Raw genomic sequence first — 49,715 nt, 5'->3', positions numbered from 1 at the left:
ACCGTGACCAGCGCCGCGTCGGGAGCGACACCTGCCGCCACCTCGTTCGGACCGACACCCACCTCCACCTCATCGGGGTCGACCGTGACCGCCACCGCGTCGGGACCGGCGCCTACCGCCACATCATCGGAGTCGATCGTGACCGGTACTGCGTCGGGCGCGACACCCGCGGCCACCACGTCCGGACCGGTACCCACCTCCACCCCAACGGGGTCAACCGTGACCGGCGCTGCGTCGGGACCAGCACCTGCCGCCACCACATCTGGATCGGATGATCTGGCCCATCTCGACCTCGGGATTGCACGCACGATCGCGACCCGCACCTCGCTGCGGGTGCATCGCGATCGGGGCGAACCGGTCGTGACCGGGCGCTGCGACGGCGTGCCGTGGGTGCCGTTCACCCGCGAGGCCGTCGTCGCCGCGCGGGACGGCGACCGGATCGTGCTGGTGCACCTCGACCTGAACGCGGCGGGGGTGCGCTGCACCGAGTTCCCCGACCTGTCGGGGCGGCCGATGGCCGATCTCGAGGTCGAGGCGGCCCCGGTCCGGATGCTGGGCGGCGACGCGCAGGATGTGCGCCGGCTGGAGGCGGCGCAGCTGACCCTGCAATCGGCCGCCGCCCTGGGTGCGATGGAATATGCGACCCGGCTCGCGAGCGAGCACGCCGCGACGCGCACCCAGTTCGGCAAGCCGCTGCGCGCGTTCCAGGCCGTCGCACACCATCTGGCCCGGATGGCGGCAGAGGTCGCGCTGGCGCGCACGAGTGTCGAGCTGGCCGCGGCGGAGGTGCTCCGAGGCGGTCCCGGCCACCGAGCGCGCGCCTGCCACATCCAGATCTCGCACAGCGCGGGCCTGGTGGCCCGCACCGCCCACCAGGTACTCGGCGCCCTGGGCATCACCCAGGAGCACCCCTTGAACCGGGCAACCCTGCGGTTGTGGTCATGGCGCGACTCACCGATCGCCACAACGGAACTGGCCGCGGAACTGGGCGAGGCTGTACACGAGGCAGGACCGGACGCCCTGTGGGAGTGGCTGATTCACGCGACCGACGAGCTGACCGGCAAGTCCGGCAGCTGATCCGGAGCCCGCCCGCCAGCCCCCGATCGAAAGGATCTTCCATGTCCGAGAACACGCCCCCACAGACCCCGGCCGAGATAGTGCGCGCCTTCTACGACGCCATCACCGCCCAGGATCCCCAGCGCCTGGCCGAGCTGGCAGAGACATCCTTCGCCGAAGACATCACCCTCGACGCACCCCCGTCCCTCCCCTACGGCGGCACAGTCCGAGGCGCCCACCGCCTCAGCCGCATGTTCCAGGGTATGGCCCGCGGCCCGGCCGACATCGGCCCTCGCAATCTTCGGATGGAATCGATTGTCGCCGAGCGCGATACGGTCGTCGCACGCTTGGCGTTCGACTACCGATCACCCGCAGGCTCCGATATCGCCTCGGGCGCACTGGAGGAGTGGGCGTTCACCGATGGCCGCGCGGTCACCATCCGCGCGTACTACTGGGACACAGCCGCTTTGGCGTAGACACGACACAGCCGCAGACTGCGCCCAACGGCCTCGCGCGGGCACGCCCACGGTCAGGCGGCCCGTGGCCCCCGGCTACCAACCCGGTTCCAACCACAGCCCTTCGCCCGGCAAACCCAGCCGGAACCGGGCGTGCGGCTCCGCGCCCAGTTCGAAGCTGACCGACCCGAACGTCTGCGTCGCACGACCCGGCACCGGGGTGACGCACAACGGCGCGCTGTGGTCGGCGAGCAGGGTTTCGGGGTCGACGGCACCCGCGCCCTCGCGGAGCACCGCCAGGCGTTTCACCGAATCGGCGATCCGGCCTTCGCGCTCCAGGGCGGCGGCGAACACCGGATCGATATCCTCGCTCACGAGGGGATGGTTCGTGTGCACCGGAACGTCGTTGGCCACGACACCGCGTGCGGAGCATTCCAGACTGTCCATACCGAACCTGTCCGCCACCGCGTAGTGCTGTCCGCTCGCATGCGGCACCGAGCGCAGGAACGACACCGCTCCCGCCCGGGTCGGCTGCGCGAGAGCGCCGCGCAGGACGGCGGCGACCGGGAGGCCGCTGCTGTTGTGCCGCAACATCAACAGCGTGTTCACACACACCGCCACGCCCGTGCGGTTGATCCCGGTCAGCCCGATCAGCCCGGCCGACGTGAGCACCAGGCATTCCGGCCCGTCGTCGGGAAGCAGCCGCAGGACCAGTTGCGAGCCGTCCATGAAAGACGGCAGATCCATGTTCTGCGCCAGCGCCACACTGCCGGGCCGGCGCACTCCCAGCACGCTGCACCCGCGCTCGCCCGAGCGCTCGTACCACCATTGTTCGTCCATCAGGTTGTAGGCGACCACGTCCGCGAACGCCGCGCCCGCACCCTCGGCGATCCCGCGCAGTTCCGCGACGAGGTCCGGTGTCGTCTTCTCGATCGCGCGCAGCAAGCCAGTGCCGGTGACCAGGTCCTCACTGCGCACTCGGCACGCGGCACGCCAGCGGTCCAACGCGGCGCGCACAAGCTCACGGGCCGCCTCGCCGTGCGCGCGTCCCCGCGCGAGGCCGTCACCGGCGCATTCGACTACCGTCACCTGACCTCCGCCTCGATCTCGACGACCATCCGCTCGTACGCCAGATACGGCAACCCGATCAGGCTCAGCTCCACCTCCAGCCCACCGAGTTCGGCCCGCACGACCTCCTCGACCGTCTTCGCCGCCCCCGCGTCGTCGTGGACGTAGAAGGCCATGAGCCGCAACAGGTTCTCCGGCCCCTTGCCGAGTTCGGCGATCACGCGCAAAATGTTCCGCACGCTTCGCGCGGTCTGCAGGTCGAGCCGGTCGGGATCGAGCACCGCCGCCTCCGATGTCAGAGACACCTGGCCGCCGACGAAAGCCGTTCCGGCACAGGAAACCCCGTGCTTGTACGGCAGGTGGAAGGGCCAGTCCCAGTGCCCCTGCGGCCAGGAATGCGCGCGCAGCGCACGGGCGTCGCGAACAGCCAGCGCGCGCACCTGAATTCGCGCCACGCCGGGGAGCCGGCAGACCGGGATGCCCGTGGTCGCCGGGCCGGGCTCGAGGAAATGCCGTGCTCGCTCGCGAGCGTTCTCCGCCCAGCCCTCGGTGGTGCCCTCGGCCCGGTAGAACACGTCGAACCGGACTGCGTCGTTCCAGCTGGCGCCGTGCGCGGCCAGCAGATCCGCGGTCCGGGCCATCACCTCGGCGGTCTGCGGCACCATGCCGGTGTCCACATCCGACATCTGACCGGCGACGGCGATGACCGGCCCGGCGACCGCGACGGCCGGAGAATCGCGTTCGACGGGATCGACCGCGGACACGGCCTGCAGCGCGAATTCCCGCCCCGGCAACGCACCCGGACCGATCGGGATGAGCGTCAGCGCGGGACGGCATCCCGCAGGCAGCAACCGATCGAGTTCGGCCGTCACCTCCGCCGCGCTGACCTCCGTGGGATCGTGCAGTGCGTCCAGCGCCAGGCAGGATTCCAGCGACCTACCCCGGCGTGCCAGCGCGGCGGCGAACCGGTCCACCTCCGGGCCATCCCCACCCTGCGTCCCCACGAACGCGAGCCCCGCCACCGCCCGCTCGATCTCCGCCCGAGTGCTCACTTCCGATTCTCCTTCTCCACCAGGACCCGCGTATTCTCCTGATCCCGTCGCCGCCACACCACCACCACGCAGACGGCCGACAGCGCGCACAGCATGGTCAGATAGGCGACCACGAGGTCCGGCCGCCCCGCGCGCAGCGAATACAGCGCCGACACCACGACCGGCGTCAGCGCGCCCGCCGTCAGCGCCGCGAGCTGGTAGGCCATCGACATCGCGCTGTACCGGATCCGCGGCGGGAACAACTCGGTCAGGAATCGAGCCATCGGGCCGTAATGCGCTCCGGTCGGCACCGCGATGAGCGCCGCGAACACCAGCACGAGCGGCAGCGAACCGCTGTGCGATACGGCGAGCCACACCGGCGCGACCACGGCGGCCAGCACCAGCCCCGTCACGACCACCGGGCGTGGCCCGAACCGGTCGCCGAGCCACCCAGCCAGCAGCGTGCACGCCATCTCGAACGCCGCCTCGACCGTCAGCACGTTGAGCGCCACCGTGTCGCGCAACCCTCCGCTCGCGGTCGCGTACACGAGCCAGAACGACGAGGTCACGTAGTAGCCGCCCGTCGCCACGAACATCGCGCCCGCGGCCAGCAGCACCCGCCCCCGATACCGGGTGAGGGCCTCCGCGAGCGGCGCGCGGGCGCGTTCGCCCTGCTCGACGAGTGTGCGAAAGACCGGCGACTCCTCCACCCGGAGCCTGATCACCAGGCCGATCACCACGAGCACCGCGGAGAACAGGAACGGGATGCGCCACGTTCCACTCTCCAGCGGGCCGATCGCCGAGGCCACCGCGAACATGCCGGACGACAGCAGCGCCCCGACCGGCGAACCCACCTGCGCGAACGAACCCATCAGCGTCCGGCGCCCGCGCGGCGCGTGCTCGACGGCCATCAGCGCGGCGCCGCCCCACTCGCCGCCGACCGCGACGCCCTGTGCAAGCCGCAACACGATGAGCAGCAGTGGCGCGGCCGGGCCCAGCACGTCGTGGCCGGGCAGCAGGCCGATGCCGAACGTGGCCGCTCCCATCAGCAGGATGGTCACCACGAGGCTCTTCTTGCGGCCCACCTTGTCGCCGAGGTGCCCGAACAGCGCCGCGCCGAGCGGCCGCCCGAGATAGCCGAACGAGGTCGTGCCGAATGCGGCGATCGTGCCCAGCACCGGGTTCAGGTCCGCGGGGAAGAAGACACCGCGGAACACCAGCGCGGCGGCCGTCGCGTAGATGAAGAAGTCGTACCACTCGACCGTCGTCCCGACGAGCGAGGCGATCGCCGCGCGACGGGCCGGCGCGGTGATCGGCGGGTGAACGTCGGATGTCATGCGGAGAGTCAAACACCGGCAACGCACCGGTGACAGTGCACTTTGTGCTGGCACAAACGGTATTCTGTGCCGGAACAAAGGTTCAGCGCCGGGCTGCCTCGGCGATCCGGGCCGCCAGCCCGGTGTGATCCGCGGCGACCAGGCCTGCGGTGACCCGAATGTGCGGGCGGCTCCCCGCACTCACCTCGAACAGCGAACCGGGGGCAACCGCGATGCCCAGCCTGACCAGGTGCGCGACCGCGGCGGACTCGTCCCGCACCGGAACCCAGACGTTGAGCCCGTGCGTGCCGGTGATGTGAATATCTTGCGCCGCAAGGGCTTCCGCCAGAGCGCGGCGACGCCGGGCGTATTCGGCACGGGCCCGCGCGGTCTGTTCGACAGCGCCGGGATCGGTCAGCAGGCCGTACAGAATCCGTTGCAGCACAGGACTGCTGCTGCCCTGACCCAGCCGCCGCCTGCCGAACAACTCGCGGGCAAGCTCACGCGGCGCGCTGATCGCCGCGAGCCGTAGATCCGGGCCATGCGACTTCGCGAAGCTGCGCACATGGATAGTCCGTCGCGGAATCCACGAACCGAGGCTGCGCGGTGCCAGGTCGGTGACAACGCCCGCCGAATCGTCCTCGACGATGTAAGCGGTGTGGTGCTCCAGGATGTTCGCCAGCTCGGCGGTCCGGTCCGGCGTCATCGAGATACCGGTCGGATTGTGCACACGCGGCTGGAGGAACACCGCTGCCACCGGCTGCCGCATCGCCCGAGCCAGCTCGGCGGGGTTCATCCCGCGCTCGTCCACTCGGACGCCGATCGGTTCGATGCCCAGCGAGGTGAGCAGGTCGATGAGGGACGGGAATGTCGGATGCTCGAGCACCACCCGATCGCCGAATCGCAACGTCGTGCGCGCCAGGAGCTCGATTCCGTCCATCGCCCCGTCGACCATCGCGAGTTCACCGTCCGGGTAGGGCCAGTCCGCGCGCAGCACGGCGGCCAGCTCGGGCAGCACAGGTTCGTCGGCGTAGCTGTCCGTGGTGCCGGCCACGGTCAGTGCGTCGAGCGCGGGACGCAGCCCAGGCAGCAGCGCGGGATCCGGCACGCCGGCTGAAAGGTCCACATCGGACTCGGCCCGGTGTCGCAGGGCCTCGCGGTACCGCCCGCCCGGCGACGGCACGGCGACGGTCGTCCCCCGGCGGCCGTCGGTGTGGATGACGCCCGCGCGCAACAGCAGGGACCAGCCGGCGCTGACCGTCGTCGGCGAGAGCACGAGTTCGGTGGCGACCGTCCGAATCGGCGGCAGCCGAGTACCGGGCGCGAGCGCACCGTCCCGGATCGCGCGCTCGACGGCCTCGGCCAGCCCACGCGAGGTGGGCGTGTCGAGGCGCTCCTCGATGGCGGACAGGATCTCTCGCACGGGAAGAACGTAACAAGCCGACCGGTGGGTCCAGCCGTTGTCTCCCATCACCGTCCCGGTAATGCCGAAGTCACCGGCGTGGACCAGCCGTCGTCGAGCCGCGACTCACGCTTACTACTGGTATGCGGCCGCCTTTCATTCGGGCGACCGATGCGGGCGTGCCGGACGAGGCGCGCCCGGTAGCGCGTCCACGGAACTCTCGAAGCGTCGAGGGAACCCATGTGGTCGTGCGGATGTCGAACAGCGGACTCGCTGTCCCGTTCGATGACGGCCTGGGTGATCGCGTGGTGATCCCCTGGCGCCGACTCGGGATTCGCAGGCGCCGCACCCGTCGGCGGTTCCGGTTGCCCGGACAGCCTCGGATGCGGCGCCGACCGGCACCGCCGTACCGGGTTATGCGGAGGGCGAAAGGGCGGTGTAGAGCTCGTCCACCTGAGCCGCGTACTTGTCGTTGATTGCCAGTCGGCGCAACTTCATCGTGGCGGTCAGCTCGTCGCCGCCGGGGGACCATGGCTCGGTCAGTACGGTGTATCGCTTGATCTGCTCGGGGCGTGAAAGTGAGGTGTTCGCCTGTGCGACAGCGGCATCGAGTTCCGCGACGACGGCGGGGTGCACGGCCAGTTCGGCCGTGGTGAGGTGTGCGTGGCCAGCCTGGGCCGCGAATTTGCGGAGTTCGTCCGGTTCCAGCACCAGCAGGGCGACGTTGTAGGGGCGGCGATCGCCGACCGCGACCGCGAAGCCGATCAGGGGGGATGCCTTGGTCAGGGCGGTTTCGATGAGGATCGGGGACATGTTCTTGCCCGCGGCGTTGATGATGATGTCTTTTTTGCGGGCGACGATGCGGATGTAGCCGTCGCCGTCGATCGCGCCGATGTCGCCGCTGTGCAGCCAGCCGGCCTCGTCGATCACCTCCGCGGTCTTTTCGGGCATTCCCCGGTAGCCGCGCATGACGTTGGCGCCTCGCAGCAGGACCTCGCCGTCGGCGGCCAGGCGGACCGTGACGCCGTCCAGGGCCGGGCCGACCGTGCCGAAGCGGACTCGTTCCGGCGGGTTGCCGGTGCACACCGACGCCGATTCGCTCATGCCGAAGCACTCCCCCAGCGGAATTCCGACCGCGTGGAAGAACTGGACCAGGTCCAGGTCCACCGGTGCGCCGCCGATGATCGCCGCGCTGACGCGGCCCAGGCCGACCGCCTGGGTCAGTTCGCCGATCAGCGCGTCGTGGACGCTGTCGAAATCATGCTCGGGTTTCGGCTCGTTGGCCGCGAAGGCGGCCTGTTCGGCACGGACCCTGGCGATTCCGGCGTCGATCGCCGCGCTCATCGCCGCCTTGCGGGTCGCGGCGGGTTCGGCGGCGACGATGGCGAGAATGTCGTTGCGCAGCTTCTCCCAGGTTCGCGGGGTGGACACGAACAGACTGGGCTGAACCACCTTCAGCTCGTCCAGGATTCGCGACGGGTTCGAGCAGATGCTCACGCTCAGCCCCAGCATCATGCCCAGGTAGTGGTCCATCATGCGCGCCATCGCGTGCGCCATCGGCAGGAAAGACAATTGGTTCGCGCCACTGGGCAATTGCATGCGCGTCGCCAAAGTTCGCATGGCGAAGGTGATATTGGCGTGGGTCAGCTCGACACCCTTCGGAATGCCCGTGGTCCCGGCCGTGTAGATCAGTGTCGCGACGTCGGAGGGTTCGATGCGGGCCGCCGCCGCGCGCAGATCGAAAGCGTCGTCACTGTCGGCGGTGAACTCCTCCCAGCGCGGCAGCCCGTAATCCTGGTCCGCGCAGACCACCACGACCCGCTCGACATGCCGGGCCAATTCGGTGGCGCGCTCGGCGTACGCCGCCTCCACGAACACGACCTTCGCACCCGAATTCTCGAGCGCGAACACCATCGCGTCCAGCGACGCGGTGTTGTAGAGCGAGAAGCTCGTCACCCCGAGATGCAGTGCGGCGGTGTCGATCCAGTGGAACTCGCGGCGGGAGTTGAACAGCAGGGCGACCGTATCCGCGCGAGTGAGCCCGAGCCGGGTCAGTACCGACGCGGCCTCGCGGACGTGACGGTCGTACTGCGCCCAGGTCATGTCCGGTAGGTCGCCTTCGGCGCGAAATGCGATGGCGTCCGGGCGTTCCGCGAGGGTTCGCTGGAACGCTTCGGGCAGTGTCTCCGCGCGGATCGCGCTGTCCGGCGCGGCTGTCGTGGCGGTCATGGGGGTCCTTCCGGGTGAAACACGTTGTGGTAGAGGAAAGTCGACCGGCTATGTGCCGGTGAAGTTCGGTGGCCTGCGGGCCAGGAAGGCGCGCGGGCCCTCGACGGCGTCGTCGGTGCCGAACACCCCCGTCGCTATCTCGGCCTCGATCGCGAACGGCGTCTCCAGACCCGCGCCGCGCACCGCGATCTCCTTGGTCGCGCGCACCGCGAGCGGACCGGCGGCGGCGAGCACCTCCGCGATCCGCATCGCCTCGGCGAGAACGTTTTCGGCGGCGACGACGCGATTCACCAGGCCCACCGCGAAGGCGCGCTGCGCGTCCATGGGCGCACCGGCCAGCAGCATCTCCATCGCGACGCACCAGGGCACCTGGCGCGCCAGCCTGCTGACGGTGCCGCCGGCGCCGACGAGACCCAGGCGCGGCTCGGGCGTGGCGAAACTCGCGTGCTCGGCCGCGACCCTGATGTCGGTCCCGAGCAGCAGTTCCATTCCGCCCGCGATGCACGCACCGTTGATCGCCGCGACGATCGGTGTGTAGACCTCGGAGAAGACGCGTTTCGACGGATCCGGAATGACGTCACGCAGGGTGCCGGAGGTCAGCGACGGGATGAACTCCGCCAGATCGGCTCCCGCGCAGAAGGTCCGATCACCGGTCCCGGTGAGAACGATCGCCGCGATGCCCTTGGCGGCGTCCAATTCGCCGACGAGTCGTTCCAGATCGGCGAACATGGCGGCGGTGAGCGCATTTCCCACCGCGGGCCGGTTCAGCCTGACCACGCCGACGCGGCCCACGGTCTCCACGACGATCGCGTCGCCGTCCGAATCCGATGTCATTGTCTCGTTCCTCGCGCTCGTCGGACGATTCTCAGTAGGACTTCGGCAGCCCGAGGGAATGCTCGGCGACGTAGTTGAGCACCATTTCGCTCGACACCGGCGCGACCTTCACCAGCCGCGCGAGCCACCAGAGATCGGTCAGCCCGTATTCCAGCGTGAAGCCATTGCCGCCATGGACCTGAATGGCGTGATCGAGGCAGTCGACACCGGCCTGCGATGCCACGAATTTGGCCATATTCGCCGTTTCGCCCGCCGGTAGCCCGGCGTCGTAGAGGCGGGCCGCCTTCTCTGTCATCAGGCGCGCCGCCTCCAACCTGATCTTGGCCTCGGCGAGCGGATGCGCGACAGCCTGGTGTGCGCCGATCGGCACCGACCATACCTGCCGCTGATTGACATACGCGGTCGCCTTATCCAGCGCGTAGCGCCCGATGCCGGTGCTGAAGACGGCGGTCAGCACGCGCTCGGGGTTGAGCCCGTCGAACATCGGTTTGAAGCCCTTGTGCAATTCGCCGATGAGGCTGTCGGGCCCCAGGCGGATATCGTCGAAGTACAGCGCCCACTGCTTGTCCGGCGCCACCAGCGCGGTCGGCACCACTGTGCGCGAGAGCCCGGGCGCATCCGCCTCGACCACGAACAGCGACAGCAGGCCCTTGCCCGTCCGTTCGTCGGTGCCGGTCCGCGCGACCACGAGAATCGCGTCGGCGTGCTCGACACCGGAGATGAACGTCTTCTGCCCGGAAAGCACATAGCCCCCGTCGACAGCGCGGACCTGGGTCGCGAGATTCTGCGAATTGGAGCCGACATCGGACTCGGTGATAGCGAAGGAGAATTTGATCCGGCCCGTCACCAGGCCGGTCAGCCACCGGTTCTTCTGCTCCTCGGTCCCGTATTTCGCCAGGATGTTGCCACAGATCGACTGGGAATACACCAGCAGCTGTAGTGGGCACCCGGCCGCCGCGAGCTCCTCGGCGATGATCGCCAGCTGCCACAGTCCGCCGCCGCTGCCGCCGTACTCCTCCGGCAGGCTCACCCCGAGAAATCCGACCTCGGCCAGCGCATTCCACAATTCGTCGATCGGCTCACCCGCGGCGATCTTTTCCGCGAAGTATTTGTGCCCGAACCTCCGGGCAACGTCGCCGGCCACCTTCCGCAATGCGATGTCGTCTTCCGACGGCAGCAGATTCATCACCGGTAGGTCGGTTGTCATATCAGGCCTTTCCTGTCATTGCCGCTGCCGGATCATCGCGGCCGCGCCGAGTGTGGCGATGGAGGTGCTGCCCTCGGTCAGGCCGGCATCCCAGTGCACGATCGCCCGCCCATCGTCGCGCAGCCGCACATCGGTGATATCGACTGTCCCGGCCAGCCGCGCACCGGCACGGGCGGGAGCGCGGAGCGTGAAATCGGTGAAACCCAGACCGGCGATGATGGCCGTGCGCCCGAGAAACGAACGATACTGAAGGACCTGCAGTATCGCCATCACGTGAACGCCGCTGGCGACGAGGCCGCCGAAGGGCGACCGAAGCGCGGCATCCGGATCGGTATGGAAGGGGAACGGGTCCCACTGGCGGGCGAAGTCCATGACGGAATCGGCCGACAGCTCCCATTCACCCAGATCGATTCGCCGCAGGTCACAGAAGTCCTGTGCGTAGAGCAGCGTTTCCGTCATCCGCGTTCCTTCTCGTGGCGCCGCCGCATGGGCGCGCCGTCTCCGCCGTGCCCGCCAACTATTTTGATTCTACCTGTCTCATAACTAGCCGACAAGTAACCGAATAGCAAGTGCGAGCTTCCGGGGTGGCCGTTGCGCGACGCACCTCCTCGATCTATTCTGACACTACTCGTATCAAAATATCCCGGGCGCCCGATCCGTCGATCGGATGCGCGATCCCGGCCCGTCTCGCATGGCACCAACGCAAAGGAGCAGTGGTGACACTCACCGACCAGACCCGAGAGCTGGTGGCGCGCTTTTCCGGCGCGCGCGCAGCCAACGATGTCGCCGCGGTCGCCGCTTTACTCGATGAGGAAGCGGAATGGCATGCGCCGCAGAGCATCCGGCCGCGTCCGATCCGCGGTCGCGACCGCGTCGCACGAGCGCTCACCGGCGCCTCCACCGGCGCGGTCCTGCGCGCCGAGTCCATCGAGCGCGAGGTCACCTCGACCCTCGTCGACGGCGAAACCGCCGTCGTGCGCCAGCTCATGACCGCGACCCGCATCGACGGCGAGCCCTACCGCAATGACTACTGCTGGATCTACACCTTCCGCGACGGCTTGCTCGTCCGCCTCGACGAGTACGGCGACACCCTGCTGATCGCGAGGGCGGGATTCGTTCCGCTGCAGGCGGATCCGGCCGTCACCACCCGTTCGTAACCGAGTAGACGAAAGTTCACCGATGCCCCCTGCACGTTCCGCCCAGCCCGCGTGGTTCGACGCCGAGTCGACCCGCCTGATCGGAAAGGCCTGCGCCCGTTGCGGTTCGCTGTTCTTTCCACCGACCGTGGAATACTGCCGCAACCCGCGTTGCGGCAGCGCCGAACTCCAACCCCAGCCGCTGGCCCACCGGGGCACGGTGTGGTCGTGGACGCGTAACCACTATCGGCCACCGGCGCCCTACGTCTCGACCGATCCGTTCGAGCCGTATGTGGTGCTCGCCGTCGAACTCGAACACGGCGGTCTCACCGTCCTGGGCCAGCTCAGCCCGCTCAGCGCGCCGGTCGAGGTGGGCGACGCGGTGACCCTGTGCACCGAGCAACTGCTCGAGGACGAGGACGGCATCCAGCTCGTGTGGCGATGGACGCGCGAGGTTTCCGAGCAGACGGGAGTCACGGCATGAGCGGGGTGACCGTACTCGGTGTCGGCATGCACCCGTGGGGCAAGTTCGGCAAATCGTTCCTGGACTACGGCCGGGTGGCCGCCCGCGCGGCGCTGGCCGACGCCGGGGTCGAATGGTCCGATATCCAGCTCGTCGCGGGCGCGAACACCTGGCGCGGCGGCTATCCCGGACTGGTCAGCGCGGCGGCGTTCGCACAGGATCTCGGATTCCACGGCACCCGCCTGAGCAGTTCGTTCGCGGCGTGCGCCTCGGGTGCGCAGGCGATCGAATCGGCCCGCGCGCACATCCTCGCGGGCCTGTGCGACGTCGCCCTGGTCGTCGGCGCCGACGTGACGCCGAAGGGCTTCTTCGGACCGTTCGGCGGGGGCGACGAGAGCGATCCCGACTGGCTGCGCTTCCGGCTGCTCGGCGCGACCAACCCGACGTACTTCGGCCTGTACGCGCAGCGCCGCATCTCGTGCTACGGCGCGGACCAGCGCGACTTCGCCCAGGTGAAGGCGAAGAACAGCCGGGCGGGCTCGCTCAATCCCAACGCGCGCTTCACCAAGGTGGTGACCGTCGAGGAGGTGCTCGCGAGCCCGTATGTCTCCGAGCCGCTGCATCTGCTGGACGTGTGCGCGACCAGCGACGGCGCGGCGGCCGTCGTCCTGGCCAGCGAGGAGTTCGCGCGCCGCGCCGCCGGTGGCGAACGGCCGCGGGTCCGCATCGCTGGATTGTCCACCACCTCCCCCACCTTCCCCAACGACATCATCGAGATGCCGAACTTCGCCACCGACTCGACGGCGGCCGTCGCCCCGCCCGAGGAGGGGTTCAAGACCGCGCTGGCCTCGGCCGCATACACCGAAAGCGGTATGGGCCCGGGCGATCTCGACCTCGCCGAGGTGTACGACCTGTCCACCGCACTGGAACTGGACTGGTACGAGCACCTGGGCCTGTGCGCGCCGGGCGAGGCCGAAAAGCTGTTGCGCGACGGTGTCACCGAACTCGGCGGCCGCCTCCCGGTCAACGCCAGCGGCGGCCTGGCGAGTTTCGGCGAAGCCGTTCCGGCGCAGGCGATCGCGCAGGTGGTCGAGCTGACCACGCAGTTGCGCGGAGAGGCCGGCGCCCGGCAGGTGGCCGGTGCGCGGGTCGGGATGTCGATCAATCAGGGCCTGTTCGGCCACGGTTCGGCGGTCATCGTCACCACCTGACGAATCGCCAACTCTCACAGCACGCTTCGAGCAAGGACCTTGATTGTGACCACCAACACCGACACTCGTGCCTTCATGGACGAGGTCACCAAGGCGCACAACGACAACGCCGCGCGCGTGACCGAATTCCACGAGATCCCACCGACATACGACGCACTCACCACCGAATGGCTGACCGCGGTGCTGTGCCGGAACACCCCGCGCGCCGCCGTGACCGGATTCGATCTGGGGCCGCGCGACGACGGATCGTCCAACCGCCGCCGCGTCACCGTGACCTACAACGAGGCGGGCACGCGCGCCGGACTGCCGGCCAGCATCTTCTGCAAGGCCGCCGAAAAACTCGAAAACCGGGTCATCCTGGGCATTCTCGACGTCGCCCGGGCCGAGGCGGAGTTCTACCGCAACGTGCGGCACAAGCTGGATATCGAGGTGCCGAAGACCTGGTACGCGGGTTTCGATCCCACGAGCTACGCGTATCTGATCGTGATGGAGGATCTCGGCGAGACCGCGCGATTCCCCGACGAGCGCACCACCCTCACCCGGGCGCAGGCCGAGGATATGGTGGGCCTGCTGGCCGGTCTGCACTCCCGTTTCTACGCCAGCCCGGATTTGGGCGGACCGGAGCTGCCGTTCAAGACCTGGCCGGACTTCTGGACCACCCTCACCTCCACTCCCGGCTTCCCCGAGGCGTGCGACGCCGGTTTCGTCAAGGCGCAGCCGGTGCTGTCGGACCGCCTGTTCGCCCGCCGTGCCGAAATCTGGCCCGCCACACAGAAATCGGTGGACCGCCACGCGGAATTGCCGCAGACGCTCCTGCACAGCGACGTCCATTTCCGAAACTGGTACATCCGTGACGACGGCCGAATGGGGCTGACGGACTGGCAGATCGCGACCATCGGCCACTGGAGCCGGGACTTCGTCTACGCGATGACGACCGCGCTCACCGTCGAACAACGCCGCGAATGGCTGCCGGATCTGCTGCATCACTATCTGGACCTGATGACGCACAAGGGCGTCGCCGGCCTGTCCTTCGACGAGGCGATGCTGAACATCCGCCAGCAGCTGTTCACTTCGCTCGCCTTCTGGACCATCACCCTCGTCCCCACCGACGATATGGCTCCCATGCAACGGGAAGAACTGACCTTCGAAATGCTGCGCCGGATCGGCGCGGCCATCGATGACTACGACGCGCTCGACGCGTTCTGAACAGGCATCTCATGATCGAGACCCCCGACGCCCTGCGCGATATCGAAGCCATCGAAGACCTCAAGGCACGGTACTTCCGCTTCATCGACACGAAAGACTGGGATTCGTTCGCGACCGTGCTGACCGAGGACGTCGTGTTCGACGTCCGCGGCGGAACGGCGGCGACCGAGCCCGGGGCGACGTACTCCGAGCCCCCGGTCACCGGCCGGGCCGAGACGGTGGAATTCCTCCGCACCAGCCTGACCGGCCTGGTCAGCGTGCATCAGGGATATCTGCCCGAAATCGCACTGACCGGCCCCGACGAGGCCACCGGCACGTGGGCGATGGCCGACGTGCTGCGCGCCGGCGCCGGCGCACCGTTCCGCACGGCGCGTGGTTACGGCCACTACCACGAGACCTACCGCCGTGTCGACGGCGTCTGGCTCATCGCGACCCTGCGACTGACCCGGTTGCTGGTCGACATCGAATGATCCGGAACTCGCGCTGGACACCCGCTCCTCACTCCATCGACAGAACAGTCTCGCTATGAACACACCTGTTTCCGACGTCGTCACCGAACACGTCGACCTCGCCGAACTCGAGCGCATCGTCACCGTGCAGCGCGCGGCCCACCACCGCGACGGCGACCCGAGCGCCGAGATCCGCCGCGACCGCATCAACCGCCTGATGCTCGCGATCCTCGAGGTCGCCGACGACCTCGCCACCGCACTCGCCCAGGACTACGGCGCCCGCCCCACCGGCCTGTCGAAGCTGTTCGACGTGCTGGCCTGGGTCAACGACGCCAAGGACACCCGGGAGCGCCTCGAGGAATGGATGCGGCCGGTCCACCTCGACGGCCCGGTCCCGGCGTTCATCCAGCAGAAACCCAAGGGCGTCGTCGGGGTCATGGGCGCCTGGAACTTTCCGGTCACGCTCACCGTGCAACCGGCGCTGCCCGCGCTCGCCGCGGGCAACCGGGTGATCCTGAAATTCCCCGAGACCCACCCGCGGACCGGAAAGATCTTCGCCGACGCGGTGGGCCGCCACTTCGACGAATCCGAACTGGCCGTGGTGGTGGGCGATCTGGCCACCGCGCAGGCCTTCTCCGCCCTTCCCCTGGATCACCTGCTGGTGACCGGATCACCCGCCGCGGGCCGCGCGATCGCCGCCGCGGCCGGGCGCAACCTGGTCCCGCTGACGCTGGAACTGGGCGGCAAGAACCCCGTCGTGCTCGGACGCGACGCCGACATCGCCGTCGCCGCGCACCGCATCGCGCTGGGCCGGATGATGAACGGCGGGCAGATCTGCCTGTGCCCCGATTACGTCTTCGTGCCGCGGGAGCGGCTCGAGGTGTTCCTGACCGCGCTGCAAGGCGCGTTCCGGGAGATCTTCCCGACCTATCTGGACAACGCCGGCGCGGTGAGCATGGTCAACGACCGCAACTACGACCGAGTGATCGGCCTCATCGACGACGCGGTCGCCAAGGGCGCCACCAAGATCTCCGTGACCGCCGAGCACGAGAACGACCTGCTCCCGGCGCGGGAGTCCCGGTTGATCCCGCCCACCATCCTCCTGGACGTACCCGACGAGGCCGCGGTGTCCCGGGAGGAAATCTTCGGGCCGGTGATCGCCGTGTATTCCTACTCCGACGTGCGCGAGGCGGTCAGTCACATCACCAGCCGCCCCTCGCCGCTGGGCGCCTACTGGTTCGGCGCCGAGAACGGCGACTACAGCTATCTCCTGGCATACACTAATTCGGGAGGTGTCACACGCAACGACGTCTTCGCTCACCAGGTGGTTCCGGGCGCGCCCTTCGGCGGTGTCGGCGGCTCCGGATACGGTGCGTACCACGGAAAGTTCGGATTCGACGAGTTCACGCACCGGCGTACCGTGGCCACCGTGGACGGTGATCGAAGCTTCGCCGACGGCGCGGTGGGCGCTGGCGTGGCCGACGCCGAGGTCGAAGCTGGCTTCGATCAAGCTATCGCCGCAGAGCTCGCTGCGGTCCGGAAACTGCTCGAATGACGAGAAAGGAAACGATATGCCGGACAACTCAGTGAAAACCATGCGCGCGTGGCTGTTCGACGCCGTCGACCAGCCGCTGCGCAGCGCCGTCGTCGACCGACCGACGCCGGGCCCCGGCGAGGTTCTGGTCAGCGTCCGGGCCTCGGGCCTGTGCCACAGCGACGTCGGCTTCATGGACGGCACCTTGACCCATATCCTGCCCGGACTGCCGATGATCCTCGGCCACGAGGCCGCGGGCGACATCGTGGAGATCGGCCCCGGCGTGAGCGGTTGGGAGGTCGGGGACCGGGTGGTATCGGCCATCTCGTCCGACGACTCTCCCGGCGTGACCCGTGACGGCGCCTACGCCGAGTACATGATCGTGACGGCGACCCGCCTGGTTCGCATACTCGACGGCATCAGCTATGAGCAGGCGGCAGCGGCGACCGATGCGGGCGTGACCTCGTACAACGGCATCGTCAACTCCGGCGGTGTACGAGCCGGCATGACCGTCGGCGTGATCGGGCTGGGCGGCCTCGGCCTCACCGGTGCGCGCATCGGCGTCATCAAGGGCGCGAAGGTGATCGGCATCGAGCCCAAACGCGATGTCTGGGACGCGGCACGGGAGCGCGGCCTGACCGAGATCGTCGCCGATATCTCCGAACTGGAGGGTCGCGAACTGGATCTGGTCGTCGACTACGCCGGCTTCTCCACCACGACAGCGGGCGCGCTGAAGGCGGTGCGCAAGGGCGGCAGGGTCGTCCTGGTCGGACTCGGCAAGCCCGAGGTGACCTTCGCCGCGCACGACCTGGTCTCCAACTACGTGACGCTCGTCGGCTCGACTCCTCCCGGCGACCCCGCCGATGTCGCCGCGGTGCTGGAGATGATCGCCTCGGGCGACCTGGTGATCGCCGCGCGCACGGTCGGCTTCGACGACATCCCCGAGGGGCTGAGCGAACTGGCCGCGGGCCGGGTTTCCGGCCGCTTGGTGGCAGCGCTGCCAGCGGCCTGATGCAACTCCGCACGGCGACGCTGTCGAGGTGATCGGCCTCGGCGGCGTCGCCGTCCGCAATTGCACGCGGTATATTTATAAGATAGCTTGTCTCATAACTATTGCGAGGTGAATGACGTGGATCTGAACGAGTCCCGGTCCGATCACGAGTTCCGGATGGAGGCTCGTGACTGGCTGCTGGCCAACCGGCCCGCGCAGCCGCTGCCCTCGCCGGATACCGAGCGCGGCTTCGCGATCAACCGGGAGTGGGAACGCACCCTGTTCGAGGGCGGGTGGGCGGCGGTGTCCTGGCCGGTCGAGTACGGCGGACGCGGCCTGAGCCTCTGGGAGTGGATGATCTTCGAGGAGGAGTACTTCGCGGCCGGTCTGGGCCCGCGCGCGGCACAGAACGGCATGTTCCTGCTGGCGCCGTCGCTGTTCGAATTCGGCACGCCCGAGCAGCGGGACGCGCTGCTGCCGCGCATCGCGGGCGTCGAGGACATGTGGGCGCAGGGCTGGTCGGAGCCGGAGGCGGGCAGCGACCTGGCCGGGGTCCGGGTCCGCGGTGAGCGCGACGACGCGGCCGGCGGCTGGCGCGTCAACGGCCAGAAAACGTGGAGCACGCGCGCGCCGTTCTGCGACCGGCTCTTCGCGCTGGTCCGCACCGACCCCGACTCGACCCGGCACCACGGCCTGTCGTATCTGCTGATCGACCTGCGCGCGCCGGGCGTCACCGTGCGGCCGGTGCGCAAGCTCGGGAACGAGACGGGTTTCGGCGAGATCTTCTTCGACGACGTGTTCGTCCCCGACGCCGACGTGCTCGGCGGCGCCGGAAACGGCTGGCGGGTCGCGATGGCGACGACCGGCTCCGAACGGGGGCTCATCCTGCGGTCCCCCGGGCGGTTCATGGCCGCCGCCGACCGGCTCGCCCAGCTCTACGAACGCTCGGATCACCCCTCCCCCATGGCCAAACGCGATGTCGTCGACGCGTGGATCGCGGCGCAGGCCTACCGCTACGGCTCGATGAAGACCATGACCCGCATCGCCGACGGCGGTCAGATCGGCTCGGAGTCCAGCGGCAACAAGATCTTCTGGTCCGAGATGGACGTGCACATGCACGAGACCGCACTGGATCTGCTCGGTGACGACGCCGAGATCGACGGGCCCTGGTGGCACGGCTTCATCACCTCGATGGCGACCCCGATCTTCGCGGGCACCAACGAGATTCAGCGCAACATCGTGGCCGAACGAGTACTGGGAATGCCGAGGAGATAAGCAATGCGATTCGCACCGACCGACGAACAACTGGCGTTCGCCGAGGCCACCCGGGGCTTCCTCGCCCGGGCCGCGACCCCGCAGGTGGTCCGCGAGGCATGGTCGACGCACGGCATACCCCGTGATCTGTGGAACGGACTCACCGACCTCGGGCTGCTCACCATGCTGGCCCCCGAGGAACTGGGCGGGGCGGGCAGCGAACTGGAGCTGACCGGCGCACTCGAACAGGTCGGGCGCGCCGCCGCGCCCGGCCCGATCGTCGAGCACGCCGCAGTGGCCATCCCGCTGCTGAGTGCCTTCGCTCCGGAGCTGCTGCGCGGCAATGATTTTCTCCGCGAGCCGATCACCGTGTCGCGATCGGACGTGATGCCCTACATCGGCGCGCGTCACGCGCTGCTGCTGCGGGGCGACGCGATCCTCCGGGTGGACCTGGGCGAGCGGACCCCGCTGGAATCCCTCGACGACTCCCGTGCGGTGGCGCGACTGGATGCGGATACGCTGGCCGCGGCCGTGCCGGTCGCCGACGGGCACGACGTCGCCGCGGCGATTCGGCTGGCGGCCGACCGAGCGGCGCTCGGAACCGCGGCTGTGCTGCTGGGGTTGTCGGCCAGGGCGACGGAGATGACCGTCGAATACACCGGGAACAGAACCCAATTCGGCGCCCCGATCGGCAGTTTTCAAGCGGTCAAGCATCATCTGGCCAACGCCCATGTCGCCGTCGAAATGGCGCGCCCGCTCACCGAGGCCGCCGCATGGGCGTTGTCGGCCGATGACGCCGGCGCGTCCACGCTGTGCTCGATGGCGAAGGTCACCGCCAACAAGGCGGCCCGCACCGCCGCCAAGGCGGCACTGCAATGCCATGGCGCCATCGGCTACACGATGGAGGCCGATCTGCACCTGTACCTGATGCGGATCTGGAGCCTGCTCAACGCGTGGGGCACCACCGACGAGCACCGCGAACGGGTCTACGCGTCCTGGCATGCACCGGCCACTGCGCTGGCGGCGGTCTGAGATGAGCGACACTGCTGAGATGAGCAACTCTGTGGATACCCCCCTGGCCGTCGAGCGTGACGGCGACATCGAGACCTGGACGCTGAATTCGCCCGAGACACGCAACGCGATCTCCGGCGACGAGATCGTCGGCGCGCTGGTCGAGGCGGCCGACCGGGCGAACCGCGACCGGACGGTCCGGGCCGTGGTACTCACCGGCGCCGGAACGGCGTTCTCGGCCGGCGGCAATGTGAAGGATATGGCCTCCGGCGCCGGACTTTTCGGCGGCGCGTCGCACCAGCAGCGGACCGGATACCGGGACGGCATCCAGCGCATCCCCCGCGCGTTGTACGCCTGCGAGGTGCCGCTCGTGGCGGCGGTGAACGGTCCCGCCGTCGGGGCCGGATGCGATCTGGCGATGATGTGCGACCTGCGCATCGCCTCGTCCAACGCCTTTTTCGCGGAGAGTTTCGTGAAGCTCGGCATCATTCCGGGTGACGGCGGCGCCTGGTTCCTGCCCCGGGTGATCGGCCCGGCCCGCGCCGCGGAGATGGCGCTGACCGGCGACCGGGTCGACGCGGCCACCGCCCTGGACTGGGGAATGGTGTCACGCGTCGTGGAACCGGACCAATTGCTCGACGAGGCACTGGCTTTGGCGCGGCGAATCGCGGTGAACCCGCCCGTCGCGGTGCGGATGGCGAAAAAGCTGCTGCGCGAGGCACAACACCAGAGCCTCGATCAACTGCTCGAGATGTCCGCGGCCATGCAGGCGATCGCGCACCACACCGCCGATCATCGAGAAGCCGTGAACGCCTTCATGGAACGACGGACAGGGAATTACTCGGGTGACTGAGCACGAGAAGACGGGCGGGCCGCTGGCCGGACTGCGCGTCGTCGAACTGGCCGGGATCGGGCCTGTCCCGCACGCGGCGATGATGCTCGGCGATCTCGGCGCGGACGTCGTGCACGTCGGCCGCACGCGCGGTGGTGGGCCCGATCTCAGCGGTGGACGTCCCGATCCCCTGCTGCGCAATCGCCGACTCGTCCGCGTCGACCTGAAGGACGCCGCCGACCTCGAACTCGTCCGCACGCTCGTGACGCACGCCGATGTACTCATCGAAGGGTTGCGGCCCGGCGCCACCGAGCGCCTGGGCCTCGGCCCGCAGGAGTGCACGGCGCTCAACCCGCGCCTGATCTACGCGCGCATGACCGGCTGGGGCCAGACGGGGCCCCTCGCCTCGCGAGCGGGCCACGATATCAACTACATCGCCCTGACCGGCATCCTGGATGCCGTCGGCCGAGCCGGCCAACCGCCCACGGTGCCCCTCAACCTGGTCGGCGACTTCGGTGGCGGATCGATGTTTCTGCTGGTCGGCATCCTGGCCGCGGTGTACGAACGCGCCGCGTCCGGGCGCGGGCAGGTCATCGATGCCGCGATGGTCGACGGCGCTTCCACGTTGGCTCAATTACTCTGGGCCCTACGGGGTTTCGGCGCATGGTCACCGCAACGCGGCGCCAACCTGCTCGACGGCGGTGCGCCCTACTATGACACCTACCGATGCGCCGACGACAAGTACGTCGCGGTCGGGGCGATCGAACCGCAGTTCTTCGCCGCACTGGTGGCGGGATTGGGGTTGCGGCTCGATGAGCTTCCCGCACAGGACGATCGCGAGAACTGGCCGAGCCTGCGCGAGATCTTCACCGAGACCTTCGGCGCCCGCACCCGGGGGGAATGGACGACGATCTTCGAGTCCACCGACGCCTGCGTCTCCCCGGTGCTGACGTTCGACGAGGTCGCCGGCGATTCGTATCTGCGCCGCCGGGGCACCGTGATCGGCGGCGCCGCGGACACTCGCGCCGCACCGGCGCCCCGCTTCTCGCGCACTCCGGCGGGCGAATTCACCCCGCCCCGAACCAGCGACCAACGCGAGGAGATCCTCGCGGACTGGGCCTGATAGTCGAATATCTCTCGGCACCAAACATATCGGCCGGTTACTCGACCCTGTAGGTCGCGCAACCGGCCGATCGCGTTCGGCACGCTTCGCTAAGGATGCGCAGGTGTCAGCACCCCCGTCACGGCGAAATCCACGCCGCCGACGGAGAACTTCCGCTCGCGCACAAGCTGGTCCGGCAGTTCCAGCTCGACTCCGACGATGCCCTCGGCGTTGCGATCGGGGGCCGGTGTGAAGCGGATTTCCTGTCCGGCGTCGGCGATCTCGACGACGAATTCACCCGCGCCGACGTCGCGCGGCTCGGATTCGAGAACACGTCCCCACTTCTCGGCACTGTCGCGCGGTTCGACGGCCCGCACTTCCAACCGGGTGATACCGCCGGCGGGATGCTCGGGCACCCGACCGGACCACGCCGGACCGCCCCAGCGCCACGACCCGTACGGCTCCGCCCAGTCGAACGAGACCATCGCGCCCGGAACATCCTTGGGGTGCAACATATTCGCGCCCTGATCGAACAACTTCAGTTCGGCGATCACGCGAACGCCGAGCTCGTCCAGACGAGTGAGGGCGGCGGCGTTGTCGCGGACCTGGAAGACGGCCATGTACCCGGCGTCGCCGCCGTGCTTCTCGGCGTACCGGCGGACCGGGCCGTCGTCGTAGGGGGTGCAGATCTCCAGGAACGAGTTGCCGAGTGCGAATACGGCGTTGTGCGTGGCGAATTGGTTCGCCAGATCGTCGTTGAAGGGCTCCGGCAGCCGCAAGGCCCGGTGGACGATGTCGACACTCTTGTCCAGATCCGCCGTCACCACGGCCACGTGCCGCAGCCGAATTCCGTTGCTCACAGCCGAATCCCCCGATCGCTCGAGGCATCCGCGATCGGCGCCTCGCCCCGGCTGCCCACCACGTCCTGCCAGCGCAGGCTGGGGTCCACGAGTTCCTCCGCGGCGCGAATGCCCGAATAGTGAAAGTTGTTGCCCAGGCCCAGGGGAGTCTCGCCGCGTTCGTTGCGACGGGCCGCCTCCAGCATGAGCCGGCGCATCCGGATGATCGCGAGATCGGAGGTGCCCAGATGCTCCCGGGTCCGGTCGTAGATCGGGCCCATGCTCTCCTGCACGCCGAGATCCTCGGTCTGATTACCGGTCAAACCGCTGAAGCTGAACGCGTCACCGTGTTTCGCGCGGCTCATGGCGTCCCGGTCCTGCCGCCACATGTTCCCGGTGTGGAAGTCCATGTGGAAGTCCCGGTCCATCTCGCCCACGCCGGACCACTCCAGGATCTTCGCGCGGTAGTCCTCCGGGATGGGTTCGCCGTCCACTCGCGCGTGCGCGAAGTAGAAGACGGTGTTGTGGTCGTCCACCGGCACGAACGCCTGCGCGAACCGCCAGCCCTTCGGCGCGGAGAACAGGGCCCAGTTCGGCGCGACGAACTGGGTCGTGCGCACATAGTTCACCGGTTTGCCGTCCGATACGGCACTGCGCAGCGCGGCGTACTGGAAGCCGTACGGCAGATTCTCGATCTCCAGGGTGGGCGCCCCGTCGCTGAGCGTCATGTTCTGCAGGCCGCCACCGCCGGTGTACTCGCCGCCCGATACCAGCCGGCGCATCAGGTCGTTGTGCAGGAAGTTGGCGTGCGCCGCGTCGATCGCGCCCTCGAGCGCCTGCGCCCAGTTGCACCGCTGGGCCACCCGGATCGTGTAGATCTCCTCCGGCGCCCGCGTGGTCCACTCGAAGAGCGGGAAATCCGGCTCGGCGGACACGTCGCCGAAATAGGCCCAGATGAGCCCGCCCGCCTCGCGGGACGGGTAGGCGATCTGGCGGATCTTGTCCTTGAAGGTGCTGTTACCCGGCTCGGACGGCGTCTCGATCACCTTGCCGTGCCGGTCCACGCGCCAGCCGTGATACAGGCACTGCAGCGCGCAGTTCTCGTTGCGCGCCAACGCCAGCGAGGCGCCCCGGTGCGGGCAGTACTCGTCCAGCACTCCGACCTCGCCGTTGGAGTCCCGGAACACAACGTAATTGCCACCGAGAATGCGCACCCGCCGTGGGGCGCCGTCGCTTTCGACATCGGCGGACATGAGCACCGGCATCCAGTACCGGCGCATCAGATCGCCCATCGGAGCGCCGGATTCGACGCGCGTGAGCAACTCGTTGTCTGCGGTATTGAGCATGAAAGTTCCTCTCACCCGCGCGGCATCGGCGCCGCTACGGTCTGGTCGTGCGGGTCGGCACTCGGTCCTGATGGTCCGACCAGTACGGATTCCAGGTCGGCCAGGCCTGTGGCAACGTGGGCGCGAACCGTCGCTGCGCGTCGTCCCAGTGGGGCCATTCGACGAACCCGGCCTGCTGCGGCGTATGCCGCACGTCGTGGGTCGCCAGGTACGCCGGGCGGCGCGAGGCGATCAGCCACCGGCCGTCCACGCGGCGATATCTGTCGAAATAGACCATCAACTGGATCACCCAGTTGTCGCCGTCCTCGTGTTCCACCCGGCAGTAAACCGTCCCGCTCGCGGTGTCGCCATCCTCGATATCGACGACATGCCCGCAGACCTGGTGCATACTGCGGTAGAAGTTGGTCAGGGCCTTACCGAAGAATTCCCGAAGTTGCTGCGGCCCATGGATATTACTGCGCTGGCCGAATTCCACATCGGGTGCGAACAGACCGATCAACGTATCGAGGTCGCGCGCGTCGACGGACCGCGCGTAGCGTAGGGCGAGTTGCGTTATCGCAATATGGGCCTCGACCCGCTCCAGCCGTTCCAGATCCGGCATATCCATCAGAACTCCACCGGAAGCGTTGTGCGCCCACGCAATTCGAAGCTGGTATTCCACCGCGCCCCGCCGGCGCGGCGCAGGGCCGGGAACCTGCTCACCAGCGTGGCGAACGCGATCTCCGTCTCCAGGCGGGCGAGCGAGGCGCCGATGCAGACGTGGATTCCGATGCCGAAGGCCAAGTGCCGGTTGGGATCCCGGTCGATCACGAACTCGTCCGGGTCGAGGAACTGCCGCGGATCGCGGTTGGCCGCGGGAAGGACCGGTATCACCGATTCGCCCGCGCGCACCATCCGTCCGCCGAGCATCACGTCGCTGATCGCGGTGCGGCCGGTGAACTGCACAGGTCCGGCGAACCGCAGACATTCCCGCACCACCGCCGGGGCGAGCTCCGGATCCTCGCGCAGCCGGCGCAGGTCCTCGGGCCGGTCCAGTAGGACATCCAGACCGTTGCCGATCAGGTTCACGGTGGTGATGTGCCCGGCCTCCATCATGAGATGGATGGTGTCGAGGATTTCCGCCTCGGTCAGACCGTCCTCGCGCTCGGAGGCCAGCAGCGCGCTGATCAGATCCTCGCCGGGGCGCCGCCGCTTGTCGGCCACCACCGCCTCGACGAAGGTGCGCAGTTCGGCGCCGTGCGCCTCGGTGCGGGCGAGCACCTCGGGATCCGCGTCCGGGTCGTGCGCGGGGCTGCCGCGGTCGGCGAGCGCGAACCGCATGAATTGCTCCTGGTCCGCTTCCGGCACGCCCAGCAGCTCCGCGATGGCGTACACCGGCAGTCCGTACGCATAGTCGGCGATGACGTCCATACCGCCTCGGGCCGCGGCATGATCGAGCAGCCGATCGGCGATGGTCCGCACACGCTCACGCAAGCGCCGGACGCCGCCGGGGCCGAAGGCCGCCGCCGAGCCACGTCGCAGCCGGGTGTGTTCCGGCGGCTCCGTCGTCACCATCGTCGCTCCCTTGAACGCCTGATAGCGCTTGCCGTCGGCGGGACGAGATGTCATGTGCGGCTTGGTGATGTTGTACTGCGCGCAGGAGAAGTGCCGCTGGTCGCGCAGCACCTGGGCCACGTCGTCGTACCTCGTGGCGAACCACAGACCGCGGCGCTCGTTCCAGTGCATCGGCTCGAGTTCGCGCATTCTGGCGTAGACGGCGTGCGGATCCGCGAGGTGCGCGGGATCCCAGGGATCGAAATCCGCGCCGAGCGCGCCGGCCGTCGTCGTCGATGTCTCGGCCATTACAAATGCACCGATCCGCGGCCGACCCGACTATCCGCCACGATCCTGATCCCCAGAATCTGTAACGGCATTCCCACGCGCGTCTCGAATTTCTTGGCCTCGGACACCGTCGCCAAATCGTCCGGGCTGACCGCGATCTGCTGAATATCCAGACCCGCGTCGCGGGCCGCGGCGATCGCCGTGCGGGCATTGTCGAGCAGGACCGCGAGCGAGGGGGCCGAGGGCTGGTCATCCATGTCTTCTACCTCCCACAGCACTGCCTTTCTGTCAAAAATACTATCTCTACGTGCATGTATTTACAAGACTTCGAGTCGCAAATTAGCGTAGTCGGTATAACCGACGCGAAGATCGCCGTCGGGTGTCGTGTAGTAGGTCGACCGATCGGGCCGACTCAGCGAGGCGTCGATCCGGAATCTCTCGGGCAGGTCCGGATTGGCGATGAACATCGACCCGAAGCTCACCGCATCCGCTCCCCCGGATTTCACCAGTTCGTCCGCCGAATCGCGATCGAATCCACCGTTGGCCACCACCACCCCGGCGAAATTCCGCCGTATCAGTGCGACCGGATCGAATTCCCGGACCGAATGCCTGCCCCGGTAGTCCGACACCTCGATGAACGCGATCCCGCAGGCGCTCAGCCGCTGTGCCACAGAGGCGTACAAATCCTGCGGAGCGTCGTCGTACACATCGTTGAAATTGAACGCCGGCGAGAGTTTCACCCCGACACGGTCCGCGCCCACCGCCTCCGACGCCCGCTCGACACAGTCCATCAGGAACCGCGAGCGATTCTCCAGCGATCCGCCGTACCGGTCCGTCCGGTGATTGGTCGAGGAGGACAGGAACTGCATCGGCAGATACCCACCGGCGCCGTGGATCTCGACTCCGTCGAAACCCGCCCGGACGGCCCGGACGGTCGCGTCGACGAAGTGCCCGATCTCGCGTTCCACCCCGGCCGCGTCGAGCGCTTCCGGTGTGGGATAGGGCCGGTCGTGCCGGGGGCACCGCACGGCGTACCCGCGGAAGTCCGGATCGGGGCGAATCGCCGAGGGGGCGACCGGAGTCGCCGCGCCCGAGAGCAATTCGGGGAAGCTCACCCGCCCGGCGTGCATGAGCTGGGCGAAGATCCGCCCGCCCGCCTCGTGCACCGCGTCGACGACGGGAATCCAACCACGCTCGTGCGCATCGGAATACAGCGCGGGCTGGTTGAGCTCGCTTCTGCCCAGCGGGGACGGATTCACGCCTTCGGTGATCAGCACGCCCGCTGTAGCGCGTTGCGCGTAGTACTCCGCCATGATCGCGGTCGGAATCTGATCGAGGTCGGCACGGCAGCGGGTGCACGGCGCCATGAAGATCCGATTGGGCGCGTCCACCTTTCCGACACGCAGTGGCTGGTAAAGGTCTGTCATACTTCGCCTTTCAGGAAGCCGATGATCTCTGCGGTGGCCGCGTCGGCGGCCTCGAGCATCGGATAATGGCCGCAGCCCGGCAGCCGGACCAGGGTGGATCGCCGCAACTGCCGGTTCACCCACTGCGCGCCACGCGCGGAGAGCACCGGATCGTCCTGGCCGTTCAGTTGCAGCACCGGCATGCCGACCCGGGCCAGGTCGGCGGTCTGGTCGGTCTCCAACAGCGAGCGATAGCAGGCGATCCCGGCCCAGGACGGTGTTTGCAGCGTCATCGGCAACAGCCAGTCGAACAGGTCACCCGGCGGCGGCGCCACGAAGGATCCCGCCAGATTGGCCCGCCGGGAGGCGATCAGATCGCGCTGCTCCGCCGCGACCAGTCCCGGCAGCAGGTCGCCCGCGGGGACACCGAACGGGAATGTCTCGGTGCGACCGGCGCCGACGGCGTTCGAGGCGACCAGCACGAGCCGCTCGACGCGGTCCGGGGACCGCACGGCCGCGCGGAACGCGACCTGAGCCGCGAAGGAGTGGCCAACCAGGGCCGCGGCCCGGATGTCCAGTGCGGCCAGGACTTCCAGGATGTCGTCGGCCAGGCGCGGGACGTCGTATCCGGTCAGCGGCCGGTCCGAGGCGCCGTGCCCGCGCTGGTCGACGCAGACCACACGGAATCCGGCGGCCGTGAGCGCACGGACCTGCTGGTCCCAGATCCGGTGGTCCAGAAACATTCCGGGGACCAGGACCACCGCCGGTCCGTCACCCAGATCCTGTACGGCGAGTTCCACCCCCTCGCCGACCGCGATCCGCTTCACGAGACCACTCCTCTGATCCGAGAACTACTGGGCTGGTCGATCATTCAGAACACCCCCGCGTCCTGGACGACCTTCTGCTGGGCCGGGGTCATGCAGATCGGCTCGGTGCCCTGCGATACGAACGCGCCGTGCCGCAGGGTGACGTCGAAGCGGCACGGGATGAAGGCCGCCTTCCCCTTGGTGAAGGTCAGCGGCGGCGCGATACCGTCCAGGGTTTCACCCGACAGGTCGTACAGGCCCGCGGTCACATTCGCGGCCGTGGAGTTCGCCGTGATCTTGCCCGCCGCGGCGGCGGCCTCGAAGAGCTTGCCACCGGCCCACATCCAGAACAGCGGGTACGAGAACTGCTGGCTGTTACGCAGTCCCGGCAGGTACTTGTCGACGGCGTCGAGATACGTCCGCACGCCCGGGATGGACTCGTCGGCATTGTTGGCATCGACCGACGTCACCGTCGCGCCCTCGAGATTCGGGTCGGCGAGCCACTGCACCGACGCCGAGCCGGTCTGGCCGAGTATCCGGGGCGTGAAACCCTGTGCGGCACAACTATCCACGATGCGCTGGGCGACCGGCGCGGTGTTGACCACGATCATGCCGTCGACTCCGCTGTTCTTGAAGTCCAGGCAGACCGCGTTGTAATCCGGTGCGGTGGCCGACACCTTGGCGGACTCGAATCCCAGGCCGAGCGACGCCGCGTACTTGCTCGCCGGCGTCTCGATATTCGCGCAGACCGGCGATTCGGCGCAGTAGAGGAATCCGACCTTCTTCGTGCCAAGTTGCTTGCCCACCACGAACGAGGAGTACAGCTCGATGGCCAGCGACCCGCCGACCGGGAAGAAGGACTTCTTGGTGGCGAAGGGCGGGAACACCGGCTCCCCGCCGACCACCGGAATCCCCTTCTTGTCCACGTAGTCCGCCCAAGCGCCGTCGACGACGCTGCCGTCGCCGACGATCGCGACCACCTTCCGCTTCTCGACCAGCTCCTTGGCCGCCTGCAGTCCCTTGGCCGGATCGGCGGCGTCGTCCTCGACGTAGAGCTTGACCTTGACGCCGTTGATCCCGCCCTCCGCGTTGACGCTCTTCTCCCACGCGTGCATCACATCGGCGGAGCGGCCCAGCGCGGAGGCCATCGACCCGGAGCAGCTGCAGATCATGCCGACACGGATCACCCCGCGATCCACGCCGGTCGAGCCGCAGGCCGTCAGCGCGGCGGCCAGCACCAGCGCCAGCACAGCGGCGATGATGTGCTTGTAGATCTTCATCGTTGTTCTCCTGAGATGATGATGTCGGCGGGACCGTCGGCGTCCGGCTCGACGTGCAGATAGCGCCGGACCAGTTCGTCCTCGTCCAGCTGGGCGGGACTGCCCGAGAAGCTGATCGCGCCGCGATCGAGCAGATAGACATGGTCGGCCAGCTCCAGCGCCTTCCCGATGTACTGCTCGACCAGCAGCAACGCCGCCCCGGTGCGGGCCAGCGCGTGCAGCGCCTCGAAGATCTGATCGACGACGATGGGCGCCAGGCCCATCGAAACCTCGTCCAGCAGAACCACATCCGGCTTCCCGGTGAAACACCGGGACAGCGCGAGCATCTGCTGCTGACCACCGGACAGATCACCGGCCCGGTGGCCCAGGCGCCCGCGCAGCGCCGGGAATACCGTCAGCGCCTTCTCGATGCTGTCCCGGGCGCTACCTTGTGGGCCGAGCAGCACGATGTTCTCGCGAACCGTCAGGTTCGGGAAGACCCCGCGGCCCTCCGGAACCAGGCACAGCCCCCGGTGCGACCGCTGGTATGGGGTCCGGGCGGTGACGTCGGCGCCGCCGAGCCGAATCCGTCCCGCGGACGGGCGGATCAGGCCCGCCGCGGTCTTCAGCACGGTGGTCTTGCCGGCGCCGTTGGCGCCCAGCAGCGCGACGACCTTACCCGGCGGGACGGCCAGATCCACGTCGCGCAGCACGGTTGTCGTCCCATAACCGGCGGTGACTCCGGTGAGTTCCAGTGCGAGGCCGCTCATCACGCCACCGTCGTTTCGATAGGCGTGGCGATGTGCGACGACACAGCCTCGACCGCTTCGGATCCGAGATACGCCGCCCGGACTTCCGGTGCGCGCATCGCCTCCTGAGCGGTCCCGGCGAACAGTGGCCGCCCGAAGTCCAGGACGTAGACCTGCTCACAGATCTCGGTGACCAGCGACATGTCGTGCTCGACGAGAAGTATGCCGATACCGCGTTCGCTCACCAGCTCTCGCAGGATCCGGCCGAAGCGCGCGGTCTCGGACCGGTCCAGTCCCGAGGACGGCTCGTCGAGCAGCAGGATGCGGAAATCCCCTGCGACGCAACGTGCCAGCTCGACCAGCCGCCGCTGTCCGGTGGACAGCGACCGCACCGGCGTCGCCGCCAGATCGGTGAGATCGCACAGCCGCAGGGCCTCGTCCGTGCGCGCCCGCACGACGGCGTTCTGCCCGGGCCGGGCGAACAGGTGACTCAGCGGATTGCCACCGGCCAGCGACGATTCGTAGCCGATCGCCACATTGTCCCGGACCGTCAGCGATTCCAGCAGTTGCACCTTCTGGAATGTGCGTCCCAGCCCGAGCCGTGCCCGTGCGGACGGGCGTCGACGGGAAATGTCCTTGCCGTCCAGCAGAACTCGCCCGCGGCTGGGCCGCACCAGGCCGGAGCAGGCGTTGAAGGTGGTGGTCTTGCCCGCCCCGTTCGGCCCGATCAGGCCGGTGATCTGTCCGGTCGGCGCCCGGAAGGCGAGTCCGTCGACCGCCACCTGCCCGCCGTAGCGGACCTGGAGGTCTTCGATAGACAGCACCGCGGGCCGTGCCTCCCGCGCGGGAGTCGAGACCGGCTGCCGCACAACCGTCTTCCGGAACGGCCGGCGCAACGGTACCCGGCCGAAGGTGGCGTCGAGGAAGCCGGTGAGGGCGGCCGGGGCCGTGGACGAGCCCGGCAGGACGGCGATCAGGATGGCGCACAGACCGAACAGCAGTTGCAGCACGATGCTGACGTCCCCGCCGGGCAGATAGGAGGGAATGAGTATCAGACCGGCCCCGGCCAGCAGCGCGTTCCACGGCAGCCTGCCCGGATTGATCATGATCAGGGCGAAGTAGGTCAGCGACAGGATCGGCGAGTAGGCGCTCGAGGAGACCGTCGTCATCGCCACCGCGACCAGCGCGCCGCCGACCGCCGCCAGGAACGACGCGACACAGAACACGATGACGCGGGTGACCTCGGCGGAGGCGCCGCTGGTCGCCAGGGCCGTCGGCGAATCCGCCATGGCCTCGAGCAACCGGCCCAGCCGCCCGCGACCCAGGGCGATGACGACACCCGCGATGACCACGACGATGACCAGCGTGAGGTAGTAGAAACCGCTGTCGCTGTTCACATCGATCCAGGACCACTGCGGCCGTGCCTCGTCCAGGCCGAGCATATTGGTGCCGAACATGTAGGGCTGGGTGTAGAACATGTACTGCAACAGCAGCCCGAAGCCGAGTGTCGCCAGCGCGAGATACAGACCGCTCAACCGCCCGGCCGGAATCGCCAGCAGCGCACCGACCGGCACGGCGATCAGGCCCGCGATCAGCAGCGAGACCAGCCATGGCACACCGGCATTCGAGCTCAGATGCGCGAAGGAGGCGGCGCCGATCGCCATGAAGCTCACATGGCACAGCGAGACCTGCCCGGAGGTGCGCACCAGCAGGCCGAGGGACAGGAATACCACGACCGTCGCCACGGCCGCCGTCCAGTCCGTGAGGTGTAGGCCCGCGAAGGCCGGTACCAGTACCAGCACGATCAGGATCACCGCGCCCCCGCAAAGTTGTAGTGCCGCAGGCGCTTTCCATGCCGCGCGGATGCGCGGCACGGTAAACGACGCGATCGTCGTGAAGCGCTTCGGATAGACCAGGATGACGACGAACAGCACGATGAACGACAGCGCCGGGGGCACCCCCGCGAGCAGTCCGCTGGTGAACCACTTCGTGCACAGGGAGGCGAGCACGCCGATGCCCAGCCCGCCCGCGAAGGTCAGCGGCAGCTTGGTGAACGCGCCCACGGCCGCGGCGCCGAAGGCCGCGACGACCAGCAGCGTCAGATTCTCCGGGTCCAGCGCCATCAGTGGCGCGAACAGCACACCGCACGCGCAGATGAAGACGCCGCCGATGATCCACGCCGCGCGGCGGGTGGCCACCGGGCTGGTCCCGGCGGTGTTCAGCAGATCCGGATCATCGACCACCGCGCGCATCGCGATACCGCGGCGGGCGAATCGGAAGTACAGCGACAGGGCGGCGGTGGCGACCAGGGCGAGCACGAACGTGACGACGCTGGACCACTGCACCCGCAGACCCGCGAGCTGAAAACCCCCGGACCCCAGGAAGGATGGGACCGTGCGCAGGGTATCGGTGCCGTAGATCAGGCGCGCGGCGGCCTCGATGGCCAGCAGGACACCGACGGTCGCCGCGATCTGCAACGCGAGGCTGGATCCCTGCACGCGGCGCGCGAGCAGTTCCATCAGCGTGCCGAGCAGCGGCCCGACCACCAGCACGATGATCGCGGCCGCCGCCGGCCAGGGCAGCCCGAGCTGTACGTGCAGGGTGTAGAAGCCGTACGCCGCGACGGTCGCGAGCGCGCCGTGGGCGAAGTTGAAGACGCCGGAGGTCTTGAAGGTCAGGACCAGGCCGACACCGGCCAGTCCGTAGACGGCGCCGGTGGTCAACCCCGCGACGATGAAGGGCAGCAGTTCCATAGCGGATCAGTACTTTCGAATGCGGCCCCGCTCGATGCGAGACCTTCTCGGACAGCGGAATTCAGAGATCCAGGATCAGTCGTCCACCCGCTGCCCGGCTGACGCAGATCATCATCGTGTCGCACGCTGCCCGCTCCTCCTGCGACAGCAGCGAATCGCGGTGGTCGGGGGTACCGCCGAGAACACGCGTCTCGCACGTTCCGCAGAAACCCTCCTCGCACGAGGACGCGACGCCGGGCAGGACCTGGCGCACCACCTCGAGGATCGAGGTGTCCTCGGCGACCGCGAGGACCTGCCCGGTCCGGCGCAGCTCGACCTCGAACGCGGCCACCGTCGCCGCCGGGGAAGAATCGGTTGCGGCGCTGAACCTTTCGATGTTCAGGTCGGCGCGGCGTCCCTGCGCATCGGTCTCCGATTCGACCGCACGAAGCAGCCCCTCGGGACCGCACGCGTAGATCAGCCCGTTCGGCGCCGCCGCGATCGCCCCGGCCAGATCGGGTAGTCCCCGTTCGTCCTCGGGCACGATCTCGACGTGATCCGGGCCGAGGGCGGCCAGTCTCTCGCGAAACGCCATCGACGCGCGGCTGCGCCCGCCGTAGACCAGCCGCCAGGGAATCGACCGGCGTTGGGCCGCAACGATCATGGGCAGAATCGGAGTGATGCCCACACCGCCGGCGATGAACAGATACGACGACGCGGGCCGCAACGCGAAATGGTTACGCGGGGCTCGGACGGTGAGTTCGGCGCCCTGCCCGATCGCGTCGTGCAGTTCTGCCGATCCCCCGCGCGAGTTCGGCTCACGCAGCACGGCGATCCGATATCCGCTGTGGTCCTCGGGATCTCCGCACAGGGAGTAGTGCCGCACCAGGCCCGAGGGCAGCACGATCTCCAGGTGCGCGCCCGGCTCCCAGTCCGCAAGCCGTTGGCCCGCAAGACCGGTGAGGCGCAGTGAGCGCACACCGTCGGATTCGTCGCGGACCTCGTCGACCCGCAGACGATCGCTGGTCGCGCTCGCCGCGCCGTCGCGCACCGCGGCGTCGCCGAGCACCCCGGTCATCGTCGGTCTCCCGCCCAGGTGATGACCTCGTCCGCCGACACTCGCGCGGTCCGGAAACCGTTGGCCGCGTGCTCCTCGTCCGGATAGCCGAACGAGATGCCGAGCAGGATCAGCCGATCCTGCGGGATGTCGAACCACTCCCGCAGGAACGGCGCCTGACTGGCCATCGCCGCCTGCGGAACCGTTGCCACACCGCGACTTCCGGCGGCGAGCAGAAAGCTCTGCACGAACAGTCCGCAGTCGACCGCACCGTAGACGCCGAGGCTGCGATCGGTGGTCAGCACCGCCACGTGCGGCGCGCCGAACAGGGCGAAGTTCTCCAGCAGCTGACGATGCGAGGCGGCCCGATCGTGCTTGGGCACACCGATACTCTCGTAGAGCTGCCGACCGCATTCGCGCCGTCGATCCCGGTAGGCCCCCTCATAGGCTGCCGGGAACGGCAGGTCCGGCGCGTCCACGAGGTCGGTCTCGGCGCTGCGGTAGAGCGCCTTACGCAGACGTTCGGTCTCCTCGCCGTCGGTGACGATCAGCTGCCAGGGCTGCGTATTGCACCACGACGGCGCGTGCGTCGCGTCGGCGACGATCTCGCGGATCACCTCCCGCCCCACTGGATCCGGGCGAAACGCGCGGCAGCTGTACCGCTGCCGCAGCAGCGTCGCGAGAACATCGGTCGACGTGGTGGTATTCGAGTCCATGGGCACTCCCGGATTGCTGTGGATTTCGGCCGTGCGCATTACCGAACGCCGGGCCGATGAAGGGGCTCGCCGCGGCCGAACACCGCATCGTGGTCCTCGACCGCGGTCACGTACCGCTCACTGATCGCCCGGGTCCGCTCGACCGGTTGCATCACGGTGGGCGTCATCGTCCAGATCAGGCCGTGCACGAGGTGGCGCACGTATTCGGGCCAGGCGTCGTCGAAGTCGATGCGCGGGCCGCCGGCCGAGGCCAGCTCGGCGAGATAGTGACGCAGCAGATCCTGTTCGCGGTCACGCCGGTCGGCCACGCTCAGCGCTCCCGAGACGAAGTAGGCGACGTCGTCGGACCAGGGGCCCAGGCAGAACGTCTGCCAGTCCACGAAGCCCAGATCGTCGCCGGGGCGCACGAAGGTGTTGCCCGCGTGCGCGTCACCGTGCTGGAAGCAGTGCGTCATCGCGTCGTCGGCGACCCACATCGACTTGAACGCCCGGTAGAGCAGGGCCGGGTCCTGGAGCCGCGGCGGATATCGCGGCGCGTCGTCGCTGGCGAAATAGTCGTTCCAGTAGTCCTCGCGGAAGAACATCTTGGCGGCCTGCCGAGTGATGCTGCCCACCGCGACGCCCGGCAGGTCACCGGCCTTCGCACCCCACGTCGCGGCGTGCCAGGCGGCCTGCTTGCCCAGCCCCGAGGCCACCTGGTCGACGGTCAGCGCCTCACCCGCGTCGACGAATCGAACACCTTGCGCGGCAAGGTCTTCCAGAATGATCAGGCCGTGCCGGCCGCTCACGTCGACGGCGGCGTAGTAGCTGCGCGGGGCCGAGGTGTCGAACAGCCGGCACAGTTCGCCGTAGAACCTCGCCTCGTGGGTGTGAATCGCGTCGTCGGCAACCCGGTCCAGCCGCCGATCCAGACCTGCCTTCACGCACAACCGCCGCGGCGGCGTGTCCGCGACACCCGAGTAGCTCGCCTCCAGCAGCACCTTGGTCGCCGCACCCCAGACGATCCCGGTGATGTCGAGCTCCTCGACCACGATCCCCGGGCATCGGGTGCGCAGCGCCCCGGTCAGCCACTCGGCGGTGAGCTCTTCCGGCGAGCGTGGCAGCGAAGCGGTCACATCCAGCATGAGGCACGAACTCCTAGGCGGTCTCTGCGACCTTTTCGGGCGGTAAGCTCGGCATTTTATTGAGATAACCAAGCTCAATATTAGGAATGGGAGGGTCGGGACGTCAAGACATCACAGGGCTACGACAAATCGGTGACGACGACCCGCGCGACCGACGGGTCCCGCAACGCCTCGTATCCCTTGCCGATTTCGTGCAGCGCTATCTCGCGCGATACCAGGCCGTCCAGTTCGATCCGGCCCTGCAGATACATCGAGGCGTACAGCGGGATGTCCCGCGGCAGGGTCGAGGACCCCATCCACACCCCGTGCACGTGTAATTGCCTGGTCAGCATCTCGACGGTGTCGACCTCGAGCACGGCGTCGTCGGCGCCGAGCCCGATCAGGTACAGACCGCCGCCCTTGCCGACCATCTCCAGCGCCTGCCGAGTCACGGCACTGGCACCGACGAAATCGAAGACATGGTCCGCGCCGCCGGTCAGACGGGTGACCTCGGCGACCGGATCGCCGGACGCCGCGTCGACGGTGTGCGTGGCGCCGAACGCGCGAGCGCGGTCGAGCTTCTCCCGCTGCAGATCAATCGCGATGATCGCGCCCGCCCCGGCCAGCCGCGCGCCGTTCACCGCATTCAACCCGACGCCGCCACAGCCGATCACGACCACCGACTCCCCCGCCTGGACCTTGGCGGTGTTCAGGACCGCACCGGCGCCGGTGAGCACCCCGCAGCCGAGCAGGGCCGCGACGGCGAACGGCAGTTCCTCCGGCACGACGGCGAGCTGACGTTCGTGGACCAGCGCCTGCTGTGCGAATCCGCCGAGGCCGTTCATCTGCCCGACCGGCGTACCGGCCATGCTCAACCGCGGCGGTTCGCCCGCGCCCCGGGCCGTCGCCTCCGGATACCGGCACCGGAAGGTCTTGCCCGACAGGCAGTCCACGCACCGTCCGCAGAACTGAAGCAGGCTGCCCACCACGTGGTCGCCCGCCCGCACCCCGACGACATCGGACCCCACGGCAGCGACCACACCGGCCAGCTCATGACCGAGCACGATGGGGAATTCGTAGCCCAGCCCCATCGTCGCGATGCTCAGATCGGAGTGACACAGGCCGCAGGCCCGCACGTCGACCAGCACCTCACTGCCCCGGGGCGCGTCGATATCGACGTCGCGCAGGGTGAATCCGGCGCCGATACCGTCGACAACGGAAGCCTTCATGATCGTTCCTCTCATTCCCGTGCACGATCAGATGCCGCGCGTCAGGCCGAACGGGCGGCCCGCCTCCATCCGGTCGGTGGTCTCGAACCAGCCCGCACCCGGGCGGCCGTCGAACGTGACGCGGGCCAGGTGCTCGACGATGCGCAACACCTCGCCGCCCTTGCGGTGCCGCAACGGCAGGCGGCAGGTCGGCTGGAAGGAGGCCATGATCGCGCCGCCGGGATGCGGGACGACGATCTCGACGGCGTCCACCCAGTGATCGGGCGGTCCGGCGTATCGGCACGTCACGCTCGCCTCGGTGACGATGAACGGCCGCCCGCCCCGCAGCGCGATACCGGCGACGTCCGGCTCGCCGCCGGACGGGTACATCACGACCACGGAGAACAGGTTCTCCGCATCGAGCTGCCCGTAGATCCATCGCCAGCAGTCCACGGCCTGCCAGTCGCGCACTCCCCACGAATGGTCGCGGAAGCCGAAGCCGCGCACCTCGCGCTTGCGGCCGTCGATGACGGCCGAACCACTCACCCGGGCCACCCCCGCGTAGTGATCCTTCGCGATCGCAGCGCCGCCGTGGTAGGTGCCGTCGGTCGTGGTCCGGTACGGCGGTACGAGATCGACCGCGGTGAGCTCGAATCGAGCGGGCACCCTTGGACATTCGCGCATCGCGCGGCCCGGGTCGAGGAACAGCTCCCCGTCGGGCAGGTGGCTGAGCGTGCCGTCGAAACGGACCGACCAGCCCTCGGCCGCACGGAAGTCCAGGCTCCCGGCCGCCCATCCGCCGTTGCCGGTGATGGGCGCCCGCTCGAATCCGACGAACGCGTCCCGACCGTCCCGCAGATGCAGCGCGGTCACCTCGGCCAGGCCCTCGTTCACCCGCCGGCCGATCCGGAACAGCGCCCCGGCCCGGCCGTCCTCCTCGACGACGTGGACGAACGCGGACTCGTTCCACTGCCCCTCGGGGCCGGGATCGTGCATGCCCTCGTCCGCCGCCGTCACGCTGAAGTAGGCGGCCTGCTCGTCCCGGCTCGTGCCCGGCTCACCCACGCGCGACGCCCTCGCGGATCTCGCCGCGGTTGCCGACGTGCTCCTGCCAGGGCTCACCGATGTCGAGCAGCCGCTCGCCCGCGCGGATCTCGCCGTAGTCGAATTCCTTGTCCTGCCCCAGCGGCGGCTCACCGCGCTCGTGGCGGCGCGCCGCGTCGAGCATCAGCCGGCGCATCCGGATGATGGCGAGATCCGACGTGCCCAGGTGTTCGCGCGTGCGGTCGTAGATGGGCCCCATGCTCTCCTGGATGCCGAGGTCCTCGACCTGGTTACCGGTCATCCCGCTGAAGCTGAATCCGTCGCCGCGCTTGCCGCGGTCCATGGAGTCGCGGTCCTGCCGCCACATGTTGCCGACGTGGAAGTCCATGTGGAACTCGTTGTCGAGTTCGCCGACACCGGACCATTCCAGGATCTTCGCGCGGTACGGCTCGTCGATGACGTTCCCGTCGTCGCGCGCGTGGATGAAGTAGAAGACCGTGTTGTAGTCGTCCACCGGGACGAATACCTGGGAGAACACCCAGCCCGGCGGGGCGGAGAACAGCGCCCAGCTCGGCGCGACGAACTGTGTCGTGCGCACGTATTTCTTCGGGCGGCCCTCCTCGATGGCGTCCCGCAGCGCGGCGTACTGGAAGCCGTACGGCAGGTTCTGCACCTCCAGTTTCGGTGCGCCGTCGATCAATTGGAGATTCAGCAGGCCGCCGCCACCGGTGTAGTCGCCGCCCGCGGCCAGCCGGCGGGCCAGATCGTTGTGCAGGAAATTCGAGTGCGCGGCGTCGATCGCGCCCTCCAGCGCCTGCGCCCAGTTGCAGCGCTGGGCGACGCGGATGGTGTAGATCTCCTCGGGCTTTCGGCCGGTCCACTCGAAGTCCGGGAATCGCGGCTCGACCTCGGGCGGGCCGAAGTACGACCAGATCATGCCGCCGGCCTCCCGCACCGGATAGCCGACGTGCCGGATCTTGTCCTTGAAGGTGCTGTCGGCGGGTTCCGACGGCGTCTCCACGATCTTCCCGGTCCGATCCACCCGCCAGCCGTGGTACAGGCACTGCAACGCGCAATTCTCGTTGCGAGCCAGGGCCAGCGAGGCGCCGCGGTGCGGGCACGCCTCGTCCAGCACGCCCACCTCGCCCTCGGAATCCCGGAACACCACGTAATCGCCGCCCAGGATGCGCACCCGGCGGGGCGCGCCATCGCTCTCGACGTCACTCGAGAGCAGTACCGGCATCCAATAGCGTCGCATCAACTCGCCCATCGGCGCATCGCCCTCGACCCGCGCCAGAAGCTCGTTGTCCTCCCGGTTCAGCATGTAACACCCACCGTCCTTGATCATCCGTGACCGGCGTCACTTAATTTTGAATAATAGAGTCTCATAATCAACGTGGCAAGCGCCGCGCGCCGATGAGCGACCGGCGGCGCACCATGCGATAGGCTTAATGCGAACTAATGTCTCAGAATCCATGGAAAGACGTGACCCGGATACCAGGCCCCGAAGGCACACCGTCCAGCACCGCACCCACCAAGCGGCCGGTGGGGCGACCCAAACTGAAGATCGACAGAGCCGACGTGGCCGCCGTCGCCGGCAAGCTGTACCGGGAGAACGGCTCCGCGGTCTCCATGGAGGACATCGCCGAGGGACTCGGCGTATCCAGGGCCACCCTGTATCGCACCGTGCGGACCATGGACGAGCTGCACGGTCTGCTGCTCGACGAAATCGTGCACGGCGTCGAACGCGACGCCCGCGCGCTGCTGGACGAGCATTCCGTCCCCCGTGAGGCGCTGGTCGCGCTGATCCGGTTCCAGGTGCACGCCTCGATCAACATGCGCGACCTGGTCGGCGTCTACTTCGGCTGGGGACTGTCGCCCGAAACCTATGCGCGGTGGCGTAAGTGGGCGAGATCGTACGAGGCGCTGTGGACCGAGGCCGTTCAGCACGCGGTCGACGACGGGCAGTTGCAGACCGACAACATCCACGTCACGACACGGCTCATCATGGGCATGGTCAACTGGGTCTCGCGCTGGTACCAGCCGAACGCGGGCCTGACCGACGACGACATCGCGAACGAGGCCGTCCGGCTGGTCTTCCCCAACGGGCAGTGGTGATCGAGCTCCACCGGACCATAGAGCGGATAGATCTTCCCGGCGTGCGGCCGCGGATCGGCCAGAATCGCGGCGACGACGCGGCCCTGATCCTCCGCCGCGATGGGGTGTGTCGCGCATCGCCGAACGGCAGCCGCCGGTCGGAGACGATCGCGGCCGTAGCCGACCGGTAGCCTGCTCGCATGCCCGAACCGCCCCCGTTCAGCCCCACGATCACGCTGCTCACGCTGAGCCGGGTGTGGGAGGCGGCCTATGCGGACGCCCTGAAACCCCTCGGGCTGACCACGCGAAAGTACGGACTGCTGGGGCACGTTCGCGCCACGCCGGGCATCTCGTTCAGTGAACTCGCGCGGCGGTCGCGCATCACCGTGCAGAGTGCGCACACCGCGGTCGCGGGCTTCGTCGAGTCCGGCCTGATCGACGACGGAACCGCGCACGCCGGAGCCGCATCGACCCTGACCATCACGGCCGAGGGCGAATCCCTGCTCGCCCGGGCCGCGCAGGTGGTGGCCCGCCTGGACGCCGAATTCACCGCCCGTGACCCGGATCTGACGCAGGCGCTGCGAGCGCACATGACGCGGACGCTGTCGGCATCCGACTAACCTTCAGCTAGACTGAAGGTCATGATCCATCTCTTCGCGCACCCGGTCGCGGCCGCATGAGCATCCGACACTATCTGCGCAGGCCACCGGCCGTCAGCGCCGCCGAGGCCGTCCGCCTGGTCGAGGACGGTGCGCTCGTCGTCGACGTCCGCCGCCAGTTCGAGTGGAACCGCGTCCACATCCCGAACGCCATCCACGCCCCCTTGGAAATACTCCTGGACCGCTGCGCGGACTTCCCCGACGACCGCCTGCTGATCACGTTCTGCACGGGCGGAATCCGGTCCGCGGGTGCGGCGAACCTGTTGGTGGAGAACGGCTTCGAGGCACTCAACATGAGCGGAGGTCTCATTCAGTGGCGCGCCGCCGGCGGACCGCTCACCGACCGATAATCTTCGACGTCATCCGCTGAAATGCCACGAACTCACGCGCGAGAATACTATTCTCCTCTACAGGAATGTGATTATCGCTCGGAGGAGTGTGGCGAAGTGGCCGGTGCGCAGGACCAGACGGGTGTGCTGGCCGGTGAGCAGCGAATGCTCATCGACGGCGAACTGCGGCTCACGGCCGGCGGTGCGACGTTCGATGTGGTCCATCCGGCCACCACGGAGGTCGCCGGCCAGGCCACCGACGGGACCGTCGCCGATATGGACTGTGCGGTGGGCGCCGCGCGGCGCGCGTTCGACGGCACCGACTGGTCACGGGACGTGGAGTTCCGGTATCACTGCCTGATTCAGCTGGCCGACGCGCTCGAGGAACAGAAGGAACACCTCCGGCGAGTTCTGATCACCGAGGTGGGATGTCCGGTCAGCGTGACCGGGAGCCAGATCGACGAGCCGATCAACGAGGTGCGGCACTGGGCCGAGCACGGCCGGGCCTTCGAATATGTCACCGACAACGGAGTGCACGAGACCCCGCTGGGCCCGGCACACCGCAAGGTCTTCTACGAGGCCGCGGGCGTGGTGGGCGCGATCACTCCGTGGAATGTGCCGTTCTACCTGAACATCGCCGAGACGATGCCCGCGTTGATGGCCGGTAACACCGTGGTGCTCAAGCCGGCTCAGCTCACGCCCTGGTCGGGCAGCGAGCTGGGACGCATCGTCGCCGAACGGACCGATATCCCGGCCGGGGTGTTCAACGTCGTGGTCTCCAACGCCAACGAGGTGGGCGCCGCACTCAGCGCCGACCCGCGCGTCGACATGATCACCTTCACCGGCTCGACCGCGACCGGCCGCGCGATCCTGGCGGCCGGGGCGGCGACGGTGAAGAAGACCCTGCTCGAGTTGGGTGGCAAGTCCGCTCACATCGTGCTCGACGATGCCGACCTGTCCGCGTCGCTGCCGATGGCGGCGATGATGGGCTGCGTCATGAGCGGGCAGTCCTGCATCCTGCCCTCGCGAATCCTGCTGCCCCGCAAACGCTATGACGAAGGTCTGGCGATCCTCGCGGCGAGTATGGCGAACTTCCCGGTCGGCGATCCGTGGACTCCGGGCATCATGCAGGGCCCGCAGATCAGCCAGACCCAGCGCGAGAAGGTGCTCGGCCTGATCCGGTCCGGCGTCGAGTCCGGCGCCCGGGTGATCACCGGCGGCGGCGTCCCCGGGAACCTGCCCGTCGGCTACTACGTGCAACCCACGCTGCTGGCCGATGTCGACCCGAATGCCCGTGTGGCGCAGGAGGAGATCTTCGGCCCGGTGCTGACCGTGACGCCCTACGACACCGAGGACGAGGCCGTCGCGATCGCGAACAACTCCATCTACGGGCTGTCCGGCGAGGTGTCCAGCGCCGATGTGGACCGTGCCGTCTCGGTGGCCCGCCGGATGCGCACCGGCAACGTCACCATCAACGGCCGGAGCCACTTCGGCATCCGCAGCCCGTTCGGCGGCATCAAACAATCCGGGCTCGGCCGGCGCAACGGCGAGGAAGGTTTCCGGGAGTACCTGGAATCCAAGACCGTCGGAATGCCCGGGTAACCGGCCATGGAATTCTGGACCGGCACGGCCTTCATGCGCACCGAGGACTCGATTCCGGTGGCGCGCATCCTCGATGAGGCCGGATTCGACGGGATCGTGGTCTCGGATCACATGATCTATCCGCGCGAGCTGTCCTCGCCGTATCCGTCACCCAGCGGCAAGCCGATGTGGACGCCCGATACCGCCTGGCCCGACTCCTGGGTGCTCATCGGCGCGATGGCCGCGGTGACGCACCGCATCCGGTTCACCAACGCCGTCTACGTCGCCCCGGCCCGCCCCCTGCTGGAGGTGGCGAAACAGGTCGCCACGGCCGCGGTCATCGCCGAGGGCCGGATCGCGCTGAGCGTCGGCGCGGGATGGATGCGCGAAGAGTTCGAGCTGATGGGACAGGAGTTCACCACTCGCGGCAAGCGGCTCGACGAGATGATCGAGGCGCTCCCGGCGCTGTGGCGCGGGGGCTGGGTGTCGTGGACCGGAAAGTACTATCGCATACCGGAATTGATGATCGAGCCGCATCCGCCGCGGCCGGTGCCCATCATGTGCGGCGGGGAGTCGGACGCGGCGTTGCGCCGCGCGGCCCGGTTGTGCGACGGGTGGGTCGGTAGCGGGTACAGCTGGGACGACGCGGTGGAGAAGATCCGGACGCTCACCGCGCTGCGACGCGAATACGGCCGTGCGAGCGAGCCTTTCGACATCATGCTGGCGCTTCGCGAGACGCCGTCGGTCGATCTGTACAAGCGCGCCGAGGACATCGGCGTGACCGCGATGATGTGCAGTCCCTGGGCCAGGAGCGACGGTATGTCCGCCGGCGATTCGCAGGAATCGGCCGCCGACCGTTACCGAGCCTCGATCGAGCGGTTCGCCGAGGACATCCTGGCCAGGATGTCGTAGCGACTCACCAGAACTTCGACAACGTATCGGCACGAAGGAGATTCGATGACTCACGCCGCGACCGCGAAACCGCCCGAAGGTGACTGGCTCGGGACGCCGTACCTGCGGTTCACCCGCGAGGGCCCGTTCGGTGTCTGCACGCTGGATCGGCCCGAGGCGCGTAACGCGATGACACCGGCGATGTACTTCGGCATCAAATACGCGGTCAACCATGTCGGATCCGACCCCGAGCTGGCCGGCCTGCTGATCACCGGCACGGGTGACGTCTTCGCGCCCGGCGGCGATATGGGCGGCGGCGGCAGCGACAACTGGATGACCTTCGGCTCGGCGCTCGGCATGGACGCGCTGCCGTTCGACACGCTGCGTCAGTCCGCGAAACCGGTGGTGGCGGCCGTCAACGGGCTGTGCCAAGGCGGCGGGCTGCAGATCGCGCTGTGTGCCGACATGGCCGTCGTCAGCGAACGGGCCACCTTCCGGGTGCCCGAGCTCTACCGCGGGATCGCCGACACGTACTACAGCCAGATGCTGGCCCGGCTGATCGGGCCGGTGCGCACCCGCGACCTGATGCTCACAGGCCGCACTCTGAGCGCGGACGAGGCGCTGGACTGGGGCATGGTCGCCCGCGTCGTCGCGCACGACGAACTGGCCGGCACCGCTCGCGAGATACTCGCGCAGTGTTGCCGCACGGCGCCGAACGCCCGCGCGGTGGTCAAGTCCAGCCTGGACAACTACCTCGGTCTCTACGACCGGATCGGCATGCAGTCCAGCCTCCGCGCACCCGAGGCGAAAGAGGGCTTTCTGGCATTCAAGGAACGCCGCTCACCCGACTGGGTGCACCCGAAGCTGCGACTGGACGGGCGGCTGTGAGCCCGGATCACGCGACGCCGAGCTCGTGGGTCCGGGACAGGACCTCCTCGCAGTACGAGGCGACGGCCTGGGCCCGCCGGGTGAGCTGATGCTCCTCGGCCTGGGCGAGAACGACGGGAAGCGCGCTGATGGGATCCGAGATCGGTATCGTGACAATGGGTTTGCCCTCGTAGGAGAACTCGACCTTGGGGCTCTGGATCAGCAGGGTGTAGCCCAGTCCGCGCCCGACCAGTGAGCGCACCATCTCGAATCCGCTGGAGATGTGCCGGATGTCGGGCTCGACCCCGGCATCGCGCAGCACGCCGGTGAAGTATCGCATGCTCGGGTCGACGTCCAGGGCGATCATCGGCTCGCCTGCCAGCTCGGCCAGCGTGATCGACCGTCGTTGCGCCAGTGGATGTTCCCCCGAGATCACCACGTGAGGCCGGGTCGCGTACAGCTCGGTCGTCCGGATGCCGGGGAAGATCCCGGTGTCGTAGAGGATCGCGAGTTCGAACCGGCCCGCCAGCAGGTCCTCCTGCAGCGTGTCCTGGGATCCCTCCCGGAAGTGCAGGGAGATCGGCGGCGTGGTCAGCGCCAGCTGGGTGACGAGTTCGGGCAGGACGAACGGCGCGATCGTAGTGAAGCAGCCGAGCGCGAAATCCCCGCCGATCGACTGCCCGAAATCCTGTGCCGAGGCGATGAGTTCGGCCGCACGAGCCATCAGCGCCTGCGCTCCGGGGAGGAAGGCGCGGCCGGCCGTCGTCAGCGTCAATCCCCGGGCCTTGTGCCTCACCAGCAGCTGCGCGCCGATTTCCCGCTCGAGTTCGGAGATTCCGATGGATATCGCCGACTGGGACACATGCAGTTCGGCCGCGGCCGCTGTCATCTGGCCGCTCTCGGCAGCCGCGATGAAATATTCCAGCTTCCGCAAACTGAACAACATAAGGAAATCTTATAGCACTCGGCAGTTAATTGCAATTGACTTATAAAAGGGCGGAGTGCAGGCTGGGAAATATCAGATGAACCCGATGAAGGTTTTACTTCGATGACATCTATTTCTGACGTTCGAACCTGCCCGTTCGATGCCGAATTCGATCCCCTGTCCGCCGACTATCTGGACGATCCGTACCCGTTTCTCAACGCCGTGCGCGAACGTGGTCCGATCTTCTACTCACCCACCCTCGATATGTGGGTCCTGACCCGCCACGATGATATCGAGGAAGTCTTCAAGAATCCGTCGATATTCTCAGCGAAAATCCAGCAACAGCCGGTATTCGACCTGGCGCCCGAGACCAAGAAGATCCTGGCCGAGGGATTCGACACGACCGCCGTCATGTCGGACTGCGATCCGCCGATGCATACACGGATACGCGCGCTCAACATGAAAGGCTTCTCCGCGCGCCGGATAGCGGCGCTGGAGCCCAAGGTGCGCGCCAAGACCGTCGAGCTGATCGAGGGGCTCGAACCCGGTCCCGTCGACATGGTCGCGTCATTGACCTATCCCCTGCCCGCATATGTCGTATCCACGCTCATCGGATTTCCCGAAGAGGACGCCGATATGATCAAGGCATGGTGCAGCAATAGAATAGAATTCAGCTGGGGTAAGCCATCGGCCGAGGAACAGGCGACCGTGGCGAACAACATGGTGGAGTACTGGCGATACTGCCAGGAATTCGTACGGTACCGGAAGAAGAATCCGACCGACGACTTCACCAGCTACCTGTTGTCCGTGCACGCCGAGAATCCCGACAGCATCTCGGAATACGAGATCGCCAACGTCACCTTCGGCCTCAGTTTCGCCGGCCACGAGACGACGACCAGCCTCGCCGGCAGCACGCTGCGCCGGCTGCTCACGCAGCGGTCGCTGTGGGACGACATCCGCGCCGACCCCTCCCTCATCGGCGACGCCGTCGAGGAGATGCTGCGATACGACAGCGCGGTCATCGCCTGGCGGCGACGCACCACCCGGCCCGTCACCGTCAGTGGCGTCGACATCCCCGAGGGGGCAACGGTTCTGCTGCTGCTCGGCGCAGCCAACCGGGATCCGGACGTCTTCGACGACCCGGATGTCATCGATATCCGCCGCCCGAATGCCAAGTCGCACTTGTCGTTCGGCAAGGGCGTCCACTTCTGCCTCGGCGCCGCCCTTGCCAGGGTCGAGGGCCGGGTCATTCTGGAGGAGCTGACCCGGCGGGCGCCCGCGATGACGCTGCTGCCCCAGAGCTACGCGTTCCAACGGAATCTGTCCTTCCGAGGCCCGAAAGAGCTTTGGGTGCAATGGCCTTCGGCCGACTAACGCAGGGAGCAACGCACATGCAGGCTACGGTTGTCAGTGCGCCGACGGGCGCACGGCAGTGGTTCAAGCCCGCGGCCGCCGTGTCGGCCGCGGGCTGGGGCGCCCAGCAGTTCACCCCCTTGCTGCTGGTGTACCAGGATCATCTCCATCTGTCCGACACCACCACGCAGCTGACCTTCGCCGCCTATTCGGTCGGCCTGCTGCCGGGATTGCTTCTGGGTGGGCCGTTTTCGGACCGATTCGGCCGCCGCGCGGTGATGATCCCGACGATGATCGCGTCGCTGGCGGCCACGCTGCTGCTCGTCGCCGGGCCGTGGGGCGTCGGCTGGTTGCTCGCCGGGCGCCTGATCACGGGTGTCGCGAGCGGCGCCGCGTTCAGCAGCGGGGCGGCGTGGTTGAAGGAGCTGTCCGCTCGTGCGACGCACGACGCCAGCCAGGGCGCGCGCCGACTCACCGTCGCCATGGGCATCGGATTCGCCCTGGGACCGCTGGTCGCCGGGGCATTGGCGCAGTGGGCGCCGCTGCATACGTTCATCCCCTACATCCCGCATCTGCTGCTCGCGGGAGCGGCCCTCTATCTGGTGACGACCACACCGGAGACGCTGGCCAAGAATCCCGGCGCGAGCATCCTGGGCGCCCTGCGGATTCGGGAGATACGGGACCGCCGGTTCCTGATGGTCGTCGTGCCGCTCGCGCCCTGGGTGTTCCTCCCGGTCGCGATAATCCTGGCCTACGTGCCCGCGGTGATCCACGAGAGCGTGCGCGGCTGGACGATGATGTTCGTCGCGATCGTGACCACGTTCAACGCGGGGGCCGGAATCCTCGTGCAGAAGACCGCCAAGACGATCGACGCGTACGGCCGGCAGTACCTGATCCTGACCGCGTTCGTCCTGACGATCATCGGCATGCTGCTCACGGTCGAATCGGTGCACCTGAGCAGTCCGGTCCTGGTCCTGATCAGCGCGCTGGTCCTGGGGGCCGCGTACGGCTGCGCTCAGGTCTGCGGGCTGATGGAGGTGCAGAGCATCGCCGATCCGGCCCGACTGGGCGGACTCACCTCGGTCTATCAGGCGCTGACCTACATCGGCTTCACCGCGTCGTTCATCCTGGCGGTGCTCGCGCCGCTGGGCAGCCCGGTGCGGCTGCTGATCTACGTCACCATCCTGGCGGTGATCTTCCTGATCTGGCTGATCTGGGCGCAACGCGTCGTGGATCATCCGAAATCCCCGGCGCCGGTGAGGTAAAGATACATATCGTGCCCCACCGCAACCGCCTCTTGCCGACCGGAGAGATCGTCTCCGCGTCCTACCGAGGGGCCTGGATGGGAAACCGGGGCGGTCCGATTTCGGACCGCCCCGGCCGACGGCAGTGGTCCAGTGTGCACTGGATCTACTGCCATTTGGCGTTCAACGGGCGGCAGCGGGTGTTCCGCGATCCCGGCCGCAAGTACACCGAGCTGTTCTCCTTCGACGAGGCCGTGGCGCTGGCGGCCGGGCACCGTCCGTGCGGTGAATGCCAGCATCGGCGATTGGTCGAGTACAAGACGGCGACCCTCGGCGCGCGGGTGTCCGTCGACGTGATCGACGCCCGGCTGCACGCCGAGCGGCTGTCCCCGGTGTACGCGCAGGTCGGCGAGCTGCCTGCCGGGACGTTCGTGAGTCACGACGGGCGTGCCGTGCTGCTGTGGTCCGGTGCGGCGTATGCCTGGGATCCGAACCGCGGCTACGACGAGCCCGATGCGCTCGGGAAGTCGGTCCGGGTGCGGGTGCTCACGCCGGAGACCACCCGGCGCGCACTGGCGAACGGATTCACGATCCAGCCGCGATTGCCCGGCTGATCCAACTCGGGGTCAACTCGCGATGGCGCCGCGGAACGTGCGCCGGTACGTATCCGGCGACACCCCGACGTGTTTGCCGAAATGCCGGCGCAGGTTGGTCGGTGTGCCGACGCCGATCCGGGCGGCGATCTGATCGATGCCGAGATCGGTTGTCTCCAAGAGGTTTTGAGCCGCGAATACGCGCTGGGAGTTGAGCCACTGCAGCGGCGCGGCTCCGGTCGTCGCCAGGAACCGCCGATGCAGTTGACGCGGGCTCATATGCGCGTAGGAAGCGATGTCGGAGATCGTCAGCGGCTGATCCAGATGCGATACCACCCAGGCGCGCACCCGGGTCATCACATCGTCGGCGACATCGACCTCCGGTGGCGCGATGAACTGAGCCTGCCCGCCGTCGCGATGCGGCGGCATCACCAGATCCCGTGCGACGTCGTTGGCGACGTCCACTCCGACATCCTTGCGAATCAGGTACAGGCACAAGTCGATTCCCGCGGTCTTGCCCGCCGAGGTCAGGATCGTCTCCTCGTCGACGTACAACACCCCGGGGTGGACCTCGACGAGCGGGTACTCCTGGGCCAGGCGGGCGGTGTGCCGCCAGTGGGTCGTCGCCCGCCGGCCGTCGAGCAGTCCGGCGGCGGCGAGGGTGAACGCGCCGGTGCAGATCGACACCACCCGGGCGCCGGCCGCATGCGCCGCGCGCACCGCGTCCACCAGATCCGCGGGCTGGCTGAGATTCTGATTGCCGCAGGCGGGGACGATCACCGTATCGGCCGACAGCAGGCCCTGGAAGTTCTCATCGACATCCGCGTGCAACCAGTCGCCGACGGTGGTGGACGGCAGCCCGCAGGTTTTCACCGAGTAGTGCTCCCGCACCGCCGCCGTGGAGAAAACCTCGTATGCCGAGGCCACCTCCAAAAGTGACATTCGCGTGGCGAGTGCTATTGCCACGCGATGTGGCCTCCAGCCGATCGAGTCGATCGTCCGAGCGGTTCCAGATGCGGTCATAGAACTAATCTTCCCCTCGGCGCTTAATAAAACGTTAACAGGGTCCGGCGCGCCCGGAAACCGTTGAACGAGGCGGGCGTCCTGATTGTTGCACGACACTCGGATGATGCCATCATCGGGTTTATCTAATGGCCTAATTTGTTCGATGGACGTCATTATCTGTGGTTCTGCGGCCGTGATCGAGACGGTACTGTCGGAAATCGAGAGGGCGTCAAATGCCTGAAAGGTAATAATTTCGATGAATGTCGACACGGACAGTGAACTCATTACGCACGCGGAT

The 49,715-nt window shown here is 68.1% G+C and carries 50 protein-coding genes (1 of these 50 running past the window's edge); 23 read left to right on the top strand and 27 right to left on the bottom strand.

Annotated elements, in window-relative coordinates:
- On the bottom strand, positions 1–197 hold a 197-nt coding region (locus JZ791_RS06115), incomplete at its 3' end, for a hypothetical protein (RefSeq protein WP_438804481.1).
- Positions 198–219: 22 nt separating this feature from the next.
- On the opposite strand from JZ791_RS06115, the gene JZ791_RS46430 reads away from it, so the two are divergent.
- Together JZ791_RS46430 and JZ791_RS06105 are read left to right on the top strand one after the other, a co-directional pair.
- Positions 220–1,077, top strand: coding sequence for an acyl-CoA dehydrogenase family protein (locus JZ791_RS46430; RefSeq protein ID WP_216893180.1), 858 nt, complete (start codon positions 220–222; stop codon positions 1,075–1,077).
- Positions 1,078–1,118: 41 nt separating this feature from the next.
- Positions 1,119–1,532 (top strand): nuclear transport factor 2 family protein, encoded by a 414-nt coding sequence (locus JZ791_RS06105; RefSeq protein WP_216893179.1) that lies wholly within the window; start codon positions 1,119–1,121, stop codon positions 1,530–1,532.
- A 75-nt stretch (positions 1,533–1,607) separates the two neighbouring features.
- Here JZ791_RS06105 and JZ791_RS46425 read toward each other — a convergent pair whose 3' ends face one another.
- The 8 genes from JZ791_RS46425 to JZ791_RS06065 all read right to left on the bottom strand — a co-directional run bounded on the left by JZ791_RS46425 (position 1,608) and on the right by JZ791_RS06065 (position 11,057).
- Positions 1,608–2,600 carry a C45 family autoproteolytic acyltransferase/hydrolase gene (locus JZ791_RS46425; protein WP_216893178.1) on the bottom strand — a complete coding sequence of 331 codons (993 nt, stop codon included), beginning with the start codon at positions 2,598–2,600 and terminating at the stop codon, positions 1,608–1,610.
- Positions 2,597–3,631: a RidA family protein gene (locus JZ791_RS46420; RefSeq protein WP_216893177.1), complete on the bottom strand. Its 1,035-nt coding sequence runs from the start codon at positions 3,629–3,631 to the stop codon at positions 2,597–2,599. Before JZ791_RS46420 ends, JZ791_RS46425 begins: the two co-directional genes overlap by 4 nt.
- Positions 3,628–4,947, bottom strand: a complete 1,320-nt coding sequence (locus JZ791_RS06090; RefSeq protein WP_216893176.1) for an MFS transporter — start codon at positions 4,945–4,947, stop codon at positions 3,628–3,630. The genes JZ791_RS46420 and JZ791_RS06090 overlap by 4 nt, the downstream gene beginning before the upstream one ends.
- A gap of 82 nt (positions 4,948–5,029) precedes the next feature.
- Positions 5,030–6,349, bottom strand: a complete 1,320-nt coding sequence (locus tag JZ791_RS06085; RefSeq protein ID WP_216893175.1) for an aminotransferase-like domain-containing protein — start codon at positions 6,347–6,349, stop codon at positions 5,030–5,032.
- A 393-nt stretch (positions 6,350–6,742) separates the two neighbouring features.
- Positions 6,743–8,557 (bottom strand): AMP-dependent synthetase/ligase, encoded by a 1,815-nt coding sequence (locus JZ791_RS06080; RefSeq protein WP_216893174.1) that lies wholly within the window; start codon positions 8,555–8,557, stop codon positions 6,743–6,745.
- Positions 8,558–8,605: 48 nt separating this feature from the next.
- Positions 8,606–9,391: an enoyl-CoA hydratase/isomerase family protein gene (locus JZ791_RS06075; RefSeq protein ID WP_216893173.1), complete on the bottom strand. Its 786-nt coding sequence runs from the start codon at positions 9,389–9,391 to the stop codon at positions 8,606–8,608.
- A gap of 31 nt (positions 9,392–9,422) precedes the next feature.
- On the bottom strand, positions 9,423–10,577 hold the full coding sequence (locus JZ791_RS06070; RefSeq protein ID WP_216893189.1) for an acyl-CoA dehydrogenase family protein: 1,155 nt from the start codon (positions 10,575–10,577) through the stop codon (positions 9,423–9,425).
- A gap of 36 nt (positions 10,578–10,613) precedes the next feature.
- On the bottom strand, positions 10,614–11,057 hold the full coding sequence (locus JZ791_RS06065; RefSeq protein ID WP_216893172.1) for a MaoC/PaaZ C-terminal domain-containing protein: 444 nt from the start codon (positions 11,055–11,057) through the stop codon (positions 10,614–10,616).
- A 257-nt stretch (positions 11,058–11,314) separates the two neighbouring features.
- Here JZ791_RS06065 and JZ791_RS06060 point away from each other — a divergent pair, with 257 nt between their 5' ends.
- The 11 genes from JZ791_RS06060 (at position 11,315) to JZ791_RS06010 (ending at position 21,808) form a co-directional block, all read left to right on the top strand.
- A complete protein-coding gene (locus tag JZ791_RS06060; protein ID WP_216893171.1) occupies positions 11,315–11,755 on the top strand; it encodes a nuclear transport factor 2 family protein in 441 nt (146 codons plus the stop codon).
- Between the two features lie 22 nt (positions 11,756–11,777).
- Positions 11,778–12,218: a Zn-ribbon domain-containing OB-fold protein gene (locus JZ791_RS06055; protein WP_216893170.1), complete on the top strand. Its 441-nt coding sequence runs from the start codon at positions 11,778–11,780 to the stop codon at positions 12,216–12,218.
- Positions 12,215–13,408 (top strand): lipid-transfer protein, encoded by a 1,194-nt coding sequence (locus JZ791_RS06050; protein ID WP_216893169.1) that lies wholly within the window; start codon positions 12,215–12,217, stop codon positions 13,406–13,408. The genes JZ791_RS06055 and JZ791_RS06050 overlap by 4 nt, the downstream gene beginning before the upstream one ends.
- Before the next feature lie 45 nt (positions 13,409–13,453).
- A complete protein-coding gene (locus JZ791_RS06045; protein WP_216893168.1) occupies positions 13,454–14,614 on the top strand; it encodes an aminoglycoside phosphotransferase family protein in 1,161 nt (386 codons plus the stop codon).
- A gap of 11 nt (positions 14,615–14,625) precedes the next feature.
- Entirely contained in the window at positions 14,626–15,084 is a 459-nt protein-coding gene (locus tag JZ791_RS06040; protein WP_216893167.1) for a nuclear transport factor 2 family protein, read from the top strand.
- 55 nt (positions 15,085–15,139) lie between these two features.
- On the top strand, positions 15,140–16,618 hold the full coding sequence (locus tag JZ791_RS06035) for an aldehyde dehydrogenase family protein (protein WP_216893166.1): 1,479 nt from the start codon (positions 15,140–15,142) through the stop codon (positions 16,616–16,618).
- 16 nt (positions 16,619–16,634) lie between these two features.
- Positions 16,635–17,609 carry an alcohol dehydrogenase catalytic domain-containing protein gene (locus JZ791_RS06030; RefSeq protein ID WP_216893165.1) on the top strand — a complete coding sequence of 325 codons (975 nt, stop codon included), beginning with the start codon at positions 16,635–16,637 and terminating at the stop codon, positions 17,607–17,609.
- A 117-nt stretch (positions 17,610–17,726) separates the two neighbouring features.
- Entirely contained in the window at positions 17,727–18,863 is a 1,137-nt protein-coding gene (locus JZ791_RS06025) for an acyl-CoA dehydrogenase family protein (protein ID WP_308162797.1), read from the top strand.
- Positions 18,864–18,866: 3 nt separating this feature from the next.
- Entirely contained in the window at positions 18,867–19,874 is a 1,008-nt protein-coding gene (locus JZ791_RS06020) for an acyl-CoA dehydrogenase family protein (protein WP_216893164.1), read from the top strand.
- A 19-nt stretch (positions 19,875–19,893) separates the two neighbouring features.
- A complete protein-coding gene (locus tag JZ791_RS06015; protein ID WP_216893163.1) occupies positions 19,894–20,706 on the top strand; it encodes a crotonase/enoyl-CoA hydratase family protein in 813 nt (270 codons plus the stop codon).
- Positions 20,699–21,808 (top strand): CaiB/BaiF CoA transferase family protein, encoded by a 1,110-nt coding sequence (locus tag JZ791_RS06010; RefSeq protein ID WP_216893162.1) that lies wholly within the window; start codon positions 20,699–20,701, stop codon positions 21,806–21,808. Before JZ791_RS06015 ends, JZ791_RS06010 begins: the two co-directional genes overlap by 8 nt.
- An 89-nt stretch (positions 21,809–21,897) precedes the next feature.
- Here JZ791_RS06010 and JZ791_RS06005 read toward each other — a convergent pair whose 3' ends face one another.
- The 16 genes from JZ791_RS06005 to JZ791_RS05930 all read right to left on the bottom strand — a co-directional run bounded on the left by JZ791_RS06005 (position 21,898) and on the right by JZ791_RS05930 (position 39,197).
- A complete protein-coding gene (locus JZ791_RS06005) occupies positions 21,898–22,647 on the bottom strand; it encodes a VOC family protein (RefSeq protein ID WP_216893161.1) in 750 nt (249 codons plus the stop codon).
- Entirely contained in the window at positions 22,644–23,972 is a 1,329-nt protein-coding gene (locus tag JZ791_RS06000; RefSeq protein WP_216893160.1) for a Rieske 2Fe-2S domain-containing protein, read from the bottom strand. The genes JZ791_RS06005 and JZ791_RS06000 overlap by 4 nt, the downstream gene beginning before the upstream one ends.
- A gap of 34 nt (positions 23,973–24,006) precedes the next feature.
- Positions 24,007–24,579 (bottom strand): nuclear transport factor 2 family protein, encoded by a 573-nt coding sequence (locus JZ791_RS05995; protein ID WP_216893159.1) that lies wholly within the window; start codon positions 24,577–24,579, stop codon positions 24,007–24,009.
- A complete protein-coding gene (locus JZ791_RS05990; RefSeq protein ID WP_216893158.1) occupies positions 24,579–25,814 on the bottom strand; it encodes a cytochrome P450 in 1,236 nt (411 codons plus the stop codon). Before JZ791_RS05990 ends, JZ791_RS05995 begins: the two co-directional genes overlap by 1 nt.
- The gene (locus JZ791_RS05985; RefSeq protein WP_216893157.1) at positions 25,814–26,050 is read right to left on the bottom strand and encodes a FliH/SctL family protein; all 237 of its coding nucleotides are present in this window, start codon (positions 26,048–26,050) and stop codon (positions 25,814–25,816) included. The genes JZ791_RS05990 and JZ791_RS05985 overlap by 1 nt, the downstream gene beginning before the upstream one ends.
- Positions 26,051–26,110: 60 nt before the next feature.
- Positions 26,111–27,220: an alkene reductase gene (locus JZ791_RS05980; protein ID WP_216893156.1), complete on the bottom strand. Its 1,110-nt coding sequence runs from the start codon at positions 27,218–27,220 to the stop codon at positions 26,111–26,113.
- Entirely contained in the window at positions 27,217–28,026 is an 810-nt protein-coding gene (locus JZ791_RS05975) for an alpha/beta fold hydrolase (protein WP_216893155.1), read from the bottom strand. Before JZ791_RS05975 ends, JZ791_RS05980 begins: the two co-directional genes overlap by 4 nt.
- Before the next feature lie 44 nt (positions 28,027–28,070).
- Entirely contained in the window at positions 28,071–29,285 is a 1,215-nt protein-coding gene (locus JZ791_RS05970) for an ABC transporter substrate-binding protein (RefSeq protein ID WP_216893154.1), read from the bottom strand.
- Positions 29,282–30,034 (bottom strand): ABC transporter ATP-binding protein, encoded by a 753-nt coding sequence (locus JZ791_RS05965; RefSeq protein ID WP_216893153.1) that lies wholly within the window; start codon positions 30,032–30,034, stop codon positions 29,282–29,284. Before JZ791_RS05965 ends, JZ791_RS05970 begins: the two co-directional genes overlap by 4 nt.
- Positions 30,034–32,766, bottom strand: coding sequence for a branched-chain amino acid ABC transporter permease/ATP-binding protein (locus JZ791_RS05960; protein ID WP_216893152.1), 2,733 nt, complete (start codon positions 32,764–32,766; stop codon positions 30,034–30,036). Before JZ791_RS05960 ends, JZ791_RS05965 begins: the two co-directional genes overlap by 1 nt.
- Positions 32,767–32,827: 61 nt before the next feature.
- Positions 32,828–33,823, bottom strand: coding sequence for a PDR/VanB family oxidoreductase (locus tag JZ791_RS05955; RefSeq protein WP_216893151.1), 996 nt, complete (start codon positions 33,821–33,823; stop codon positions 32,828–32,830).
- Positions 33,820–34,518: a nitroreductase gene (locus JZ791_RS05950; protein WP_216893150.1), complete on the bottom strand. Its 699-nt coding sequence runs from the start codon at positions 34,516–34,518 to the stop codon at positions 33,820–33,822. The genes JZ791_RS05955 and JZ791_RS05950 overlap by 4 nt, the downstream gene beginning before the upstream one ends.
- A gap of 38 nt (positions 34,519–34,556) precedes the next feature.
- On the bottom strand, positions 34,557–35,642 hold the full coding sequence (locus tag JZ791_RS05945; protein WP_216893149.1) for a phosphotransferase: 1,086 nt from the start codon (positions 35,640–35,642) through the stop codon (positions 34,557–34,559).
- Between the two features lie 119 nt (positions 35,643–35,761).
- Complete coding sequence (locus JZ791_RS05940) at positions 35,762–36,850, bottom strand: zinc-binding dehydrogenase (protein ID WP_216893148.1); 1,089 nt, start codon at positions 36,848–36,850, stop codon at positions 35,762–35,764.
- 27 nt (positions 36,851–36,877) lie between these two features.
- On the bottom strand, positions 36,878–37,894 hold the full coding sequence (locus JZ791_RS05935) for a DUF7064 domain-containing protein (protein ID WP_216893147.1): 1,017 nt from the start codon (positions 37,892–37,894) through the stop codon (positions 36,878–36,880).
- Positions 37,887–39,197: a Rieske 2Fe-2S domain-containing protein gene (locus tag JZ791_RS05930; protein WP_216893146.1), complete on the bottom strand. Its 1,311-nt coding sequence runs from the start codon at positions 39,195–39,197 to the stop codon at positions 37,887–37,889. Before JZ791_RS05930 ends, JZ791_RS05935 begins: the two co-directional genes overlap by 8 nt.
- 161 nt (positions 39,198–39,358) lie before the next feature.
- Here JZ791_RS05930 and JZ791_RS05925 point away from each other — a divergent pair, with 161 nt between their 5' ends.
- From JZ791_RS05925 to JZ791_RS05900, 6 genes are all read left to right on the top strand, one after another.
- Entirely contained in the window at positions 39,359–39,991 is a 633-nt protein-coding gene (locus tag JZ791_RS05925; RefSeq protein ID WP_216893145.1) for a TetR/AcrR family transcriptional regulator, read from the top strand.
- A gap of 179 nt (positions 39,992–40,170) precedes the next feature.
- Positions 40,171–40,590: a MarR family winged helix-turn-helix transcriptional regulator gene (locus JZ791_RS05920; protein WP_216893144.1), complete on the top strand. Its 420-nt coding sequence runs from the start codon at positions 40,171–40,173 to the stop codon at positions 40,588–40,590.
- Between the two features lie 56 nt (positions 40,591–40,646).
- On the top strand, positions 40,647–40,979 hold the full coding sequence (locus JZ791_RS05915) for a rhodanese-like domain-containing protein (protein ID WP_216893143.1): 333 nt from the start codon (positions 40,647–40,649) through the stop codon (positions 40,977–40,979).
- 144 nt (positions 40,980–41,123) lie between these two features.
- Positions 41,124–42,560: an aldehyde dehydrogenase family protein gene (locus tag JZ791_RS05910; protein ID WP_254205280.1), complete on the top strand. Its 1,437-nt coding sequence runs from the start codon at positions 41,124–41,126 to the stop codon at positions 42,558–42,560.
- A gap of 6 nt (positions 42,561–42,566) precedes the next feature.
- Positions 42,567–43,451 (top strand): TIGR03619 family F420-dependent LLM class oxidoreductase, encoded by an 885-nt coding sequence (locus JZ791_RS05905; RefSeq protein WP_216893141.1) that lies wholly within the window; start codon positions 42,567–42,569, stop codon positions 43,449–43,451.
- Between the two features lie 45 nt (positions 43,452–43,496).
- Entirely contained in the window at positions 43,497–44,318 is an 822-nt protein-coding gene (locus JZ791_RS05900; RefSeq protein ID WP_216893140.1) for an enoyl-CoA hydratase/isomerase family protein, read from the top strand.
- 7 nt (positions 44,319–44,325) lie between these two features.
- Here the strand turns inward: JZ791_RS05900 and JZ791_RS05895 are convergent, their stop codons facing one another.
- On the bottom strand, positions 44,326–45,243 hold the full coding sequence (locus JZ791_RS05895) for a LysR family transcriptional regulator (RefSeq protein ID WP_216893139.1): 918 nt from the start codon (positions 45,241–45,243) through the stop codon (positions 44,326–44,328).
- A gap of 102 nt (positions 45,244–45,345) precedes the next feature.
- Here JZ791_RS05895 and JZ791_RS05890 point away from each other — a divergent pair, with 102 nt between their 5' ends.
- From JZ791_RS05890 to JZ791_RS05880, 3 genes are all read left to right on the top strand, one after another.
- Entirely contained in the window at positions 45,346–46,596 is a 1,251-nt protein-coding gene (locus tag JZ791_RS05890; RefSeq protein WP_216893138.1) for a cytochrome P450, read from the top strand.
- A 17-nt stretch (positions 46,597–46,613) separates the two neighbouring features.
- The gene (locus JZ791_RS05885) at positions 46,614–47,840 is read left to right on the top strand and encodes an MFS transporter (protein ID WP_216893137.1); all 1,227 of its coding nucleotides are present in this window, start codon (positions 46,614–46,616) and stop codon (positions 47,838–47,840) included.
- A gap of 77 nt (positions 47,841–47,917) precedes the next feature.
- Positions 47,918–48,433, top strand: a complete 516-nt coding sequence (locus tag JZ791_RS05880) for a hypothetical protein (RefSeq protein WP_216893136.1) — start codon at positions 47,918–47,920, stop codon at positions 48,431–48,433.
- A gap of 12 nt (positions 48,434–48,445) precedes the next feature.
- Here the strand turns inward: JZ791_RS05880 and JZ791_RS05875 are convergent, their stop codons facing one another.
- On the bottom strand, positions 48,446–49,435 hold the full coding sequence (locus JZ791_RS05875) for a GlxA family transcriptional regulator (protein WP_216893187.1): 990 nt from the start codon (positions 49,433–49,435) through the stop codon (positions 48,446–48,448).
- 238 nt (positions 49,436–49,673) lie between these two features.
- Here JZ791_RS05875 and JZ791_RS05870 point away from each other — a divergent pair, with 238 nt between their 5' ends.
- Positions 49,674–49,715, top strand: partial view of an FAD-dependent oxidoreductase gene (locus tag JZ791_RS05870; protein WP_216893135.1) — the 5' portion only. The gene runs 1,236 nt beyond the window's last position; the window shows 42 of its 1,278 coding nt (coding positions 1–42); it begins with the start codon at positions 49,674–49,676; the stop codon falls past the right edge of the window.

It is taken from the genome of Nocardia alni (assembly GCF_019038435.1).
GTDB classification, from domain to species: domain Bacteria; phylum Actinomycetota; class Actinomycetes; order Mycobacteriales; family Mycobacteriaceae; genus Nocardia; species Nocardia alni.
This window is presented reverse-complemented; position numbering and strand designations above follow the sequence as displayed.

Coding starts and splice junctions, on each gene's coding strand:
- JZ791_RS06105 (WP_216893179.1), top strand. CDS start 1,119: ATGTCCGAGAACACGCCCCCACAGACCCCGGCCGAGATAGTGCGCGCC.
- JZ791_RS06090 (WP_216893176.1), bottom strand. CDS start 4,947: ATGACATCCGACGTTCACCCGCCGATCACCGCGCCGGCCCGTCGCGCG.
- JZ791_RS06080 (WP_216893174.1), bottom strand. CDS start 8,557: ATGACCGCCACGACAGCCGCGCCGGACAGCGCGATCCGCGCGGAGACA.
- JZ791_RS06075 (WP_216893173.1), bottom strand. CDS start 9,391: ATGACATCGGATTCGGACGGCGACGCGATCGTCGTGGAGACCGTGGGC.
- JZ791_RS06070 (WP_216893189.1), bottom strand. CDS start 10,577: ATGAATCTGCTGCCGTCGGAAGACGACATCGCATTGCGGAAGGTGGCC.
- JZ791_RS06065 (WP_216893172.1), bottom strand. CDS start 11,057: ATGACGGAAACGCTGCTCTACGCACAGGACTTCTGTGACCTGCGGCGA.
- JZ791_RS06055 (WP_216893170.1), top strand. CDS start 11,778: ATGCCCCCTGCACGTTCCGCCCAGCCCGCGTGGTTCGACGCCGAGTCG.
- JZ791_RS06050 (WP_216893169.1), top strand. CDS start 12,215: ATGAGCGGGGTGACCGTACTCGGTGTCGGCATGCACCCGTGGGGCAAG.
- JZ791_RS06040 (WP_216893167.1), top strand. CDS start 14,626: ATGATCGAGACCCCCGACGCCCTGCGCGATATCGAAGCCATCGAAGAC.
- JZ791_RS06035 (WP_216893166.1), top strand. CDS start 15,140: ATGAACACACCTGTTTCCGACGTCGTCACCGAACACGTCGACCTCGCC.
- JZ791_RS06030 (WP_216893165.1), top strand. CDS start 16,635: ATGCCGGACAACTCAGTGAAAACCATGCGCGCGTGGCTGTTCGACGCC.
- JZ791_RS06020 (WP_216893164.1), top strand. CDS start 18,867: ATGCGATTCGCACCGACCGACGAACAACTGGCGTTCGCCGAGGCCACC.
- JZ791_RS06015 (WP_216893163.1), top strand. CDS start 19,894: ATGAGCAACTCTGTGGATACCCCCCTGGCCGTCGAGCGTGACGGCGAC.
- JZ791_RS06000 (WP_216893160.1), bottom strand. CDS start 23,972: ATGCTCAATACCGCAGACAACGAGTTGCTCACGCGCGTCGAATCCGGC.
- JZ791_RS05995 (WP_216893159.1), bottom strand. CDS start 24,579: ATGGATATGCCGGATCTGGAACGGCTGGAGCGGGTCGAGGCCCATATT.
- JZ791_RS05990 (WP_216893158.1), bottom strand. CDS start 25,814: ATGGCCGAGACATCGACGACGACGGCCGGCGCGCTCGGCGCGGATTTC.
- JZ791_RS05985 (WP_216893157.1), bottom strand. CDS start 26,050: ATGGATGACCAGCCCTCGGCCCCCTCGCTCGCGGTCCTGCTCGACAAT.
- JZ791_RS05980 (WP_216893156.1), bottom strand. CDS start 27,220: ATGACAGACCTTTACCAGCCACTGCGTGTCGGAAAGGTGGACGCGCCC.
- JZ791_RS05970 (WP_216893154.1), bottom strand. CDS start 29,285: ATGAAGATCTACAAGCACATCATCGCCGCTGTGCTGGCGCTGGTGCTG.
- JZ791_RS05965 (WP_216893153.1), bottom strand. CDS start 30,034: ATGAGCGGCCTCGCACTGGAACTCACCGGAGTCACCGCCGGTTATGGG.
- JZ791_RS05960 (WP_216893152.1), bottom strand. CDS start 32,766: ATGGAACTGCTGCCCTTCATCGTCGCGGGGTTGACCACCGGCGCCGTC.
- JZ791_RS05955 (WP_216893151.1), bottom strand. CDS start 33,823: ATGACCGGGGTGCTCGGCGACGCCGCGGTGCGCGACGGCGCGGCGAGC.
- JZ791_RS05950 (WP_216893150.1), bottom strand. CDS start 34,518: ATGGACTCGAATACCACCACGTCGACCGATGTTCTCGCGACGCTGCTG.
- JZ791_RS05945 (WP_216893149.1), bottom strand. CDS start 35,642: ATGCTGGATGTGACCGCTTCGCTGCCACGCTCGCCGGAAGAGCTCACC.
- JZ791_RS05940 (WP_216893148.1), bottom strand. CDS start 36,850: ATGAAGGCTTCCGTTGTCGACGGTATCGGCGCCGGATTCACCCTGCGC.
- JZ791_RS05930 (WP_216893146.1), bottom strand. CDS start 39,197: ATGCTGAACCGGGAGGACAACGAGCTTCTGGCGCGGGTCGAGGGCGAT.
- JZ791_RS05920 (WP_216893144.1), top strand. CDS start 40,171: ATGCCCGAACCGCCCCCGTTCAGCCCCACGATCACGCTGCTCACGCTG.
- JZ791_RS05915 (WP_216893143.1), top strand. CDS start 40,647: ATGAGCATCCGACACTATCTGCGCAGGCCACCGGCCGTCAGCGCCGCC.
- JZ791_RS05910 (WP_254205280.1), top strand. CDS start 41,124: ATGCTCATCGACGGCGAACTGCGGCTCACGGCCGGCGGTGCGACGTTC.
- JZ791_RS05905 (WP_216893141.1), top strand. CDS start 42,567: ATGGAATTCTGGACCGGCACGGCCTTCATGCGCACCGAGGACTCGATT.
- JZ791_RS05900 (WP_216893140.1), top strand. CDS start 43,497: ATGACTCACGCCGCGACCGCGAAACCGCCCGAAGGTGACTGGCTCGGG.
- JZ791_RS05895 (WP_216893139.1), bottom strand. CDS start 45,243: ATGTTGTTCAGTTTGCGGAAGCTGGAATATTTCATCGCGGCTGCCGAG.
- JZ791_RS05890 (WP_216893138.1), top strand. CDS start 45,346: ATGACATCTATTTCTGACGTTCGAACCTGCCCGTTCGATGCCGAATTC.
- JZ791_RS05885 (WP_216893137.1), top strand. CDS start 46,614: ATGCAGGCTACGGTTGTCAGTGCGCCGACGGGCGCACGGCAGTGGTTC.
- JZ791_RS05880 (WP_216893136.1), top strand. CDS start 47,918: ATGGGAAACCGGGGCGGTCCGATTTCGGACCGCCCCGGCCGACGGCAG.
- JZ791_RS05875 (WP_216893187.1), bottom strand. CDS start 49,435: ATGACCGCATCTGGAACCGCTCGGACGATCGACTCGATCGGCTGGAGG.